This window comes from Sphingomonas sp. GCM10030256 (genome assembly GCF_042666415.1).
Taxonomy (GTDB): Bacteria; Pseudomonadota; Alphaproteobacteria; order Sphingomonadales; family Sphingomonadaceae; genus Sphingomicrobium.
Genome location: NZ_JBHTDI010000002.1, coordinates 392,081 through 447,217 on the forward strand (window position 1 = coordinate 392,081; position 55,137 = coordinate 447,217).

Below are 55,137 nucleotides of genomic sequence, written 5' to 3' on the forward strand. Positions count from 1 at the left end.
GCATCGTGTTTGCCGGTGTACTCGACGGGATGGACGGGCGCATTGCCCGGGCGCTGAAGGCGCAAAGCAGGTTCGGCGCGGAGCTCGACAGCCTGGCCGACAATATTGCGTTCGGAACGGCGCCGGCGCTGGTAGTCTTTCTCTGGTCCTTGCAGTTCGCACCGCGGTTCGGATGGACGGCCGCGCTCGCGCTGGCAGTGTGCTGCGCGCTTCGCCTCGCTCGGTTCAACGCGCGGATCGACAGCGCTGATCAGCCGCATAAGTCGGCGGGCTTCAACACCGGAGTCCCGGCACCGGCCGGCGCCGGACTCGCCTTCGTTCCGATCTACCTTTGGCTGATCAGCGACAATGCACTGTTCCAGGATTGGCGGCTGGTGATGCCATGGACCTTGTTCATCGCGCTGCTGATGATCTCCAGCGTTCCAACGTTCAGCTGGGCTTCCATCCGGATCCGCAGCGGATGGCGACTGTTCGCGCTCGCCGGCGTGGCGCTGCTCGGTGCGGCACTGCTCAGCGAACCGTGGCTGACCCTGCTGGCGATCTCCGCGCTGTATCTGGCTATGCTGCCGGTCAGCATAGCCTCTTACTCCAGGGTCAGGCGGCGGCGCGCAGCTGAGCTTCGACCCGCATAGGCCGCCGGGCGGCCACCCGGCGGGACGCGAACTGAACCACGACCGGCCGGGTGCTCACGGCTGGCTCTGCAAGCAGCGAGCGCCCCCGAAGGGCGGCGACGATCTTCGCGCCGTCCTCCTCAACCGCCGAGGCAATCACGACGGCAGCCAGCCACAGGCCGGCGAGGAAGGGGAGGGCAGCAAGAGCGATCAGCATCAGCGTTCTTCCTTTGTTTGGCCGTTCAACTCACTCACGATTCGTTTCGTTCCGGAACGGGCCTGAAAACCAAGCTTCTGAGCCAATGTTCCCTTTCCGTTCTCACAGGTCAAGCGGAAAGTTCTCCACAGCCGGCGAACGACAGGGGCCTTGAAGGGCTGAGTTGTCTGGGCTAGGGGCGCCGCCATCCCGCATGCGGAGTCATCATCACCGGTGCCCTGGTTCGCCAGGGTTCTCGACTCCGCAGAGGCTAACCGGAAGGAGAAAGACCATGGCGGCACCTGTCGTCACGATGCAGCAATTGCTTGAAGCCGGAGCGCACTTCGGCCACCAGACCCACCGCTGGAATCCGCGGATGAAGCCGTACATTTTCGGCGAGCGGAACGGCGTTCACATCATCGACCTGTCGCAGAGCGTTCCGCTGTTCGCCCGTGCGCTCGACTTCGTGTCGCAGAGCGTTGGCCGCGGCGGCAAGGTGCTGTTCGTCGGCACCAAGCGTCAGGCGCAGGACGCGGTTGCCGAAGCCGCTCGCCAGTCGGGTCAACATTTCGTCAATCACCGCTGGCTTGGCGGCATGCTCACCAACTGGAAGACGATCAGCAACTCGATCAAGCGGCTCAAGAGCCTCGAGGAGCAGCTGAGCGGCGACACCGCCGGTCTGACCAAGAAGGAAGTGCTCCAGCTGACCCGCGAGCGTGACAAGCTGGAGAAGAGCCTGGGCGGCATCCGCGACATGGGCGGCCTTCCTGACGTCATGTTCGTGGTCGACTCGAACAAGGAAGAACTCGCCATCAAGGAAGCCAACGTGCTCGGCATTCCGGTTGTGGCGATCCTCGATTCGAACTCGAACCCGCAAGGCATTGCGTTCCCGGTGCCGGGCAACGACGACGCCAGCCGCGCCATTCGCCTGTATTGCGAAGCGATCGCCTCGGCCGCGTCTTCCGGTAAGGCCGGCGGTGCCCAGGCCCGCGGCGAGGACATTGGCTCGATGGCCGAACCGCCGGCCGAAGCTGCTCTGGCGTAACATTTTCCCTCCCGCTCGCGGGAGGGACCGAGGGGCGGGCCTACGATGCCCGCCTTCTCTCACACACCCACCCCCAACCCCTCCCGCCAGCGGGAGGGGAGTTATGAGGTAAGAGACATGGCTGAGATCACGGCCGCTGCAGTGAAGGAACTGCGCGAGCGCACCGGCGCGGGCATGATGGACTGCAAGAAGGCGCTCGCCGAGAACAACGGCGAAATGGAAGCGTCGATCGACTGGCTGCGCACCAAGGGGCTCGCCGCCGCCGCCAAGAAGGCCGGCCGGACGGCCGCCGAAGGCCTTGTCGGCGTGGCCGTCGAGGGCACCCGCGGCGCGGTGGTCGAGGTCAACTCGGAGACCGATTTCGTTGCCAAGAACGAACAGTTCCAGGACTTCGTTCGCAACGTCGCTCAGCTCTCGCTGCAGACCGGCGGCGATGTGGAGGCGCTGAACAACGCAGCTTATCCGGGCGGCGGCACGGTTGCCGAGACGCTGACCAACAACATCGCCACCATCGGCGAGAACCAGTCGCTTCGCCGGACCGCAGTCCTGGAAGTGAGCGAAGGCGCAGTGGTCAGCTATGTCCACAACGCGGTCGTTCCTGGCCTCGGCAAGATCGGCGTGCTGGTCGCGCTGGAGGGTTCGGCTCCGGCCGAGACGCTGCAGACGCTCGGCAAGCAGCTGGCGATGCACATCGCGGCCGCCAACCCGTTGTCGCTTCACGCGGACGAGCTGGATGCCGAACTGATCGAACGTGAGCGCGCGATCGCGGCCGAAAAGGCCAAGGAAAGCGGCAAGCCCGCCAACATCGTCGAAAAGATGGTCGAAGGCGCGATCGCCAAGTTCAAGAAGGAGAGCGCGCTTCTGAGCCAGCTCTTTGTCATGGACAACAAGACCCCCGTCAGCGACGTCGTGTCCGGAGCGGCCAAGGAGTGCGGCGCGCCCGTGCACCTGAAGGCGTTCAAGCGCTTCCAGCTCGGCGAAGGCATCGAAAAGGCCGAGAGCGACTTCGCGGCCGAGGTCGCGGCGGCGGCCGGGACCAACAAGGCGGCGTAAGCCTCCGCTCCCGCGTTCGGGAGAAGACAGTTGGCAACGGGGCGGGCGGGCCATAGAAGCGCGTCCGCCCCGTTTCGCATCCGCGACACACGACCATGCTGCAAGGAGCCTCATGACCCGCCCCCGCTTCAACCGGATCCTGCTGAAGCTGTCGGGTGAGGCATTGATGGGGCCGGGGCAGTTCGGGATCGATCCCGACACGGTCGCGGGCATCGCCGCCGAAGTGAAGGCGGCCAAGGAAATCGGCTTCGAACTCTGCCTCGTTATTGGCGGCGGCAACATCTTCCGCGGAATGGCGGGGGCCGCGCAGGGCATGGACCGCGCGCAGGCCGACTACATGGGCATGCTGGCGACCGTCATGAACGCTCTCGCGATGCAGAACGCGCTGGAACAGATGGGCGTCGAGACGCGCGTCCAGTCGGCGATCAAGATGGACCAGGTGTGCGAGCCGGTGATCCGCCGCCGAGCCGAGCGCCACCTTGCCAAGGGCCGGGTGGTGATCTTCGCCGCGGGCGTCGGCAGCCCCTATTTCACCACCGACACCGGCGCAGCGCTCCGCGCCGCCGAGATGAAGTGCAACGCGCTGTTCAAGGGCACCAGCGTCGACGGGGTGTACAGCGCCGACCCCAAGAAGGTCGCAGACGCGACCCGGTTCGACACGATCGGCTTCGACCAGGTGCTGGCCGAGGACCTCAAGATCATGGACGCCGCGGCGGTTGCCTTGTGCCGCGACAACAATATCCCGATCGTTGTTTTCAACATCCGCCAGCCGGGCAACCTTGCCCGCGTGCTGGCCGGCGATGGCACTGCGACCATCGTCCAGCATGAAGGAGTGAACTGATGCCCGCCTACAGCAAGGCCGATATCCAGCGCCGGATGCATGGTGCCGTGGAAGCGTTGAAGCATGACCTGGGCGGCCTGCGCACCGGGCGTGCATCTACCGCCCTGCTCGATCCGGTGCAGGTCGAGGTGTACGGCGCCAACATGCCGATCAACCAGGTTGCCACCGTGTCGGCGCCGGAGCCGCGGCTGCTGTCGGTACAGGTCTGGGACAAGTCCAACCTGTCGGCGGTCGAGAAGGCGATCCGCAATGCCGGCCTGGGCATCAATCCCATCGTCGACGGGCAGATGATCCGCCTTCCCATTCCCGATCTCACCGAGGAGCGCCGCAAGGAGCTGGCCAAGCTCGCCAGCCAATATGCGGAAAAGGCGCGCATCGCCGTGCGCAACGTCCGCCGCGACGGCATGGACGCGCTCAAGACCGACGAGAAGAAGAAGGAGATCAGCGAGGACGAGCACAAGCGGCTCGACACCGAAGTCCAGAAGCTGACCGACGATACGATCAAGGAGATCGATGCCACCGCCATCGCTAAGGAAAAGGAAATCCTCGGCAAGTGAGCAGGACCTTGACTCCGTTCGTCCCGAGCGAAGTCGAGGGGAGTGTCGCGACTTCACTCGACACGAACGGGGGAGGCGGAAGGTCTTCCGTGCCCCGCCACGTGGCCATCATCATGGATGGCAACGGCCGCTGGGCCGAACGCCGGCACTTGCCGCGGGTGGCGGGTCACCGGGCTGGTGCGGAGTCCGTCCGCCGGGCAATGCAGGCCGCGGCCGACGCCGGCGTGGAAGTGCTGACCGTCTACGCCTTCTCCTCGGAGAACTGGCGACGGTCGGAAGAGGAAGTGGCCGATCTCAAGGGCCTGATGCGCTACTATGTCGAGCGCGAGCTTGAAACGCTCAAGCGCGAGCGGGTCAAGCTGAAGCTGATCGGCGAGCCGGGGGCATTTGGCAATGACCTGTACGACCGCCTGCAGCGCGCGGTCGCGGAGACCGCAGCCAATGACCGACTGACCCTGGTGGTCGCGCTGAACTACGGCTCGCAGGCGGAGATCGCTTCGGCGGCCCGGGAATTGGCGGGAAAGGCGGCACGCGGCGAGATCGATCCGCATGCGATCGACGAGCAGGCGATCGGCTCGCTCCTGCAGACCCATGACCTCCCGCAACTCGACCTGCTGATCCGCACCTCGGGCGAGGTCCGCCTGTCCAACTTCCTGCTCTGGCAGGCCGCTTACGCCGAACTGGTGTTTACCGAGACGTTGTGGCCGGACTTCGACGAGGCGGCGTTCAACGCGGCGCTCGCCGAATTCGCCCGCCGCCAGCGCCGCTTCGGTGGCCGATGAAGCGATTAGGCGAAGTCGGGCTGCGCACCGTCGCGGGCGTAGCGATGATCCTGGTGGCGCTGACCGCCGAATGGTTCGGGGGGACGGTCTTCGCCGTGTTCGTCGCCGCCGCCGCGACCGTGATGTACTATGAATGGGCACGGCTGGTCCGCGGCTGGGGCTTCGGCTGGAACGCTGCCGGCTTCCTTTACGCGCTGATCCCCGCGTTGGCGTTGCTGTGGGTGCGGGAGCGGGCGGAGGTGCCGGGCGGCTATGACGAAGGTTTCAGCCTGGTGCTGTGGGCGTTCATCGTTACTTGGGCGGCGGACATCGGCGCGTTCTTCGCCGGCCGGGCGTTCGGCGGACCCAAGCTCGCCCCCAGCATCAGCCCCAACAAGACCATCTCCGGCCTGGTCGGCGGAGTGATTGCCGCGACGCTGCTCGCCGGCATCTGGGCGATGCAGCGCGACCTTCACTGGCTGTGGCTGCTGTTCGCACCTCTGTTCGCCCTTGCAGCGGCGGGCGGCGACCTGTTCGAAAGCTGGCTGAAGCGCAAGGCCGGAGTCAAGGATGCCGGAGCAATCATCCCGGGGCATGGTGGCGTGCTCGACCGGCTCGACGGGCTCGTTCCGGTGGCGGTGCTGACCGGGGTGGCGGTCGTGGCGGGGGTCAGGTGAGGCGCCGGGTCGCCATCCTCGGCGCGACCGGATCGGTAGGCAGGTCGACGCTGGACCTGATCGAGGCCGATCCGGAGGCCTTCGAGGTGGCGGCCCTGACCGCCGCGCGCAATGTTGATCAGCTCGCCGCCTCCGCGCGGCGCACCAGGGCCGGGCTGGCGGTGATCGCTGACGAGGCTCTGCTGCCCCGCTTGCGCGACGCGTTGTCCGGCTCGGGCATTCGAGCGGCGGCTGGGGCGCAGGGCTTGCACGAGGCGGCGACCGGCGACGCCGATTGGGTGATGGCGGCAATCGTCGGCTGCGCGGGGCTGGAGCCGGTGGTCGCTGCGGTGGAGGCTGGCAAGACCGTCGCGCTCGCCAACAAGGAAGCGCTGGTTACCGCTGGCGCCCTGATGATCGACGCGGCCACCCGCAGCGGCGCAACGATCCTGCCGGTCGATTCCGAACATAATGCGATCTTTCAATGCCTTGCCGGGCAAGACCGAGACGGCGTCGCAAAGCTCTTTCTGACCGCCAGCGGAGGCCCTTTCCGCACCCGCACCACGAGCGAGATGGCAACGGTCACGCCCGAACAGGCGGTGGACCACCCGAACTGGTCGATGGGCGCCAAGATCTCCGTCGACAGTGCGACGATGATGAACAAGGGCCTCGAGCTGATCGAGGCGCATCATCTGTTCGGGCTGCGGTCCGAACGGATCGATATCCTCGTTCATCCGCAGTCGGTGATCCACTCAATGGTCGAGTATGTCGACGGGTCGGTACTGGCCCAACTCGGCAGCCCGGACATGCGGGTGCCGATCGCCCACACGCTCGCCTGGCCCAAGCGGATGAAGACGGAGGTCGAGCGGCTGGATCTGCTGTCGATCGGCAACCTGAGCTTCGAAGCGCCGGACGAACAACGCTTTCCCGCCCTTCGGCTTGCGCGACAGGCGCTCGAGCATGACAGCGCGGCGCCCGTGGTCCTGAACGCCGCCAACGAGATCGCTGTTGCCGCCTTTCTGGGCCGGCGCATTCATTTCTCAGCCATCGCGGACCTTGTAGCCGACGCGCTGAATGCCATGAACGCCGCTCCGCCCAATACCATCGCAGACGTCCTTGAACTGGATCGAAGGACCCGTTCCTGGACGAGTCACCGCATTGCGGACCGCGCGGCATGATCCTCGACCAACCGCCTCTTTGGCTCGTGCTGATCGCCTTCCTCGCGGCGATTGGTCCCTTGGTCTTCATCCACGAGCTTGGCCATTACTGGGTCGGCCGCTGGTTCGGCGTCGGCGCGGAGACCTTCTCGATCGGCTTCGGCCGCGAGGTCGCCGGCTGGACCGACAAGCGCGGGACGCGGTGGAAGGTCGGTTGGCTGCCTCTTGGCGGCTACGTCCGCTTCACCGGCGACATGGACCCGGCGAGCATGGGCAAGGACCTCGACAAGCTGCCCCCCGATGTTAGGGCGCGCAGCTTCCACGCCAAGCCGGTGTGGCAGCGCTTCCTGGTCGTGCTTGCCGGCCCGGCCGCCAACTTCCTGCTCGCCATAGCCATCTTCGCCGCATTCTTCGCGGCTTACGGGGTTCCAAGAACTCCCCCCGTGGTCGGGCAAGTCGCTCCCCAGTCCGCTGCGGCGCGGGCGGGAATCGAGGCGGGTGATCGGATCGTGGCGATGAACGGCCGGGGGATCGCGGAATTTCGCGACATCTCCGACTTCGCGCTGCTGCGGCCGAACGAGGCGGTGGCGATCGACGTCGTCCGGGACGGTCGGCGCGTTCGGCTGCAGGCCCGCCTCGATTCCGTGACGGAGCAGGACCGCTTCGGGCAGCGCTACCGGATCGGCCGCCTCGGGATCAGCAATCCCCGGCCCGGATTCGAACGGGTCGGGATCGTGCAGCTGATCCCGGAAGCAGTTGAAGCCACGCTGAAGACCACCCGGAGCATGATCGACGGTCTCGTGCAGATCATCACGGGGCGGCGGTCGGTGTCTGATCTTGGCGGCCCGATCAAGATGGCCCAGGTCGCCGGTCAGGTTGCGAGTATCGGTCTGTTCGAGTTCATCCACCTGGTTGCCCTGTTCTCTATAAACCTTGGGTTCATCAACCTGTTGCCAGTTCCCATGCTCGACGGTGGTCACCTCGCCCTCTACACGGTCGAGGCTGTCCGCCGCCGACCGTTGGGTGAACGGACCCAGGAGTGGGTGTTCCGCGGGGGCCTTGCCGCGTTGCTCACCCTCCTGCTGTTCACCACGGTAAACGACCTCGGCTCGCTGGGTCTGTGGGAGCGGTTGGGCCGATTGATCGGCTAGAATGCTTGATCGAGGTGAACGTCTGGGGCAGGGCAGGCGCCACTTCACCCGGCCGCAAGGATGCGGCGGATTTTTCTACAAGGGCGGGGACGCGCGTGATTGCTGATCAGCGAATGAAGACTTCAAGGCAGGCAGGCGCGGTGCTGCTGCTGGGCACGATCCTGGGCGGCTGGTCCGTTCCGGCCTTTGCCCAGGATGCGCAGGCTCCGGACGCTCTCGCCCCGACACCAGCTCAGCCGGCCCCTCCGCCGGCTTCGACCACCCCGCCGGCAGCCACTCAGCCCGCAACGACGCAGCCGGCGCCCGTGCAGCCGGTCACCCCTGCAACCGGGGTCGCCCAAGGTGTGATCCGCTCTATCGCGGTTCGCGGGGCGGAGCGGCTCGAGCCGGAAACGGTTCGCTCATACGCCAATCTCAACCCCGGCCAGGAGTATAGCGCCGAGACGCTCGATACCGCCCTCAAGGCGCTGTACGACACCGAGCTGTTCGCCGACGTCCAGATCCTCGGCGGCGAGACCGGCAACATCGTCATCCAAGTCCGCGAGAATCCGGTGATCAACCGCATCGTGCTGGAGGGGAACAAGCGGATCAAGGACGACAAGATCCTCCCCGAGATCAAGCTTGCGCCGAGGCAGATCTTCACTCGCTCCAAGGCGCGGGCCGACGTCGAGCGCATCATCGAACTGTACAAGCGCCAGGGCCGCTTCGCCGCCAGCGTCGAGCCCAAGATCGTCCAGCTCGACCAGAACCGTGTCGACCTCGTGTTCGAGATCGTCGAGGGCGACAAGTCTAAGGTTCGCGCGATCAACATCATCGGCAACGAGCAATATACCGATGATCGTCTTCGCAAGGAGATGTTCACCCGCGAAGCCGGCGGCCTGTTGGGCTTCATCAAGTCCAACGACACCTACGATCCCGACCGCCTCGCCGCAGACCAGACCAAGCTGCGCGCGTTCTACCTCACCGAAGGTTATGCCGACTTCCGGGTTGTGTCGGCCCTCGCCGAGCTCACCCCCGACCGCCGCGACTTCGTCATCACCTATGTGGTCGAGGAAGGTCCGCGGTACCGGTTCGGCGAGATTACGGCCGAAAGCCAGCTGCGCGACCTGAAGCCGGAGACCATCCAGGCGGTAGTCGGTGTCAAGAAGGGCGAGTGGTTCAACGCCAAGGCGGTCGAGGATGCGGTCACCCGCCTCAGCGAAACGGCCGGCGCGCTCGGCTACGCCTTCTCCGACATCGATCCGAACTACACCCGCAACGCCGAAACCCGGACGATGGACATCGCCTTTCGGGTTAACGAGACGCCCCGCGTTTACGTCGAACGGATCGACATCCAGGGCAACACCAACACCCGGGACAAGGTCGTCCGCCGCGAGTTCCGGATCAACGAGGGCGACGCGTTCAATGCGCTGCGAGTGAAGCGCAGCCAGGACCGCCTGCTCAGCCTCGGCTACTTCCAGGACAAGCTGGAGATCAAGCAGACCCAAGGTTCGGCGCCCGATCGTGTGATCCTCGGCGTCGACGTGGAGGAAAAGCCCACCGGCCAGCTCCAGCTGTCGGCTGGCTACTCGAGCCTCGAGCGGTTCATTCTCGCGTTGAACGTCGAGCAGAACAACTTCCGCGGCATGGGTCAGACGCTCAGCGCCGGCGTCAACTACTCGCGCTACTCCAAGTCGGTGCAGCTCGGCTTCACCGAACCGTACCTGTTCGACCGCCAGATCCTGCTTGGCGGCGAAGTGTATCGGCGCGATTACAACAGCTTCAACTTCATCAACAACGAACGCAACACGACCTATAGCCAGGTGACGACCGGCGGAGGTCTGCGGCTGGGTTTCCCAATCAACGAGTTCCTGACGTTCGGGACCCGCTACAACCTCAACCACGACAAGCTGACGCTCGACCGCGATACATTCTTTACCGATCCCGACCTGATCGCGGATCCGGATGGGGACGGGCCGCTGGTCGGCAGCAACGGCCCTCTTCCGGCGGAGTGCGACCCAGCGATCGCCGGGCGGTACCTGTGCGACGAACTGGGTAGCCGGATCACCTCCGCGATCGGCTATTCGGTGGCGTTCGACAATTCGAACGGCATCCGCCCGACGCGCGGTCAACGGGTGGTGCTGAGCCAGGATTTCGCAGGCCTGGGCGGCGACGTCCGCTACCTGCGGACCCGTGGGGACGGGACCAAGTGGTGGGGCCTCGGCTCCGGCTTCATCCTCTCGGCCCATGCGGAGGGTGGCTATATCCACCCGCTCAAGGACACCGATGGCGGCCGCGATCCCGTCCGGATCACCGATCGCTTCTTCGGCGCGCAGCTGCGTGGGTTCGACATCCGCGGCATCGGCCCGCGGGTGGTGCGGCGCCTGACTGCGGGCAGCCCGACCGAGCTGAGCGACGATGTGCTGCGCTCGGACTCGCTGGGCGGCCGGGCCTACTACATGGGCCGGCTCGAGCTGGAAGTGCCGGTCAGTTCCAGTATCCGCAACCTCGGCATCCGCCCGTCGGCCTTTGTCGACATCGGGTCCGTCTGGAGTCTGCGCAAGCCGGACCTGGAACCACGGGCGGGAAGCTGCACCCGGCCGGCGACCGGCGATGTGCCGGCAGATACTAGGGAACTGGCCATCGGACAGACGTGCGATGCCCTGGGCACCGGCTATGCCTACAATCCGGGGAGCGGTTTCCAGGAGTTCTTCCTCGGCAACTCGCCCAAACCGCGCTTGTCGGTCGGTGTTGGCGTCAACTGGGTATCGCCCTTCGGGCCGCTGCGGATCGACATCGCCCGCGCCTTGCTCAAGCAGGAAGGCGATGACACCAAGCTCTTCTCCTTCAACGTAGGAACGCAATTCTGATGAACACCAAGCTTTGCCTTGCGGCGGTCGCGGCCGCTGCCACCCTTCTTCCGACCGCTGCGCTTGCTCAGCGTACGCCCGCCGCCGTGGTCGCCGTGGTCGACACCGACCGGATCGCGTCCGAGTGCACCGCCTGCCGGGCCGCCGCGACCCAGCTGCAGTCGCAGCAGGCGTCGCTCCGCAGCCGCGCGCAAACCCTCCAGCAGCAGCTGCAGGCCCAGGCTCAGCCGATCCAGACGGCAGTGAATGCGCTTGCCGGCAAGCAGCCTGACGCCGCGCTGCGCCAGCGCATCACCGCGCTTGAGACCGCCCAGCGCAACGCCCAGCAGGAGCTCGCGCGAGCCGAGCAGAACCTGCAGTCGAGCCAGCTGAACGTGAACCGCCAGATTGGCGGACGGCTCAGCACCATCGTCGGCAGCGTTGCGGCTGCCCGCGGCGCGAACATTGCCGTAGACAAGGGCAACACGATCTATGCAGCTCCCGCAGTGGAGATCACCAATGAGGTGCTGGCGCAGCTGAACCAGCAGCTGCCCTCGGTCAGCGTCACGCCGCTGCCACAGAACCAGCAGCAGCGCCCGCAGGGCCGCTAATGACGGTAAGCGGCAGCACCACCGACGCGAGCGGCGCCAGTTCGCTGGACATTCGCGGGGTCATGGCGGCGCTGCCGCACCGCTATCCGATGCTCCTCGTCGACCGGGTCGAGAGCCTCACCAAGGATGAGCGGATCACGGCGATCAAGGCCGTAACCATCAACGAAGGCTTCTTCGCCGGCCACTTCCCGGGCCGGCCGATCATGCCGGGCGTGCTGATCGTCGAAGCGCTTGCTCAGGCCGCGGGCGTGTTGGCGGTCGAGAGCCTGGGGCTCGCAGGGTCCGGCAAGCTGGTCTACTTCATGGCCATCGACGGGGCCAAGTTCAGGGCTCCGGTGGAACCGGGCTGCCTGCTCAAGCTCGAGGTCGAATTCGTCCAAAAGCGGGCAAGCGTCTGCAAATTCTCCGGCCGCGCGCTGGTCGATGGCAAGCTCGCCGCGGAAGCCAACTTCACCGCAATGATCGCGGATCCGCCGCAGGGCTGATCCGCCAACCGCCGCTGCCGGTGCGTTCAACTCCGAAGGCCTCGCGAAACTCGGAAGCATTGAGAACGGCCCGCGGCACGCCGTCCGCCTGGATCGCCCCGCCGGCCACCAGAAGTACCCGGCCGAAATGCTCGAGGACGGTCAGGTCGTGCAAGGACACCAGCACGGCCGCGCCTCCCTCGGCTGCCTCCTGCAGATGCTCGAGCGTGCGCAGCGCCCAATAGGGGTCGAGATTCGACAGCGGCTCGTCGAGCAGCAGGACCTGCGGACGTTCAGCGAGAGCTCGGCCGAGCAGCACTCGCGCCCGCTCACCGGTCGACAGGCGATCGGTTCGCTTGCCCCCCAGCGCGGTAAGCCCAAGCGACCCGATCAGCTGCTCAACGCGTTGCGGGGCCGGCCGGGACAGACCCAGCGCGATCACATCGCGTGCAGCAATCGGCCACGCCATGTCCCTCGCCGCCGGAAGGAAGCCGACCAGGCGGCGGCGGCGAAGCGGCGGTGCGTGGTCGAGATCGTCTCCATCGACATGGACGATCCCGCCCGGCCGCTCGATCCTCGCCAGGGCGCGGAGCAGGCTGGTCTTGCCGCCGCCGTTTGGACCGATGATCGCGGTCATGCTGCCCGATGGCAGCTGCAGGTCGGTGGGGGAGAGGCGTTCGGGAATGAAAATGCCCGAGGCAAGCAGGGCTGACGTCATGCCGCCAAACGCCAGCGAATGCGGAGGACCACCCAAAGGAACAACGGGGTTCCCGCCACTGCGGTGATCACGCCCAGCGGGATTGTTCGTCCCAGCGGCGCCAACCTGGTCACCAGATCGGCCGAGACGAGCAGCAGCGCACCCAGCAGAGCGGCGGGAAGCAGGGCGCGTCCGGGGTGACCGCCGGTGAACCGCCGAGCAATCACCGGAGCGACCAGGCCAACGAAGCCGACCGCGCCGCACACCGACACGCAGGCCCCCACCGCAACGGCGCTGGCCGCGACGACTTCAAGTCGCAGGCGGTCCGGCGAATGACCGAGCGAGGCCGCGACGTCCTCACCCAAACCGAGCTCGTCGAGGGCTCCAGCGCGGCGGAGCAGGATCGCGCAGGCAGCGGCCGACGGCACCAGCGCAACGGCGGCCTGTTCCAGGCTTCGATCGGCAAGGCTGCCCATCAGCCAGTCGAAGCTGTCGTAGAAAGCGAAGGGAGAGGGGGCGAGGGCCAGCGCAAGGCTGGTGGCGGCGCCGGCCGCCAGGCTGATCGCCAGTCCGGCCAGCAGCAGAGTGCTCGTCTCCGAGCGGCGGCCGGCGAGAAGCAGGAGCAACGCCAGCGCCAGCCCCGCCCCCGCAGCACCCGCGGCAGCCAGCGGTAACGGACCAGTGATGCCAAACCAATACCCCCCGGTGACTGCGCCCAAGGCGGCGCCGCTGCTGCTGCCGGTGATGTCCGGAGAGGCAAGAGGATTGGCGAACAAGGCCTGCAGAGCCGCTCCGGTGAGCCCGAGCACCGCGCCATAGCCGAGCGCCAGCAACACTCGAGGCAAGCGAAGCTCCACCAGGATGAATTGGAGGAGGGCGGGGTCGTGCTGCGCGAGAGCCTGCAAGGGCGCAAACGGCACGAGCAGCGCCACCGTGCCGAGCACAAGCAGCAAGGCGGCGGCCAGCCAGAGCGGCCTCACCGCACCTTCGCCCGCATCTTGAGCGCTTCGCCGATCATCGGAAGTCCGGCGCAGGTCCAGCGACGGCCGTCGGTCCCCACCGTCCGCTCCCCGAGGCGTCGAACCACGGGATGGCGCAGCCACCATGTGCCTTGATGAACCTGGCCAGCGCGGTAATCGCTTCGGACCAGCCACCTGGGAGGGTTTGTGGCCAGCGCTTCCAAGGACAGGCGGCCGTCGTTGCTCGCGCGCTGGCGCAGTCCCGCGAGCCGCAGCCAGTCGGCGCCGAGGCTGGTCGGCGAGAGTGTCAGCCCGCCGCCCGAAAGGAAGGCGGCGTCCTGCAGTACCGCCGGGCGAGACCGGGCAAGCACAGTCATCTGCCGCAGGTACGGCTCCGCGCGCGATTGATCGCCGATAGCGGCGGCGACAGCTGCTGCTTGCTGGCCCACTTCTCGGACCGATAGCGGGTAGGGGAGTTCGAGTATCCGAATTCCCATGCGCCGGGCGATGGCGCCAGTCGCGCGTCCGCCGCCACCCATGGTGAGGACGATGGTCGGCTTTCGCGCAACGACGCTTTCCAATGTGCCGGCATTGGCCGGGTAGCGGCGCGCCTGCCGCCACAACGGCGATTCATGAGGATCGCGGCTGAGGTGACTGACGCTGACGATTTCGGCGGGGCGACCAAGCAGCAGCAGATATTCGTCGGTGCACAAGTTCAGCGAGGCGACCCGCAGGGCTGCGTCAGCGGCTGAAAGCAAGGCGAACGCCCCCATGGGCGCTTCTCCCTTCGGTGCGATAGCCCACTACGTCCCGGGCCCGATCGTCGAAAGCGTTGGCCAGACGGCCGAACAGTTGCATGCCCGGGCGAACTTCATAGGCCAGCCGCGCCCCCGCCAGCCAATACTCGTCGAGGCGCACCAGCGCTGACGGGAAGAGGTCGAAATCGCGATCCTGCCGCTCGCCGGTGTAGGCAAGCGAGGCGCCGTAGGTGAAGCGCCCTTTCTGGCCGTCGAGCACAACGCTGCCGCTATGCCTCGGTCGTCGGAGCTCTCGCACGGACCTGCCCTCCGGGTCCGTGCGCTCGCTGGCTTCGAGCAGGGCATAATTGGCCGAAAGGCGCAGCGCCGTCGTCAAGGCGAACCCCACTTCCGCTTCAATCCCCTTGCGGAGACTCCGTCCAGCGGCATTCTCCGTCATTGATCGTAAGGTGACCGGGTCGAATACGTCGATTATCTCGTCGGATAGCCGCTGGCGATAGGCCGTCATCGCACCGTCAAACCGACCCCCCTTGTATCGCAAGCTCGCTTCGGAACCGCGTGAACGTTCCGGTTGAAGCGCCGGGTTGCCCTCGAAACTTCCAGGAAAGAAGCCGTAGAGATCGAAGAAGGTCGGCTGGGCAATGCCTTGGCCGTACGTCACGGCCGCTGCGAAGCCGCGGCCGATAGCCAACAGAGCCGAGCCCCGGACCGTGGTGGCACCCCTGAAGCGGCTGAAGAGGTCATGGCGGATGGCAAGGTCCGTGGTGAGTGGCCCCGCCTCGGCCCGCCACTCGGCGGTGAACGCCTGATGGCTCCGGTGACGGTTCTGATTGGTGAAGCCGCCGAAGCCGACGTCGCGAGCTCGGAACGTCTCGCGATCGGCATCGAAGGCAGCAATCCAGTGGTGCTGGACGCTTCCCGTCTGGGCTTCCTTCTCGAGCTGGGCTCCCGCGGTGAGCCGGCGGGCGTTGGTGCGGTTGACCGGTTCGTCGTCGAGGAGGTTGCGATTGCTGGAGCCGAGCAGCGACGCCGAGCCGCTCACGGTCCAGCCGCTCGCCTCGACGCTCGCCCACACGCGCCCGGCACCGAGTCGGTTGCGGCTTTCATCCAGTGTGTCCGCGCGTTGGAAGGTGAGGGGGTCGAATCCGTCGAACTCGGAGCGGGCGGCAATGGCAAAGCCGGCGGCGCCGATCTCGGCGGAGGGCGAGGGGCGGAACACCAGTCGGGCCCGCCCTGTCGCGTTGCGGTAGCCGTCACGGTCGCCCTGTCCGCCCGCGAAGCTGTTGATCCCTGCCGAACCTTGGAAGCCTCCGCCAACCGCTGCCTCGATCCGCTCCGATCGCGTCGATGCGGAGCCGGACAGGCGGGCAAAGCCGTGTGAGCCCGCCTCCGCGCTTGCGGCTGTTCCGGGTTCCGCGGTTCCGCCCACGGCGACTACGCCGCCGATGGCTTCCGATCCCCACAGCGCCGATTGCGGACCGCGCACGACCTCGATGCGCGACCCCAGATCGCCGTTCAGAAGCTCGAAGCGCGGTTCGTTGCCGGCCGCGGGATCGTTGGCGCGGATCCCGTCGACGAACAGCAGGGTGTGGTTCGCCTCTGAGCCGCGCAGGCGCAACTGGGTCTGCGATCCTGCTGGGCCGGAGATTGACAGTGACGCCGATGGCGTGAGGCGCAGGACGGAGGCAATCAGCGGCTCGCCGATCCGCTTGGTTCTCAGCTCATCGACCAGGGTGACACTGGCGGCGGTGCTTGGCTCCGCGACCGGCGAGCGGGCGGCGGTGACAACGATCGCCTGTTCGGGCGCGGCGGGAGGAAGATCGATCATGAGGGACTCCTGGCGACAAGACATGTCGTCACGGAGGAGCCGCTGCACGTTAGTGTGCCACGCTTGCCCACGCCCCACGGCTGGTCCCGGCCAGGGAGACGGACGACGAACCGGGGCAAGTATCTGACTCGTCCACCGGCATGAGGCGCCAGGCGGCTTACAGTTGCGGGCACAGCGCCGGCGTTTCACCGGCTTCCTTGCCATCGGTCCCGCCGCCGCCCTGACTCCCTCGGGCGAAACTTGTCAAGTGTGGCGCCGTTCGCTAGTGGCGCGGCACCCTCGGGCTGGTCGGAAACCAGCCACCATCAAGGAACCGGACATGAAGAGCGGCGCTCACCCCGATTATCACACCATCACCGTCCAGCTGACCGACGGCACGACTTTCCAGACCCGCTCGACCTGGGGCAAGGAAGGCGACACGCTCCAGCTCGACATCGATCCCTCGGTGCACCCGGCATGGACCGGCGGCAACAGCCGGATGCTCGATACCGGCGGCCAGGTGGCCCGCTTCAACAAGCGCTTCGGCGGCCTGACGCTCGGCAAGAAGTGACGGCCCCGACAGGCCGGCACCCCGGATTTGATCCGGGGTCCAGCTTGTCCGGGAAATGCCGCTCGGCTCCGGTATTGGAGACCGAGCGGCTTCGCCTGCGTCAGTTCACTAAAGACGATTTCTCTCCGTATCTCGCCATCGTCGGCGATCCGGACGTCATGCGCCATTTCGGCGGCGTCGGCATGTCCGCGGAGGAATGCTGGCGTCGCATGGCCGCATCTACCGGCCAATGGCCGATGATCGGCATCGGCGGCTGGGCAGTCGAGCGCCTCTCCGACGGCAAGCTGGTCGGCACGCTGTCCCTGTTCAACGCCTGGCGCGACCTTCAGCCAGACTTCGGCGACACCCCCGAGATGGGCTGGATCTTCGCCACGGAGGTGCATGGCCAAGGTATCGCGGGGGAAGCCTGCCGGGCGGTGCTGGGGTGGGCCGAACGGACGCTTCGACCGACGCCGATCTGGGCGATCATAGCTCCGGCGAACGAGCCGTCGCTACGGCTGGCCGAACGGCTCGGCTTTGAGCAGGTTGGCGAGAGCGTCTATCACGATGAGCCGACGCTGGTTCTCCAGCGTCCGGCTTGGGGCTAATCAGAAGGCCGACAGGCCGGTAATCGCCCGCCCGAGGATCAGCGCATGAACGTCGTGCGTGCCTTCGTAGGTGTTCACCGTTTCCAGGTTGAGCGCGTGGCGGATGACCTGGAATTCGGCGCTGATGCCGTTGCCCCCATGCATATCGCGAGCGACTCGAGCGATGTCGAGTGCCTTGCCGACATTGTTGCGCTTGATAAGGCTGATCGTCTCCGGGATCAGTTCCCCCGCCTCAAGGCGCCGCCCAACCCGCAGAACGGCCTGGAGGCCAAGCGTGATCTCGGTGATCATGTTGGCCAGCTTGAGCTGGACCAGCTGGTTGGAGGCGAGGGGACGTCCAAACTGCTTGCGGTCCAGCGTGTACTGCCGCGCCGCCGCATAGCACGCCTCGGCCGCGCCCATCGCTCCCCAGCCAATGCCGTAGCGGGCGCGATTGAGGCATCCGAACGGCCCCTTGAGGCCTTCGACGTTCGGGAGCAGCGCGTCTTCACCGACCTCGACATTGTCCATGACGATTTCGCCGGTGATCGAGGCGCGCAGCGAGAGCTTCTGCTTGATCGCCGGCGCAGTCAGCCCCGGCATCCCCTTTTCGAGAACGAAGCCGCGGATCTTGCCGCCATGGGCATCCGACTTGGCCCATACGACAAACACGTCGGCGATGGGCGAGTTGGTGATCCACATCTTGGAACCGGTGATGCGGTAGCCGTGGGCGGTCTTCTCCGCGCGGGTCCGCATTCCGCCGGGGTCGGATCCGGCGTCAGGCTCGGTCAGCCCGAAGCAGCCAACCAGGTCGCCCTTCGCCAGCCCCGGCAGGAATTTGCCGCGCTGTTCCTCAGAGCCGTAGGCTAGGATCGGATACATGACGAGCGAGCTTTGCACCGACATTGCGGAGCGATAGCCGCTATCCACCCGCTCGACCGCGCGGGCGATCAGGCCGTAGCTGACGTAACCTAAACCCGCGCCGCCATATTCGGTCGGCACGGTTGCGCCGACCAGTCCGAGCTGGCCCATTTCGCGCAGGATCTCACGGTCGAAATCTTCGGCCATGAAGGCATCGGTAACCCGGGGCTGCAGCTTTTCCTGCGCATATCCTTCCGCAGTATCGCGGACCATCCGCTCGTCGTCGCTGAGCTGTTCATCAAGGCCGAACGGGTCATTCCAGTCGAACGGCAGGATGGCAGGCTCGGCCACGGCGAAGGCTCCAGGAGTGGGTGAGAGACGCGCGCCGTCTAGCCGCCTCAGTTCGGTAGCGCCACCCCCGCTGACGGACTGGAGCGGCCGAACGTCTGCTTCAGGGTGAGGCCGAAACTGACGTGCCGGTTGCGGACCCGCTTTTCGCGCTCGATGGGTTCGGGTGACGATCGGTTTGGATCGAAGAACAGGCGTTCGCGCTCGCCGGTGGTATTCAGCACATTGTCGACGTCGAGGGTGAGTGAGGTACGGGCAGCGGGGCGCCACTCGACGAATGCTGTGCCGTACGGTCCGCCATTGTAGTTGGTGTCGATCTCGTCGGCTCGGAAGAAGCTGAACCGGTCGCGGTGATTGACCGTGAGCCCGTAGGAGAAAGCGCCGGCATCGCGCCGCAGTTCGACACCCCATTCCCAATCAGGAAAGAAGTCGCTGAAATTGCGGTTCGTGCCGGAGATCGGATCGTTGACCCGGGTGTGCTGAAGCTGGCCGTTCAGCTTCAATCGGGTGCCGGTCAGGCCAAAGCGCTGCAGCGGAGCATCAATCTGCAGCGAGACAAAGCGGCGCTTGCCCGTGCCCAGGTTGCCCGGTGCGCTGAACCCGTCGTCCGTGAGGATCTGGTCCTGGAGCAGGCTCACCCGGTCGATCCCCGCGTCCAGCTTGATCAAGCCATCGCCGAAGATCGGGCGATCGAGCGTGCCCCTGACCTCCCAGGTCCTTTGCGGCAGCAGGTTTGCGTTGCCGCCGCTGACCCGGTCGTTGGAGAGTTCGGCAAAGCTGATGAAATCGTAAAAGTTCAGCTGGGCGACGGTCCGGCGGATTGAGAACCGGGTGTGCCAGCCCCCGCCCGGCTTCCAATCTATTGCGAGGTTCGGCTTGAAGAAGCGGAGAGAACGCTCCGCGGTCGCATCGCCGCTGACGTTCAAGGTCGAGAACTCATATCGCAAGCCGCCGTCGACGCGGAGGGCAGGGGTCAGGTTCCGCCCGGCGTTTACGTACAATTCGCCACGGCGCTCCTTGACCTTCGCCTGGTCGATCGGAAGGTCCCTGCGGACCCGATCTCCGTTCTGGTTGATCACGAACAGGCTGAGGTCGTTGTCCAGCGTGTTGAGCGCTCCCTCCACCCCTGCCTCGAAGGTCAGTCCGAACACGTTGGAGCGGGTCCAGCCAAGCTTGGCGATCGTTTCGTTGAGCTTCGATTCCTGACTCTGCTCGAACCCGCCAACCTCTCTGCCGCCTTCGGAGAGCAGGCGGTCGCGCGCGATATAGGCATCGAAGTTGTTACGCTTGCGGCGGGTCGCCAGCCCGACCAGCTTGATTGCGCCTCCCGCCAGCGGGCGCGTGATATCGCCGCCCACTTCGAACACGGGGGTGCGGTATTTCTGGATCAGGCTGTCGTCGTGCCGTGCTTCGCCAAGCTCAGAGACGCGGTTGCGCTGCGTCAGGTCGAAGCGTGACGGACCCCAGCGGATATTGGCCCGGATCGCCTTGTCCTGCGCGCGCTCGAGCGCGTAGCTGCCGGACAGGTAGGGGTCGCGGTTAAAGTAGCTGTTGACCTTGCGGCGGGCCTCGAATTCGGCACCGTCGGAAAGCCTGGTCAGGACATCCGTGCCTTCTTCGACCTGACGGTTGCGCCCGGTCCCAGCCGACAGGTTGATGCTGGAGGCACCCCGCTTGATCAGTGCCGAACCGGATATGTCGCGGTTGAGATAGCCGGTATAAAGGCGTCGCCCAGCCGCCGTGACGGTCGCGTCGAAGCCGCCCTCGGCCGAGAGGATAAGGTTGAGCACCTGGGTTTTGCCGGCATATTCGGCCCCGTAGAGTGCGCCGGCTCCGACCTCCACCTTCGCAACGCGACTGGCCGGAATGCGCGCAAGAATGCTCTCCAGCGAGTCGGACTTCGAGCTTGGCCGAGCGCCATTGAAGACGACGTTCCCGGCGGCCCCGGCGAACCCGCGGACGTCGCTGTTCCCAAGGTCCAGCGTGAAGCCCGGCACGCGGCGAACGATGTCCAGCGCGCTGCGGGGGGCGAACTGGGCGAAGAAGCCTGCGTCGTAGCTCGTCGTGCGAGCGTTCGGGCCTTCCGCGACGGGCGCCCTGTCGCCCTCCGCCTGCTGGGCGGCGGCGACAGCTGCCGACGCTAGGGCGAGCAGTGCCGCCGAACTCCGCAAGATGATCCGAGTCATGCCGTCCCCGTATTACTACTCTAACACAGAGAGCTACGCTACATTTGTGGAGTCAGCAAACGGGCTTTCGACCAACCGACGAACGGCACTGCGGAGGGCCGTTTGAAGCCCGGCGAACAGCGGCAGGGCCCCAAACCTGACGGATCCGAGTCGTGGCGGATGGGGTGGGATTCGAACCCACGGTGAGCTTGCACCCACGGCGGTTTTCAAGACCGCTGCCTTAAACCACTCGGCCACCCATCCGGCGTTCAGGAAAGTCCGCCTATCGAGGTGGGCAGCATCGTGCAAGGTGAGTGAACGGCTGCGATGCCTCGTGCGTTGGGGCGCGATGGACCGGGAGGGGATCAGCAACGTGCGTGCGCGGTGGACACTTGGATTGACGTGCGTGGGCGCGATGGCGCTGACTCCTGCCAGCGCACAGCAGGACCCGCTTGCCCCGCTTCCCACCGCGCCGCAGCCGGCCGCGCGCCCGCCTGCGCCCCGCCCGTATCAGCCGGTGCGCTCCGATCCGGTGCAGGTCATCTCGATGCACCCATCGGTCCCCGGGGCGCTCTCCGGCTTTGCCGGCTACAAGCAGCGGCTGGCAGCGCTCGCGCGAGCCGCGGGAGTGCGCGAGGCGACGATCGCCAGCGTCATGCCGGCCCTGGAACTTAACCGGCGGGTGATGCAGCTCGATCGGGGCCAGCCCGGCGCGATCATGACTCCCAATGTCGCGCCCCCATTCGAGCCTTACCGTCGGCAGCACGTCACCGCCGACCTCATCAACCGCGGATCTGCGCGCTATTATGCGAACTGGCAGCGGCTGGCCGCGATCCAGGCGCGCTACGGCGTAGAACCGTCGGTGCTGATGGCGATCTACGGTCATGAAACCAGCTACGGCCGGGTGACTGGCAGCTTCGACCTCCTGATCGCGCTTGCCAGCCTGGCGTACGAGGGCCGTCGTCGTGCATTCTTCGAGGACGAATTCGTAGCGGCGATGCGCTTGCTGGACCAGGGCATTGCCCGCTCCCGGCTGAAGGGGAGCTGGGCGGGCGCGACCGGCTATCCTCAATTCATGCCATCGGTTGTGCTTCGCCTACGCACGGATGGGGACGGTGACGGGTATGCCAACATCTGGAGCAACGAGGCCGATGCGCTCGCCTCCATTGCGGCCTATCTGCGCGATGCGGGGTGGAAGCCAAATGTGCATTGGGGCGTGCCCGTGCGCGTGCCAGCTACCCTGAACCGCGCCGCCTTGCGCAACGCCTTCAACGCGCCCCGCTGCGCCGCGGTGTTCAAGCGGCACAGCCGGTGGTTGACTGTGCGGGAGTGGCGGGCGCTTGGTGTGGTGCCCACCGGGCGGGGCTTGCCCGACAATGAGATGGCGAGCCTGCTAGAGCCCGACGGGCAGGGGGCGACCGGCTATCTGCTGACCAACAATTACCGCACGATCCTCGATTATAATTGCTCGAATTACTACGCCCTGTCGGTCGGGTTGCTGGCCGACGGGATCAGCCGACGGTCGTGACCGAAAAGCTTCTCGCGCGAGCCGCGTGACGGCGCTACGGAGGGAGCGCCTTCCTACCGGAGCCTGCGACCGACCAATGACCGTTTCACGCCTGCTTGCCGCTGCCGCCCTGTCCACCCTTGCCGTCGCCGCACCTGCCGCGGCCCCGCCGTTCGAAACCCCCGCAAAGGTCGCTTATCTGATCGACCTGTCATCCGGCGCGGAGCTGCTCAACAAGGGCGCGGACACACGCATGCCGCCCGCATCCATGGCCAAGATGATGACGACGGAGGTCGCTTTTGAGCTGATCGATCAGGGCAAGCTGCCGCTGGGCAAGATGTGCACGGTGCGGCCGGAGACGTGGCAGCGCTGGCATGGTCCGGCGGCGGGATCGACCATGTTCCTGAGCCCCAACGAGCAAGTCAGCGTCGAGAATTTGCTGCACGGCATTGTCACCCTGTCGGGGAACGACGCTTCCGTGGTGCTGGCCGAGTGCATCGCCGGCACCGAGCCGGCCTTTGCCGCACAGATGAACGCGCTGGGCAAGAAACTGGGTCTGGCTGGCAGCAACTTCGGCAACAGCAACGGCTGGCCCGACGAGGGCGTCACCTATGTCACTGCGCGCGACTTGGCGAAGATCGCCCGCGCCTCGATCGAGCGCCACCCCAAGCTTTATAAGCAGTTCTACGGACAGCCGAGCTTCACCTGGGGCAAGACGCTGGGCTCGGGCCAGGCGATCACTCAGGGCAATCGTAATCCGATCCTGGGCAAGGTCGCTGGGGCGGACGGCCTCAAGACCGGGCACACCGAGGAAGCTGGTTATGGCTTTACCGGATCGGCTGAGCAGAATGGCCGCCGGCTGATCCTGGTGCTGGCCGGGCTGGGCAGCTTCAATCAGCGGATCGATGAATCGGTCAAGCTGATGAACTGGGGCTTCAATGCGTGGCAATCGAGGCCGCTGTTCCAGGCCGGAGCGGCGGTCGGCTCGGCCGAGGTGCAGCTGGGTAGCGAAAATGAGGTTCAGCTGGTCGCGCCCAAGGCGATCGCCGTGACCTATCCAGCCGGGCTCGTCAGCGGAGAGCCCCGGATGAAGATTGCCTACACTGGACCGATCAAGGCTCCGATCGAAAAGGGCCAGCAGGTCGCCGAGCTGGTCGTCACTACGCCGGACGGAACGGTGCAGCGCATGCCGCTGGTCGCCGCCGAGGCCGTCGAGGAGGCGGGCTTCTTCGGCCGCATGTGGCTGGGGCTCAAGCAGCTCGTCGGGATGGCGTGACCCGCCGCGGGCGGTTCATCAGCCTGGAAGGCGGGGAGGGCGTCGGGAAGTCGACCCAGGTCCACGCGCTTGCCGCGGCCCTTCGTGAGCGCGGTCTCAAGGTCGTCACCACCCGGGAACCCGGCGGAAGTGAGGGCGGGGAGGCCATCCGTTCGCTGCTCCTGCAGGGGGAGCAGGATCGCTGGGGTTCGCGTGCTGAGGCCCTGCTGTTCGCTGCCGCGCGGGCCGATCACGTCGACAAGCTGATCCTGCCTGCAATGGAGGCGGGTCGCTGGGTCCTGTCCGACCGCTTCGTCGACAGTTCGCTCGCATACCAGGGCGGCGCAGGCGGGCTCGGGATTGCGCAGGTGCGTGGCATCAATGCATTCGGGATCGAGGATGTCTTCCCCGACCGCACGCTGGTTCTGCTCCACCCGACGGGAGCAGCGCGCGCCCTGGCACGCGACGACGGCTCCAGCGATCGGATAGGCGGGCGGCCAGCGGAGTATCACCGCTCGGTTGAAGAGGCATTTCGGACGATTGCCGAGCAGGAGCCTGATCGAGTTCGACTGACCGACGCGTCGGGCACGGAGGAGCAGGTCACGGAGCGGCTGCTCCGAGCGATCGAGGATCTGCTGTGACCCTGTTCGGTCAGGACGATGCCGTTGCCCGCTTCACCGCTGCGAGAGACTCCGGCGCGCTCCACCATGCATGGCTGCTCGCCGGACCGCGGGGTGTCGGCAAGGCCCTGTTCGCGAACATGGCGTCGCTGCGCCTGCTGGCCGATGCGGCCGGGCCGAAGGTCGGTCCGCCGGGCATCGACACGCCTCCGGACCACCCAATCGCAAGGCTGATCGAGGCGGGGAGTCACCCCGATTTTCGCAAGCTGGAGCGGGAGTTGAACGACAAGGGCGATGCCCTGCGTCGCAACATCACGGTGAAGCAGGTCCGCAAGCTTGGCAGCCTGTTCGCGGTGGCGCCATCCATGTCCGCGTGGCGCGCCGTGGTCATCGACAGCATCGACGATATGGAGCGCGAGGCCGCCAATGCCTTGCTGAAGATGCTGGAGGAACCTCCGGCGAACAGCATTTTCTTCCTCGTCAGCCATGCTCCGGGGCGATTGCTGCCGACAATTCGTTCGCGTTGCCGGCGCCTCGACCTGCGACCTCTCGACCATGACGCCATGACGGCTGCTTTGCGCGAGCGGCTGCCGGAGTTGGCAGAGGCAGAGCGGGAGAATCTCATTCCTTCAGCCGGTGGAAGCGTCGGCCGAGCGCTGGCGGTCGCCGAGCTCGACCTGGCCGTGCTGGAGACGGAAGCCCTGGCGATCATGCGGACCGGTGATCCGGACAATGCCCGCCGTTCGAAATTGGCCTCCGCGCTGGCAGGAAAAGCAGCCGCTCCACGCTATGCCGCCTTCCTAGAAATGGCGCCGACTATGCTGGCGAAGGAGGCGCGCCAGTCCGAAGGTGCAGCCCGCCAGCGGGCACTGGACGCTTACGCGAGGGCGCGGGAGAGCGCGGCCATTGCTCCGCGGCTGTCGCTCGATCCGGCGGCGACCTGCTTCCAGATCGGCACCATCCTCGCCTCCGTTGCGGGGAGCCGGACAGGCGGGTAGGGCGACGGGCACATGTCCAAGCCTTATTACATCACAACCGCCATCAATTATCCCAACGGTCGGCCGCATATCGGCCATGCCTATGAAGCCATTGCGGCCGACGCGATCGCCCGGTTCCACCGTGCGCAGGGGCGTGACGTCCGGTTCCAGACCGGAACCGACGAGCATGGTCTCAAGATGGCCCAGGCAGCCCGCGCGGAGGGGGTCGAGCCCAAGCTCTACGCGGAGAAGATGTCGGCCATTTTCCGCGACATGGATGCCGCCCTGAATATCTCATACGATCGGTTCATCCGCACGTCGGAGCCCGAGCATCACCGGGCGAGCCAGGCGATCTGGACGGCCATGGCGGAGCGCGGGGATCTGTACCTCGGCCGCTACGAAGGCTGGTACTCGGTCCGCGACGAAGCCTTTTATGACGAAAGCGAGCTGGTCGGCGGCGAGGCCGGGGAGAAGCTGTCGCCGCAAGGTACCCCGGTTGAATGGACGGTGGAGGAAAGCTGGTTCTTCCGTCTGTCGGCCTATCAGCAGAAATTGCTCGACCATTACCGGGCCAACCCGGACTTCATTCGTCCGGACAGCCGCCGGAACGAGGTGCTCCGCTTCGTAGAGGGCGGGCTGCAGGACCTCAGCATCTCGCGAACCAGCTTCGACTGGGGCATTCCGGTTCCGGGCAGTCCGGGGCACGTCATGTATGTCTGGCTCGACGCCCTCACCAATTACATCACGGGCGTTGGCTACCCTGACAGCAGCGAGGAGTGGGAGCGTTACTGGCCGGCGGACGTCCACCTGATCGGCAAGGATGTGGTCCGCTTTCACGCAGTCTATTGGCCCGCCTTCCTCATGTCCGCCGGGATCGCCCTGCCCAAGCAGATCTACGGCCACGGCCATGTGCTGCTGCGCGGCGAGAAGATGTCCAAGAGCACTGGCAACGTGGTCGATCCACTCGAGATGGTCGCCCAGTTCGGGGTGGATCCCGTGCGCTACTTCCTGCTGCGGGAGATCAGCTTCGGTCAGGACGGAAGCTATTCGGACGAGGCGATCGTTGCCCGCGCCAATGCCGAGCTGGCGAACAGCTTCGGCAACCTCGCCCAGCGCACATTCTCGATGATCTTCAAGAATCTCGACGGAGTTGTTCCTGCTCCCGGCAAGAGGAGCGACGACGATGCTCTGCTTGACGAAGTCCGTCGCGCTTGCTCCGAAAGCTTGCCGGCGGAGTTCGAAAGGTTCGCCTTCTCGGCCGGGCTGGAGGCCTGGATGAGCGCGGTGTTCGCCTGCAACGCCTATGTCGACGCCATGGCGCCCTGGGCGCTGCGCAAGAGCGACCCGCAGCGTATGGCCGAAGTCCTCGGCACGCTGGCCGCGGCGGTGTCGATGCTCGCCAGGGCCGTGGAGCCGGTGGTTCCGGGGTCCGCTCAGCGCTTACTGGCCTACATCGCGGAGGGTCAGGCAAGCGGCAAGATCGTCGCGCCGCAGCCGATTTTTCCTCGGCTCGAGTTGCAGGCTGAAGCTTCGGGCGAGGCGGCATGACGCTGATCGACAGTCATTGCCATCTCAACTACCCCGGATTGGTCGAAGATCAGGACGGCGTTCTCGATCGAGCGCGGGCGAGGGGGGTGGCCGGCTTCCTGAATATTTCGACCCGGCAATCGGAATGGCAGCAGGTTGTCGGGGCGGCCGAGCGACATCTGGACGTCTGGGCCAGCATCGGGGTGCATCCGCATGAGGCTGACACGCACCCTGATCTTGGCGCCGCGGCGCTGGCCGAGGCCGCTGCTCATCCGCGTGTGGTCGCCATCGGCGAGTGCGGGCTCGATTACTATTACGACAAGTCGGACCGGGCGGCACAACGGGACCGTTTTCGCGCCCATATCGGGGCGTCGCGGCTTACCGGTCTTCCGCTCGTCATCCACACCCGCGACGCGGAAGAGGATACCGTCGAGATCCTGAGCGAAGCGGCACAGGAAGGGGCCCTTGCTGCCGTCCTGCACTGCTTTACGGGCAGCCGCTGGCTTGCCGAGCGAGGCCTCGAGCTCGGCTTGTATGTATCGCTGTCTGGGATCGTGACCTTCAAGAATGCGAGTGACTTGCAGGAGGTCGCAAAGATCGTTTCTGCGGATCGACTGCTTCTCGAAACGGATGCGCCCTTCCTCGCGCCGGTGCCCAATCGCGGCAAGACCTGCGAGCCTGCCTTTGTAGCGGATACTGCTCGCTTCGTCGCCGAGCTGCGAGGCGAGGACCCAGAAGATCTCGCCGACCAGACCACCGCCAACTTCTTTCGCCTGTTCAGCAAGGCTGCAGCGGCGAGCCCGGGCGCCGCTGCATGAGATTGCGCATCCTGGGCTGCGGCACGTCGTCCGGAGTGCCGCGGATCGGGAATGACTGGGGCACCTGCGATCCGGGGGAGCCAAAGAACCGCCGCACTCGGTCGGCTGCGCTGGTCGAAGTCGGCGGCGAACGCATCCTGATCGACTGCGGCCCGGACGTGCGCGAGCAGCTGCTTGCCGCTGACGTAAGCCGGATCGACCGCGTAATCGTCACCCATGACCATGCCGACCATTGCCATGGGATCGACGATCTCCGGCAGGTCGCGCACAACCGCCACAATCAGGTGCCGTTGCATGCGCGGCCAGGCGTGCTGGACCGCTTGCGGGAACGGTTCGGATACACCTTCGCCGGCAACGCGCTCTACCCAGCGGTCCTGTCGGCCCATCCGATCGATCAGGATTGGACGCTCAGCAACAGCAGAGTCCGCTTCGTCGATCAGCCCCATGGGGGGATCACCTCGCTAGGCCTCCGGTTCGAAGAGCACGGCAAGAGTATTGCCTATGCCATTGACTTTCATGAGCTGACCGAAGCCATGGCCAACCTCTATCAGAGGTCCGACCTGTGGGTAGCCGACTGCCTTCGCCGCCGTCCGCATCCGACCCATGCTCACCTGGATGCTGTGCTCGGCTGGGCTCGCGACCTCCAAGTCGGGCAATTGCTTCTCAGCCACCTCGACAACAGCATGGACTATACCAATCTAGTCAAAGCGCTGCCCAGCTGGGCGACGCCGGCATTTGACGGGCAGGAGATCGAGTGCAAGTGACGGGCGAGGACGCTCCGCAAGCCTTGTATCTTCTCCTGATGCTGGTGCTTGTTGCGAGCTCGCTGGTGGCCACTCGGCTGCCTGTGGGCAAGGCTGCCAAAATGGTGCTCGCTTGGATAGCGGTGTTCGCCGTAGCCTTTGCCCTGTTTGCCTTTCGTGACGAGTTCGCAACGCTTGGCCAGAAGCTGCGTTCGGAAGCGACTGGCGCGCCAATCGTCACTGGCGAATCAATGACGATCCCGGTCAGCGAAGACGGCCATTTCTGGGTAGAGGCCAAGCTGAATGGCCATCCCGCGCGCTTCATGGTGGATAGTGGCGCCACGATCACCACAGTGTCGCGCGAAACTGCTCGGCGCGCCGGGCTGGAGACGGGCATGAGGGCCGACGTGGTGCAAACCGCGAACGGCACTGCGGTGATGCCCCGATCGTCTGCGGAGGTGTTCACACTCGGGTCCATCAGGCGGGAGGACCTCGCCGTGAACATCAACCCCAACGATGGCAGCAACGTCTTGGGGATGAACTTTCTTTCGACGCTCAGCGCGTGGGGCGTCGAGGGCAGGCGCCTGGTGCTCCGGTCCTGAGATGCTCAACAACGATCTTCAGCTTGGCAGCCTGTACCTCTTGATGGCCATTATGCTCGTGGCAGGGCTGCTGATCGGGCGGCGCGGGCGCTTGGCATCGATGCTGACCATGGCCACCGCGTGGCTCGTTATCTTCGGCGCCGGCTTCGTGGTTTTCACGTTCCGCGACGACTTGGGGTTCGTCGCGCAGCGGCTACAGTCGGAAGCGACTGGGCAGCCGGTACAGGTCGGCGAGCAGATCCGTATCCCGATGGCGCTCGACGGACATTTCTGGATCGAAGGCGAACTCAACGGTACGCCGGTCAACTTCCTGATCGACAGCGGGGCAACGATGACAACGGTCGGAAGCGAAACCGCGGCCCTGAGCAGACTTCGTGTTGACCCGGTGCGAGAGCAGTTGGTGCGGACCGGCAACGGCATCATCCGGGTCGGCGTTGGCCGGGCTGGCATGCTTAGCGTCAGCGGCATCGAGCGGCGCGACTTCGGCGTCTACGTCGCGGAACATGACACTTTGAACGTGCTTGGGATGAATTTCCTATCCACCTTGCAGCGATGGGGTGTCGAGGGGCGCTGGCTCATTCTGGAGCCCTGATCTCGCTCTCACACCTAGTTGGTCTTTACATAATGCATATTATCATACTTAGGAATTCTCATGAGCGATGCTGATCCAGCCCGGCCTGCCCGGGCCGAAGCGCCGCAAGAACTGGATGCAAGTCTCCATCGGCTGGCGAAGATCATGAAGCAGCTTCGCGATCCGGTGCATGGCTGCGAGTGGGATCGTGTCCAGACCTTCGCGACCATCGCGCCCTACACGATCGAGGAAGCCTACGAAGTCGCGGACGCGATAGCGCGCAATGACCTAGCCGACCTGCAGGAAGAGCTTGGCGATCTGCAGCTGCAAGTTGTGTTCCACGCTCAGATTGCAGCCGATGCCGGTCATTTCGGGTTGGACGACGTCATTGCGGGCATTTGCGACAAGCTTGAACGCAGGCATCCGCACATCTTCGGCGACGCGCCGAGCGGTGGTCATCACCTTTGGGAGCAGATCAAAGCTGAAGAGCGCGCTGGCAAGACCAAAGACTCCAGCGCTCTCTCCGGCGTTGCCCTGGCGCTTCCTGCCCTGGAGCGTGCGGCCAAGCTCCAGCAACGGGCTGCCCGCACCGGCTTCGACTGGCCTGATCCACGGGGTCCCCGGGCAAAGATCGACGAGGAACTGCGCGAGCTCGATGCGGAGGTTGAGCCAGCGCCCCGGATGGAGGAACTCGGCGATCTGCTGTTTGCAGTCGTAAACCTCGCACGGCATCTCAACATCGATGCTGAAGAGGCGCTCCGTCAGGCCAATCGCAAGTTCGAGCGGCGCTTCCGCACCATCGAAAGCGAGCGGGGTTTCGCGGCCTTGACGCTGGAGGAGAAGGAACGGCTCTGGGGGAGGGCAAAGCGCGCTCAGAGCGACTGATAGCGGGTCCAGTTTTCCGGCGACAGGCGAACGTCTACGGCGATGAAATCGCCCTCGACGCGGCTATCCAGCACTTCTCCGCGCGAATGCAGCCACGCAAGGCGGCCGCCGTCTCCCGTCCCCACGCGAAGATGGTGCACCAAGGCGTCGCCGCGAAGCCGCAGGGCAATTTCCTGCTGCAACCCATCAATCCCTGAACCCTCCGCCGCAGAGATCGCCACGACATCCTCCCGCCGCTCAGCCTCGTTAAGCATGGCTGCGCGATCGTCGTCGCCGAGCAGATCAATCTTGTTCCAAACCTCCAGGCGCGGCGGAGCCCCCTCCTCGTCCATGCCGAGCGAGCCGAGCACGGCTTCGACATCCGCCTTCTGGGCATCGCTGTCTGGATGGGCGATGTCGCGGACGTGAAGGATGAGGTTCGCCGATGACACTTCCTCGAGCGTCGCCCGGAACGCCGCGACCAACTCGGTTGGGAGGTTGGACACGAACCCTACGGTGTCGGACAGTATCGCCTTGTCGAAGCCTGGGATCTTCACCTGCCGCATGGTTGGATCAAGGGTGGCGAAGAGAAGGTCTTCCGCCAGCACATCCGCTCGCGTCATGCGGTTGAACAGCGTCGATTTGCCTGCGTTGGTGTAGCCCACCAGAGCGATGATCGGCCATGGCGCGCGCTGGCGTCGATCACGATGGAGCCCGCGAGTGCGGCGCACCTGTTCCAACTCCCGCCGGATCTTGGCCATGCGATCGCGGATGAGACGACGGTCGGCTTCGATCTGGGTTTCGCCGGGGCCACCAAGGAAGCCGAATCCGCCCCGCTGCCGCTCGAGGTGGGTCCAGCTGCGAACCAGACGCCCAGCCTGGTAATCCAGGTGAGCCAGTTCCACCTGCAAACGCCCTTCCGCAGTGGCGGCGCGCTCCCCGAATATCTCCAGGATCAGACCGGTACGGTCGATCACCTTGGTTTTAGCCTGTTCCTCGAGGCTTTTCTGCTGGACCGGCGACAGAGACGCATCGACGATCAGGAGCTTCGCGCCGCTGTCCTCCGCGAGCTTGCCGATCTCTTCAACCTGCCCCTTTCCGAACAAGGTTGCTGGCCGTGGCTGGCGGATGCGGAAAGCGCGGCGCCCGACCACGTCGATCCCGATAGCGCCAGCCAGTCCCTCGGCTTCATCGAGCCGCGCCTCCACCGAGCGAAGCGCGCCATCGCTTCGGTCCGGAAGCACGAGAAACGCGCGTTCGCCGCGGCCGATGCCATCCTCAGAGGCACGGTTAAAAGTGCTCACGAGCCCTCCCCCTCCTCACCGTCTTCCAGCATCAACGGCCGTTCGGGCTGCAGGGTGGAGACCGCATGCTTGTAGACCAGCTGAAGCTGTCCCCGGCGCCCCAACAGCATGGAGAAGCGATTAAACGCAAGCACTTCTCCCTGTAACATCACACCGTTTACGAGAAACACAGTCATCGGTTCCTGTTGCCGAGCAGCCGCCGCCAGGAATTTGTCCTGGAGAGTAGTCCGGCTCGCGTCGAGCCGGCTGCCGGTGAACTGGGAGAGGTCGAGATCCTGCGGCGGTTCGGCCGGCATGATCGTCGACATGGCGTGCTTGTAGATCAGTTGGCTGACCCCTTCCCGCCGCAACAGCAATGAGAAGGCGTCGAACCAGGTGATGATTCCCTGAAGCTTCACCCCCTTGACCAGGAAGATAGTCACGGAGATTTTTGAACGGCGGAGATTGTTGAGAAAATGATCCTGCAAACTCAACGGCTTGTCGGGCATGTGTTCACGCCTCTTATGATTATCCTTCGTCGCTCGGCGCTCCCTTGTCCCCGAGGCCCAAAGCCTTGAGTTTCCGGTGCAAAGCCGAGCGCTCCATTCCGATGAACGAAGCTGTGCGGGAGATGTTGCCTGAGAAGCGCCTTATCTGGACCCGGAGATACTCGCGCTCGAAGCTTTCCCGCGCCTCGCGGAGAGGGCTGCCCATGATCGACAAGGCGCTGTTGTTGACGCCTCCTCCCCCGCCGCCTTCAAGGACCTCGGATGGGAGCAGGTCCACATCGATCCGCTCCAACCGATCGGTCGGGGCGAGGATCACTGTGCGCTCGATGATGTTGCGAAGCTGACGGACGTTGCCGGGCCAGTCGTGGGCCTGCAGCGCCGCAACCGCCTCTTCTGACAGCACGGGTGCGGCCAGCTGCCGATCCCCGGCAAAACGGGCCAGGAAGTGGTTGGCGATCTCGGGGATGTCCTCGCGGCGCTCGCGCAGCGGCGGGATCCGCACCGGAACGACATTGAGGCGGTAATACAGGTCTTCGCGGAATCGCCCGCCCGCAATTTCCTCCTGAAGGTTGCGAGAGGTGGAGGACAGCACCCGGACGTCGACCTTAACAGGGCGCTGGCCACCGACGCGGGTAAAGCTCTGGTCCGTCAGCACCCGCAGGATCTTGGCCTGGGTGGTGAGCGGCATGTCGGCGATTTCGTCCATGAACAGGGTGCCACCGTGCGCCTGCTCGAGCAGGCCGGGGCGGGCCACCCCGTCGGCTTCGCTGCCGAACAGTTCCTCCTCGACCCGTTCCGGTTCCATGCGCGCCGATGACACGGTGATGAAAGAAGCGCCTGCGCGAGTGCTCCACTGGTGGATCGTGCGCGCAGCGATTTCCTTGCCGACCCCGGCGGGGCCGGTGATCAGCACCCGGCTGCCGGTGGGAGCAACCCGCTTCAGGGTAGCCCGGACTGTGTTGATCGCGACCGAACTGCCGTTCAGCTGCTCGTCGTAACCGGCCCGCTCGCGAAGCGTGGCATTCTCCCGGCGGAGCCGGTCGGTCTCGGTGGCGCGGCCAACGAGGTGCAGCAGCCGCCCAGCCTCGAACGGCTTTTCTATGAAATCGACCGCGCCTTCGCGGATGGCGGCAACCGCGGTATCGAGATTGCCATGGCCGGAGATCATCAGCACGGGAAGCGTCGGATCCCGGCGCTTGACCTGCTCCAGCAACTGCAACCCGTCTAGCCGCGAGCCCTGCAGCCAGACGTCAAGCAGGACCAGGCTCGGGCGCCGCTCTTCGATCGCCTCCAGCGCTTCGGTGCTGTTGGCCGCGGTACGAACCGCATACCCCTCGTCCTCCAGGACTCCGCTGACCAGCTCCCGGATATCGGCCTCATCGTCGACTACCAGCACTTCAAGTGCCATTTAGGCCTGCTCCTCATCTGATGGGTTGGCATCGTCGTCCCGCCTCCGGCCCGGCTGCTGGCCGTCGGCTGAGGCCGGTTCTTCCTCCGAAGCAGCAGTGGCGAGTGCGGCCAGCCGGCTCTTGTCGAACGCGATCCTGACATGGGTTCCGCCGCCGGGCCGATCGAGGAACGCAATCTCGCCGCCATGTTCCTCGACGATCTTCTTGACGATCGCGAGGCCAAGGCCCGTGCCACGCACCCGGGTCGTCATGTACGGCTCGGTCAAGCGATCGCGTTCCTCGGGCAGGCCCACCCCGGTGTCCAGCACATCGATCACCAGTTGCTGGTCGCAATCGCGCAGCTCCAGATCGACGCGATCTCCCGACGGATTCCGCTCGCCCCGATTATGCCGCGCTTCGATGGCTTCGACCGCATTCTTGACGACGTTGGTCAACGCCTGCGCGAGCTGGCGGCGATCGCAGACCATGCGGATGTCGCCTGTCGGCGGCTCCAGCGAAAAGGCGACGCCGGGGTGCGCGACTTCGTGGAGGAACAACGAGGTTCGCGCGATGTCGTGGACGTTCTCCTCGCGGAACACCGGCTTGGGCATGCGGGCGAAATTGGAGAATTCATCCACCATCCGGCGGAGGTCGCCGACCTGGCGGACGATTGTTTCGGTGAGCCGGCCGAAAGTCTCCGGATCACTGGAGATTTCCTTGCCGTAGCGACGCTGGAGGCGTTCGGCGGCAAGCTGGATCGGGGTCAGCGGGTTCTTAATCTCGTGCGCAATTCGCCGGGCGATGTCCGACCAGGCTGCGCGGCGCTGGTCCGCGAGCTGGTCGGTAATATCGTCGAAAGTCAGGACGACGCCGTCCGAATAGCGCACCCGCTTTACCGCGAGCGTGCGCTGCCCGTGCTCGGACCCAACCAGCACGTCGGCCTCGCGCTTGTCGCCGCGGAGGAACTCGTCGAGATCAGATGACAGCTCGGACAGCGGCTTGTTCTCGACGCTCTCCTCACCATGCTGCAGCAGCGCCGCGGCCGAGCGGTTCATCAGCAGGATTCGTCGCTCGGTATCAAGGGCGATCACCCCGGCAGTGACGCTGCCGAGCACAGCCTCGATAAAGGCGCGGCGAGTTTCCAACTGCGTGTTCACCGCCCTCAGCGCGCCGGTCTGCTCCTCGAGCCTCCCGGTCATACGGTTGAAGGCCGCAGCCAGAACGCCAATTTCGTCGTCTTTCTGGTCGATCGGGACCCGAGCGGTGAAGTCCCCCTCCTCCACTCGGCCGGCGGCGTTCACCAAGCGGCCGACCGGACGAACGAGGCGGTCGGCAATTTGCAGAGCGAAGAAGATCGACAGGCCGACGATGATCAATGAGCCCAGTAGCAGGGCCGCGTTGAAGCGCAGCTGATTGGTGCGGGACCGGGCAATCAATTCGCGATAATCTTCCAGGATCGTCCCGGCCCGGGTGATCTGGGACTCGATTCCGGGGTCGAGCCATCGCGCGACATACAGGTAGGTGGTGTTTCCGTAATCCAGTTTGGTCAGAACCCCGATCCGCTTGGGGGTATGGACGTCCGCGATGGGGGTTCGGCTCAACTCCACTAGGGCCCGCCGGATGCGGGTCGGCTCGACCATCCCGTCATAACCGTTGACGACGGCGAGCGTCCGCACCTGCCCATCCGACCCGATGTTCAGGACGGCGGCCTCGTTCAGCGTCCGCCGGTAGGTCTGGAACCCCAGACCCTCGGCAAAGGTCGGACTGTCGATCGGAATCTGCTTTAAATAGCCGGCGAGGTCGTCCGCCATGGTGGACGCTTCATTGCCGACCCGGCCCAGTTCAAACTGGTATGTGCCGTTGGCAACCTGGACTGCATTTTCCAGCATGCCCCGAGCCTTGTCGGAGAACCAGAACTCGAGCCCGCTCTGGAACAGCAGCGACGCAAAGATCGCGACCAGCACGGTCGGGACCGCCGCTATGACGGAGAATAGCGCCACCAGACGGGTGTGCAGACGTCCGGTCCCAAGTCCTCCCCGTTCCGCCCGGCTGACCGCGACGCGTCGGGACAGCAGAACCATCAGCACGATCGCCGGAATCAGGTTGGCCACGAGCAGCAGCGCAATCAGCGGTGGGGAGAGCATCTCCCCGGGGTCGCCGCGCCGGAGCACCGACACGCTGCTGACCAGCATGACCAGCAGGATTGCCCCGGTGACTGCCTCGGCTACGCGGTAGAAGCGACCGTTTTCGCGTTCCGCAGCGAGCCAGCGGCGCAGACTCGGCGGCGTCTCGTTCAGGTCAGCAGCAGCGGCTCGCGCGTCCATCGAACGACGCCGTAGCACGGCCGCGTTGCATAAAGAACACAGTTATTACGTTAGCGGGCGGGAATCTCAGGCTGCAGAACGAGCGAGCCAAGGCGCGTAGAACTCCCGCAGCATGGCCGTGACCACCGCCGGATCGTCCTGCGTGTTCACCCGGTTGCGGAATTCCGCCGATCCGGTCAGCCCCTTGGTGTACCAGCCGATATGCTTGCGGGCGAGGTTCACTCCCGTAACCCGGCCATAAAGCGACTGCATGGCGTCATATTGCTCGAGAACCACGGCCAGCTGCTCGTCCATCGACGGATCGGGCTTCGCTCCGCCGGCAAGGTTGGCCATGACCTGCCCGAGGAGCCACGGTTTGCCATAGGCACCGCGGCCGATCATCACGCCGTCGGCGCCCGACTGGCTGAGCGCATCGCGGGCATCCTCCAGGCTGTTGATGTCGCCGTTCACGATCACCGGCAGCGACACGGCGTCCTTCACCTTTCGGACGAAGCTCCAGTCGGCCGAGCCCTTGTACATCTGGTTGCGGGTGCGGCCGTGGACGGTGATCATCTTCGCGCCGAGTTCCTCCGCGATCCGGGCCAGTTCCGGTGCGTTGAGGCTGCCATGGTCCCAGCCCATCCGCATCTTCACGGTGACCGGGACGGACACAGCCTTGACCGTCGCTTCTATGATGCTGGCGGCGAGCGGCAGGTCGCGCATCAGGGCGGAGCCGGCATCGCCGTTGACGACCTTCTTAACCGGGCAACCCATGTTGATGTCGATGATTGCGGCGCCGCGTTGCTCGTTGAGTTTCGCGGCTTCAGCCATCTCGGTCGGGGTGCAACCGGCGAGCTGGAGCGAGACCGGCTCCTCCGCGGGATCCCACGCCGCCTTCTGCAGCGACTGGCGGGTCTCGCGGATCATCGCCTGGCTGGCGATCATCTCGCTGACGGTGAGGCCGGCGCCGTAGCGCTTCACGACCCGGCGGAACGGCAGGTCGGTGACGCCCGTCATCGGCGCCAGGATGACAGGCGCGTCGATGCGGACCGGGCCGACGGTGATGGGCTTGTAGGACGTCATGGAAGCCACCTCCTGTAAGGGATACGGGCGTTGCGGGCAAGAATGCGGCGGTGCCGGGCTTGCCCGAGCACTGTTCTTCCTGGTGGCAGAAGCTAAGGACTGCCGCGCAGATCTAGCAGGGCCATGCGTGTGAAAGTCAGGGTTACGGCACTCATCGTCGCGGCGGGCAGCGGGCAGAGACTCGGTGGCGACGTGCCCAAGCAATATCGCTTGCTTGGCGGCAGGCCGCTTCTGCGCCGCGCAGTCGAGGCCCTGATCGGTCATCCGCGGGTCGATGCGGTGCGGGTAGTTGTTGGAGCGGACCAGCAGGAGCAGGTCGCCTCTGCCCTGGTGGGCCTGGAGGTCGGCCAGCCGATCCTGGGTGGCCCTGAGCGCGCCGACAGCGTGCGCAACGGGCTCGAGGCGATCAGCGAAGGCATCGTCCTCGTTCATGACGCCGCCCGTCCCTTCTGCCCGCCCGACGTCGTCGATCGGCTGCTTGATGCACTGGCGACCGCGGACGGCGCAGTCCCGGTACTGCCGGTCTCCGACACGCTCGCCAAGGGCGATCGGGAGCTGCGCGGCACAGTTAGCCGGACCCAGATGCTGCGGGTGCAGACGCCACAGGCCTTTCACGTCGACGATCTGCTGTTTGCCATGAACGAGGCGGGAAGCTCGCGGGATACGGACGAATCGACCGTACTCCAGCATGCCGGGCTCAAGGTCGCGACCATTGCTGGAGATGAGATGCTGGATAAGCTGACGACCGCAAGGGATTGGGAGAAAGCCGAAATGATGCTGGCCTCACGGATGATCAGTCGCACCGGCATGGGGTTCGACGTTCACGCCTTTGAGGGAACTGGCCCGATTATCATGGGTGGCGTCGCCATCCCCCACGACCACGGGCTGGCCGGGCATAGCGACGCCGACGTGGTGCTTCACGCGATCACCGATGCACTGCTCGGCGCCGCCGCGCTCGGGGACATCGGGCAGCATTTTCCGCCATCGGATCCGCAGTGGAAAGGCGCTTCGTCCGACCGCTTCCTGCTCCACGCCGCCGAGTTGATCCGGACTCGCGGGGGCGAGATCGATCATGTCGATTGCACGGTCGTCTGCGAGACGCCGAAGGTGGGTCCACACCGCGCCGCGATGCAGGCCAAGGTCGCGGAAATCCTGCAGCTGTCGCCGGCGCAGGTCAGCATTAAGGCGACTACCACCGAGCGTCTGGGTTTCACTGGACGGCAGGAGGGAATCGCCGCACAGGCAGTGGCCTCGATCCGGATGGAGGTCCGTTGATGGACAGTCTGCTGCCTGCCGAACTGGTCGCCAAAGCCCGCGAAGTCGTCGAGGCAAACCGGGGGTTGGGCCGGCGCGTGGCGGTCGCCGAAAGCTGCACCGGCGGGCTGGTCTGCGCCGCCCTTACCGAAATCGCTGGCGCCTCCGATATTCTGGAGGCCGGCTACGTGACTTACTCGAACGAAGCCAAGCTGAGCGCGCTGCGGGTCAGCGAGGATGTGGTCGACATGTTCGGAGCGGTCAGCGTGGCAACCGCGTGGGCCATGGCGCGGGGCGCGCTGGAAGCGTCGGGTGCCGATGTCGCGGTGGCGATCACCGGAATCGCGGGTCCTGGCGGAGGATCAGCCAGCAAGCCGGTCGGCACCGTGGTCTTCGCCCGAGCCGAGCGCGGCTCCGATCCCGACAGCGTGGTTGCCGACAGCAAGGTCTTCGATGCGGCGGGTGGCCGTGCTTCGATCCGGCTTCAGGCGGCGGTTTGCGCGCTGGAGTTGCTGATCCCATAGAGCGTCGCCGCGCGGGCCTCGAAGGCACCCGTCATGCGGCGCAGGGCGCGATCGAACATCGCCCCGGCCAAACTCTCGAACAGCCGCGACTTGAACGCGAAGTCAACGCAGAAATGGACGCTCGTGCCGCCGTGGGCCGCCGGCTCGAACACCCACTCGTTCTTAAGATACTTCAGCGGCCCGTCGAGATAGTCGACCAGGATGCGACCGGGCCGCTGCTTCTGCACCCGACTGGTGAACCTTTCCTTGAAGGCGTTGAAGCCGACAACCAGGTCCGCGATCGTCTCCGCTTCGCTTGACGAGCGGATGCGGACGGCGACCACCCACGGCAGGAACTCGTCGTAACGAGCCACGTCGGCAACCATGTCGAACAGCTGCTCGGGGGTGTACGGGAGGTGCCGGGTCTCGCTGTGGCGGGGCATCAGCCCGCGGCCCTCGCAAGCTGCGCCGAGCGCGCCTCCTGCATCTTCCGAAAATCGTCCCCCGCATGATAGCTCGACCGGGTCAACGGCGAGGCAGCAACGAGCAGGAAGCCCTTTGCCCTGGCGATCGCGGCATACGCCTTGAAGGCGTCGGGAGTAACGAACTCCTCGACCTCAGCATGGCGCGGGGTCGGCTGAAGATACTGCCCCATGGTCAGGAAATCGATGCCGGCCGAGCGCATGTCGTCCATCACCTGGTGAACTTCGAGGCGCTGCTCGCCCAGCCCGACCATGACACCCGATTTCGTGAAGATATGGGGCGCTTGTCGTTTGACGCTCTCCAAGAGTCTCAAGCTGGCGTAATAACGCGCGCCCGGCCGGATGGTCGGATAGAGCCTCGGCACCGTTTCCAGATTGTGATTGTAGACGTCCGGCCCCGTGTCGACGATGGCGGACACGGCCGTCTCGGACTTGTTGCGGAAGTCGGGAGTAAGGATCTCAATCGTGGTGTTAGGGGTCGTCCGGCGGAGCGCCTGAATGACCTTCACGAACTGGGAGGCTCCCCCGTCGGGCAGATCGTCGCGGTCGACGCTGGTAATCACGATATGCTCGAGGCCAAGCTCGGCCGCCGCAGTCGCCACATGCTCGGGTTCCAGCGCATCAACCGCTCGCGGCATACCGGTCTTGACGTTGCAGAACGCGCAAGCCCGAGTGCAAGTGTCGCCCAAGATCATTACTGTAGCGTGTTTCTTAGTCCAGCATTCGCCGATGTTCGGGCAGGCGGCTTCCTCGCACACGGTGGCGAGGTTCAGCGAGCGCATCAGCTTGCGGGTTTCGGAATAGCCATGACTGGTCGGCGCCTTGACCCGAATCCAGTCGGGCTTGCGCTGCTTGGCTGGAGCGGGCGAAAAGTTTGTCGCGGGAGGCGTCAGCATGCCGCGCAGATAGCCATTGGGAGGCACAGGCGCCACCCCTGTAACAAGCAAGGGGGCGGCCTTTGGGGCCGCCCCCGCGCCTTCACGCATCAGCAGCGTGCGTTATAGTCGTAGACCGGACGCCCGTACTGGTCGACGTAATAGCAGGCGCCGCGCGTATCGCGATAATATTGACGGCCATTCACCACGGCGCCGAGCACCGCACCGGCGATGCCGCCGGCCACTGCGCCCTGAACCGTCGACACGCCTGGGACCACTGCACCAAGGCCCGCGCCGACAGCCGCGCCAACCGCAGCACCCGTTGCGGCGCGTCCCGCTTGGTTCGGGCGGTTGCCATAATAAGGATCGTTGTACGGGTTCGTCGCGCAACCCGTCAGCGTGATACCGGACGCCAGTACGGCGGTCATCAAAGCCTTTTTCATGTCGCTTACTCCACTGCCCCACGCTCCACGGACGTATCATTGCTTCAACCGGCGATTCGTTCCGCCTCCGGCCCCGGGGGGAGGTTGACCCGGCCCCCCCTGTTGCCCAACAGCATCGGTCAATTCGGGTCCTGCGGGGCCCAGCATCAACCTCGGGGGTGACCAGATGTCGGAGTTTCAGGAGCTTCTGCGGGGCTATCGCCGCTTTCGGAGCGACCTTTATCCGGCGGAGCGGCGCCGCTGGGAAAAACTCGCGACGGGTCAGGAGCCACCGGTGATGATCATCGGCTGCTGCGACAGCCGGGTCGATCCCGCGACGATCTTCGACACCAGCCCCGGGCAAGTGTTCATACTGCGCAACGTCGCCAATCTAGTCCCCCCCTACGAGGTCGGGGGAGGCCTCCACGGCGTGTCGGCGGCGCTAGAGTTTGCCGTTACCAAGCTGCAGGTGCGCCACGTCGTGGTGATGGGCCATGGCTCCTGTGGCGGGGTCACCGCGTCACTGGCCGGTCACGGCGATCCGGACGCAAGCTTCATCGACGGCTGGATCGCCCTGCTCGATGGTGCCCGCGACCGGGTCGACGCGTCTGGTGCCGAGGACCGCCAGCGAGCGCTGGAACTCGAGGGCGTCAAGACGAGCCTTGCGAACCTCCGGACCTTTCCGTTCGTTCGCGAACGCGAGAAGGCCGGAACGCTGCAGCTTCACGGATGCCACTTCGCGATTGCGGAAGGTCGGCTCCACGAACTGGACGAAGCGAGCGGCGAGTTCAGCGCAGTTGCGGACCAGGCGTGACTACGGAATCGAACATCGCGTTGCTGATCGACGCGGACAATGCGTCGCCGGATCACCTGGATGAAGTGCTGCTGGTGCTGGGCGAGCTCGGCACCATCAATGTCCGGCGGGCCTATGGCAACTGGCAGAAGACCTCGCTCAGGGGCTGGGGAAGCCTGTCCAATGTCCATTCGATCGTGCCGATGCAGCAGTTCGATGTGGTCAAGGGCAAGTCGGCAACCGACATGCGAATGACCATCGACGCCATGGACCTTCTCTACCGCGGCCATGTCGACGGCTTCGGGATCATGTCCAGCGACAGCGACTTCCTTCCCTTGGCGCAGCGCATCCGCGAGGATGGTCTGCCTGTCTACGGCTTCGGCACGGAAAAGACGCCGGTCAGTTTCCAGAACAGCTGCACGCGCTTCATCCATCTCGGCAGCGCCGCGAAGGAGCCGGCCGGCTCGCCAGAGCCCGCGCAAGCTCCGGCGAGCAGCGACGGCGTTGATCCGGCCCTCGTGCGCCTGCTGGGTGACGCCTGGAAGGCGTCCAAGCGCGACGAGCAGGGCTATGCCTCGCTGGCCGAGGTCGGGCAGCGGGCCAAGGCCGTGTCGAGTTTCTCCGTCCGCAATTACGGTTTTACGCGCCTGTCTGACCTGATCCGGTCGTTGTCGGACAACTTCCACGTCAAGGGCACGGAAGGCGGCACTCCATTGGTCAGGCGCCTGCGCTAGTCGCTTTCGGGCTCGGAACCGTCTTTTGCGTGCGCCGTTCGAGCGGCAACCGAAACGGAGATCACAATGGCAGATGCCGAGCGCGAACAGGAAATCAAGGCACTCTTCTGGAAGGAGCTTGGCTCCTCACCTTTCGTCATGCTCGGCCTTCAGGGGGTGGAGGACAGCCTCACCCGGCCAATGACCGCCCAGATCGACGCACCCGACGGCGCCGACAAGGGGGATGGCGGAACGATCTATTTCTTTGGCGCGAAATCCGAACAGCTGGTGCGCAACATCCAGACATCCCATCGCGCGGTCGCAACCTACGCCGCCAAGGGACATGATCTGTTCGCGCACATCCACGGGACGCTGGTCCTCGACAACGACCGGCAGGTGATCGACCGCTTGTGGAACCCCTTCATCGCCAGCTGGTACAAGGACGGCAAGGACGATCCTGATCTGCAGTTGATCCGCTTCGACACTGACCGCGCTGACATCTGGAAAGCGGAGGCCGGATCGACCTTGGTGGCCGCGGCGCTCAAGATGTTCGGCCGCGATCCCGGCAAAGACCACCAGAAGGAAAACCGGGCCGAAGTGTCCTTGTGATCCTCGAGACTGTGTGGCGCCGCTGCAACGTTAACGTGGACTTTCACTATGTCGGGAACATGACTCGGCGATAAGCAGTTGTGTTTCCATCGATGGATTATCTGAGTGAGTTCCTTGGCAACTGAACCGACGCCAGACACACAGCTCGGCGGCGCCAGTCCGGACGGCGCCGCCACCCTGGACGATCACGCGATCCTCGCTTCCAAGGCCGAGCGCTGCCGGCGGTTGGCGGCGGGGATCTCGGATCGCCAGGCTGCCGACGTGCTGCGCACAATGGCGGTGAACTACGAGAAGAGCGCCCAGGACCGGCTTCAGGGTTGATTGTTTTTGCACAAGCCGCCTGAGGGCGTTTAGGCCAGCGGCATGGCCCGTCCTCCCCGCTCGTCGATACCTAGCTACAAGAAATCACGCCGCTCGCGGTCCGTGCCTGCGAGCATTGCCTTGTTTCTCCTGAAGCTGGCGCTGGTACTGCTGATCGGCAGCATCCTTTGGGTGCTCGCCTATCGCTTCATCAACCCGCCGATGACCGCGACCATGGCCTCGGACCTGATTGCCGGGCGGGGTGCGACGCGCGACTGGATGGGCATTGAGCGGATCGATCGCGACATGGTCCGTGCCGCCGTCGCCGCGGAAGATAGCAAGTTCTGCTCGCACAACGGTTTCGACTTGGAGGCCATCGAGGACGCCATGAAGCGGAACGCGTCTGGCGGCCGCATCCGAGGTGGGTCGACCATCACCCAACAGACCGCCAAGAACGTCTTCCTGTGGCAGGGCGGCGGCTATTTCCGCAAAGGGCTTGAGGCGTGGTTCGCGCTGTTGATAGAGCAACTGTGGGGCAAGCGGCGGATCATGGAGGTCTACCTCAACGTCGCCGAGACTGGCATCGGTACCTATGGCGTTAACGCCGGATCGCAGCGCTATTACGGACATGACTCGAGCGCCATGAGCCGTGACGAAGCGGCCCGGATCGCGGCCGTCCTCCCCCTGCCCAAGCAACGCGGCGCAATCGCGCCCAAGGGCTTCACCCGCCGCTATGGTAACAGCATCACTGCCAGGATCGGGGTAGTGGCACGGGAGGGGCTGGATGCGTGCGTGTACGCCGGCGCCGCTGCACCGAGGGATAAAGCTCCGCCGCCGGTCACTCGTCCAAGGACCGTGCCTGGCGAGGAATATGAAACGGCACGACCACTGCCGCCGCTAGAGGAAGTGGTCCAAGATTTGCCCGCAGCGGAGGACGCGCCTCTCGCCGGGCCGGAGCCGGTAGCAGAGGACCCGATCGCCGCCCCTGCCGCCGAAGCGGAGGAGCCTGCCGCCGAGCCCGCGCCAGCGGAAGAGCCGCCCGTCGTGCCTGAGCCGCAAGGCAATTCGCTGTAGCCCTGCGAACCTCTCGCAAGAGGAACGCGGAACTGCGCTAATCCGTTGAAGCGCCAAACTTTCCCAAACAACAGGAGAAGACCATGGCGACCCGCACTGATAATCGTGATCGTACCCGCGCGGCCGACCGTAACTCCAGCAGCAGCACCCGTTCCAACCGTTCCTCCGGCGAGCGCAGCGCGTTCAGCTGGAACGGCGGCAACAATACCGGGCCGCTTCTCGGGGCGCTGGCGGCCGGCGCCGCGATTGGCATTGGCGCCAACTGGGCACGCAAGTTCCTGATGCAGCAGACCGAAGCCATGGCCGGCGACTGGGACGATATCCTGGCGCTGGAACACAAGGCAACGCTGGCGACATTCGACATGCTGCTGACCACCGGAGACACGGACACGATGAAGCGCACATTGCTTATCAAAAAGCTGTCGTATGCGCTTGAAAAGCATGCACATATGGAAGAGGCGGTGGTCTATCCGGCGCTTCGCCTGGCCAACGAGACGGTGGACGCCGACCATCTCGAGCATGAACATGGCTACGTGAAGACGTTCCTTTACGAACTCGACAACATGGCCAAGGACTCGCCCAATTTCCTGGCCCGCGTGCGCGAGTTCCGCGAGCTTATCGCGCAGCACGCCAAGATGGAGGAAGAGCAGGTCTTCCCACGCTTCAAGACGGCGATCGGCGAGGAACAGAATGCCAAGATCACGTCGCTGATGAACAAGGAAGGCGTGAAGATGAACTGACGCTTTGGCGTTCGGATGCCCTGGCTCCAGCCGGGGGCGGAAGGCGGGGCAAGCATCCAGCTTGCTCCGCCTTTTCCTTAGCCGACGAGCCGGAGGGGCTCCTGCACGTTCAGCGTCACAGAGCCTTCGCCTGTGTGCCGCTCCAGCCTTGCCACCAGTTCCGCATCCAGCGTGAAGTTCCTGCCAAGCAGCAGGGTTGCTTCGCGACCATCGGCGAGGCCTATGACAAGCCGGACAAAGCCGGTCCCGCCATCAGCCTTCGCCAGTTCGGCGGCGAGCCCTTCGATCCTGGCCGGATCGTCGCAGCGAATGGACAATTCCAGCCGGCTGCGCCGCGCAAGATCGTCCAGCGGCTGAAAGCGCTTGATCGCAACCCGCGGCTGCTCCTCGCCGGGGCGTCGGTCGAGTTCCACCGTGATCAGCCCGCATTGCCCGGCCTTGGCGGCCGCCTCCACCGCCGCGGTGGCGTCATCGTCGAACACGGTCGCATCGAACTGCCCCGACGAGTCGCTCAGCCGGGCCATCAAGAACCGGCGGCCCTTCTGCGAGGTCCGCCACCGTGCTTCTTCGACGAGCCCGGCCATGGTCGCAGTTGTCCGTCCGCCATCGACCGGCATCGGAACCTGCCCCAGTTCCCCGGACAGGCGCACGCGGTGGGCGGCCAGGAGGTGCCGGTGGTGGTCCACCGGGTGCGCCGAAAAGTAGAAGCCGAACGCTTCCTTCTCCGCGGCCATTCGCTCGGCGAGGGTCCAGCGAGCGTCGCGGGGCAGGCGGATGGGCGCGATCCCGGCATCGCTCGCGCCACCGAACAGGCCACCCTGCCCGCTGCTCCGCTGCTCGGCCGCGCTGGCCGCATGGGCGAGGATCGTCTCGGCGCCCGCGAAGACCTTCGGGCGATCGGGATTGAAGCTGTCGAATGCTCCGCCGGCTGCCAGGCTCTCGATTTGACGCCGGTTCAGCAGGCGCGGGTCGATCCGCTCGGCAAATTCGTCGAGGCTCTTGAACGCTCCCGTCGCGTCCCGCTCCTCGACGAGATCGGCCATCGCCTTTTCCCCTACCCCCTTCAGGGCGCCCAAGGCGTAGCGGACCTTTCCGTCCTCGACACTGAAGTCGGCGCGGCTGGCGTTCACGTCCGGCGGCAGCAGTTCAAGCCCGGAGCGGCGCAGGTCTTCGGCGAACAGGCACAGCTTGTCCGTCTGGTGGATGTCAAAGCTCATCGAGGCCGCAAAGAATTCCGCCGGATGGTGCGCCTTCAGCCAGGCGGTGTGGTAGGCGACCAAGGCGTATGCCGCGGCGTGCGACTTGTTGAAGCCGTAGCCGGCGAACTTGTCGATCAAGTCGAAAAGCTCGTTGGCCTTGGCTGGCGCAATGCCGTTGCGTGCGGCACCCTCGGTGAAGCGCGCGCGCTGGGCATCCATCTCTGACTGAATCTTCTTGCCCATGGCCCGGCGCAGCAGGTCCGCTTCCCCGAGCGAGTAGCCGGCCAGCACCTGCGCGGCCTGCATCACCTGTTCCTGGTAGACGAAGATGCCGTAGGTATCCTTCAGCACCTCTTCCAGCATCGGATGCGGATAGGCGAGTTCGGCGCGGCCGTTCTTGCGGTCGCCGAACATCGGGATGTTGTCCATCGGACCCGGCCGGTAGAGCGACACGAGCGCGACGATGTCGCCGAAGTTGGTCGGGCGGACCGCGGCCAACGTCCGGCGCATGCCCTCGGATTCCAGCTGGAACACGCCAACCGTGTCACCCCGCTGCAGGAGTTCGTAGACGGCTGGGTCGTCCCGCGGGAGGGCTGCATAATCGACGTCAATCCCGCGCTGCCGCAGCAGCCGCTGGCTTTCCTTCAACACGGACAAGGTCTTGAGGCCGAGGAAGTCGAACTTCACCAGCCCCGCCGCCTCGACATATTTCATGTCGAACTGCGTGACCGGCATGTCGGAGCGTGGATCGCGGTGGAGTGGGACCAATTCCTGCAAAGGCCGGTCGCCGATCACAACGCCCGCGGCATGGGTAGACGCGTGGCGCGGCAGGCCTTCCAACTTCATCGCCAGGTCGAACAGCCGCTTCACCTGCGGTTCGTCGCGATATTCGGCGGCCAGTTCGCTGACGCCGTTGAGCGATCGTTCGAGCGTCCAGGGATCTCCGGGATGATTGGGCACCAGCTTGGCCAGCCGGTCGACATGGCCATAGCTCATCTGCAGCACCCGGCCGGTGTCCTTCAGTACGGCGCGGGCCTTGAGCCGCCCGAAAGTGATGATCTGGGCCACCCGGTCGCGGCCATATTTCTGCTGGACGTAGGTAATGACCCTGTCGCGGTGTGTTTCGCAGAAATCGATGTCGAAGTCTGGCATCGACACGCGTTCCGGGTTGAGGAAGCGCTCGAACAGCAGGCTTAGCTCGATTGGGTCGAGATCGGTGATGGTCAGAGCCCAGGCGACTGCCGAGCCGGCACCGGACCCGCGGCCCGGCCCAACTGGGATGTCGTTGGCCTTGGCCCACTTGATGAAGTCAGCGACGATCAGGAAGTAACCCGAGAAACCCATTCGGGTGATCACGTCCAGCTCGAAGTCCAGGCGCTCCCGGTACTGATCTGCATCCTTGTCCGGATGCCCTTCCAGCCGCTGCTGCAAGCCGGCATGCGCATCCCGCCGCAACTGCACGTCCTCGTCATCCGACAGGCGCGGGAGGATTGGACGGCGCTTCGGCGCAGCGACGGCGCAGCGCTGCGCGATCACCACCGTGTTGGCGAGGGCTTCGGGCAGGTCGGCGAACAGATCGGCCATCGCCTCGGCGGGCTTGAGCCAGGCATCCTCACTGGAGGACACGCGCTCGGCATTCTCGATGTAGGCGGAGTTTGCGATGCACAGCAAAGCGTCGTGTGCGGCATGGAATTGCGGATCTGCGTAGAAAGCCGGGTTGGTCGCAACCAGCGGCAGGTCGAGCGCATAAGCGAGGTCGATCAGCGCGCCCTCGGCCGATTCCTCCACCGCGTCGCCGCGGCGGGTCAGCTCGACATACAATCGCTCTGGGTAGAGGGAGACCAGCCGCTCGAGGTAGGTCCGCGCGTGGGTCGCCTGCCCATCCGCCAGGAGCCGGGCAACCGCGCCCTCACCTCCTGCCGTCAAGGCGATCAGGCCAGCCGAGTAGCGCTCCAGTGCTGCAAATTCGACGTGCGGGGCGTCCGTGTCGGGCCGGTCCATATGGGCCGCGGAAACGAGCCGGCACAGGTTGGCATAGCCATCCTCGTCCTTGGCCAGCAGCACCAGCCAGTCGGGCTGGGTGCCGGACACATCGTCCGGCCGGACAACGCCCACCGTCGCGCCGACGATTGGCTGGACGCCCTCTCCGGAACAGGCCTCGCTGAACGCCATGGAGGCATAAAGACCGTTGCGATCGGTCAGGCCGACTGCCGGGAAGCCTAGCTTCGCGGCGAGCTTGGCGATCGCCTTCGGCTCCATCGCCCCTTCGAGCATCGAGAAACTGGAAAAGACACGAAGCGGGACGAACGGCGCGGTCATCGCGCGACTATAGGCAGACACGCGCCGGGTGGAAGCGACCTCGCCTCACTTATCAACAGTTTCGGATCGTCTCGTAATCGGCTTGTAGGTGAAGTCGAACGAGGGTGCCCAGCTCAGGCCGTGGTCGAGCGACTGTTCGCCCAGTTGTCGGACCGACCCGTCCGCATTGCGGGTGTAGCTCATTCGGACAAGCGCGTCCTGGCCAGGACCGTTGAGGCCGCGCCAGTAGCCCAGCAGGACCATCTTGCCGCCGGTCAGCCCTCCGTCGAACTCCACCCGCGATCCGTTCGAATCGACCCAAGTCTGGTGCCAGCGGGCGTCGTGCTCGTCGAAGTTGCTCAGGCTCCCACCCGCGCTCCCCTTCAGCGGGATCCAATTCTCGCCGATCGCGCAGCCGCCATAGAGCTTCTCGATGAGGCTGTGGGCGACGAGCGTAGTCTTGCCCGTCGGGAACACGTCCCACCGCCCCACCGAGAAGTCGAACTGTCGCGCCTGCGGAGCAGTGCAGCCCTGCTGCGCTGCCGGCGGGGCAGCCGCCTGCAGGGCCAGCGCAACGATTGCCATAAGCATGGTCCTCTCCTCCCGCGAGGAGTGAACCGCGTCTCGGCTTTTGGCGGAAGATCAGCGTGGAGCGACCCAGCGGTCGGCCATGATGTCGTCGATCTCCCGCATGCGGCCGCGGTAAGCGGCGGCGATGCAGGAGTCCGAACTGCAGCTGTCGCGATAGCGCAGGAAGCGGGTGCGAGTCTGCTGGAGGAGGCTGCGCTGGCCGGAATCGGCGCTGCCGATCGCCCGGACGAATTGCGACGCCATCTGGCGATCGAGCGAGGCAAGACCCACATCGTTGCATACGGCCACTTCGCCGCGCGTGCGGGCCGACCGGCAGTTGAAGCTCGGGCGAGCGGCGGCTTGCGGCTCCGAATCGGCCTGCCGCCGGACTGCCGGAGCTGGTGAAGGCGGAGGCAACGGGGCGGGCGCGGGAACTGGACCCGGAGCGCTGGGCGTCAGGGTGCCCGGATTACTGGAGCTCGGCGGAACTGGCGCGGGACCGCTGGCTGGCGGCGCGCTGCGTGGGCTGCCGGTGCGCGCAAGGGTGGCAAGCGGCACGACGATGCTGTCGGCACCGCTCAGCGTCATGACGTCGCCGCTTCCATCCGCGGCCGGCTGAAGCGAATAATCGAGACTGGCCTGCAGCGTGCGGCGTCCGCCGACCACGCCGACGCCGGGTGGCAGATCGAGAGCGACATCGCCCGAGCACACCAGCGTGCCAAGCTCCTCGTCCTGCCGCTTCAGCACGGGCGAGGTGACCCGCACCGTGGCGTAGGAGGACAACCGGTCGAACGCGCTCTGGTCGCTGCCGCGAAGCTGCGCCGCTTGGCGGAACAGAGCCTGCTTGACGAGATCGTAGCTGCGCTGGCTGCCGCAGCGTTCCTCGGCGGTCTTGGCGGGAGTGCCGGCGCTCGCTGCCGCGTTGCCGTCCAGCCGGTCCTCCCCAGGTCCGCTCCGGGTCATTCGAAAGGCGAACAGGGCGACCAGCAGCAAGCCGAGCAAGCCCGCTGCCAGAGCCAGCGTGCGGGTCCGCGACCGGCGCGGTGCGGTCGCCGCTGTTCCCGAAGGCGGCGGCGGCGGCGGAGCCGCACCTCGCTGGGAGCTCTGATCATGCGGGTCGAACCGTGGGTCGTAAGTGCGGTCCCCACCCCCGTACCGCGGATCATGCTGGTCGCGCGGATCCGGATAGCGCCCCGCCGCCGCATTTTCCCGCGGGTCGAGCCGTGGATCATAGGCCCTCTCCCGCGGATCTTGCTCGTGAGGCTGGTCGTAGCGGGGGTCGAAACGTGGATCGCGCGGCTCGAACCGCGAGTGGCGTTGCTCAAACCGGGGATCATAGTCTGGGTGCCGCGGATCAAGGCGGGGGTCGTACGGCGGCTCGTTCGAACGGTCAGGCATGCGCAGAGTAACGCGTTACCGGCAAAATGGTCCCACTTACTCGAGCCGCCCGTCATGAAGCCGCAGCACGCGGTCCATCTTCTGCGCTAGTCGCTCGTTGTGCGTGGCGACCAAGGCCGCACTCCCCTCTCCGCGTACGAGGCCGAGGAATTCCGCGAGCACGACATCGGCCGTGGCTTCGTCGAGGTTGCCCGTCGGCTCGTCGGCGAGGACCAGCGGGGGACGGTTCGCCAGAGCGCGCGCCACCGCAACCCGCTGCTGCTCGCCGCCGGACAGTTTCGCCGGGCGATGATCCAGCCGGGCGCCGAGACCGAGCGCGGTCAGCAGCCGCTCCGAGCGGCTTCGCGCCTCGTCCGTCTCCGTGCCGCGGATCAGCTGCGGCAGCATCACGTTCTCGGCCGCGTTGAAATCCTGCAGCAGGTGGTGAAACTGGTAGACGAAGCCCAGCGCGTCGCGGCGCAGCACCGTGCGCTCGTCATTGTCGAGGCTGGCTGCCTCCTGCCCAGCGATTCGGATGGAACCGGAAAATCCGCCCTCCAGCAGCCCGACCGCCTGCAGCAGGGTCGACTTGCCCGAGCCGGACGGACCGAGCAGCGCGACAATCTCGCCGGGCTGCACGACCAGATCCACTCCGCGCAGGACGTGGATCGTGACGTCTCCCTGCGTAAAGCTGCGGCACAGGTCCGTGGTCTGGAGGACGGGCTCACTCATAACGCAGCACCTGGACGGGATCGGTGCTTGCCGCCTTCCACGCCGGATAGAGGGTGGAAAGGAAGGACAGGACCAGCGCGGTCACGACGATGGCGGTGACCTCGACCGGATCGGTCTTGCTCGGCAGCTCCGACAGGAACCGGACCGACGGGTCCCACAGGTTCTGGCCGGTGACCAGCTGGATGAAGTTCACCACGCTTTGGCGGAAGAACAGGAAGATGGCGCCGAGCACGACCCCGAGGACGATCCCGAGCGAGCCGATGATGACACCAACCGTGACAAAGATCTTCATCATCCCCGACCGGCTCGCGCCCATGGTGCGCAGGATGGCAATGTCGCGCGTCTTGGCACGCACCAGCATGATCAGCGACGACAGGATGTTGAACACCGCGACCAGAATGATCAGCGAGAGCACGACGAACATCGCGATCCGCTCGACTTCGAGTGCCTCGAACAGCGCCGAGTTCATCGATCGCCAGTCCACGACCACGCCCTTGCCCTGCACGATCGGCTGAAGCGCCGCCATCTGCTCCCCGACCTTGTCAGGATCAGCGACCTCGACCTCTATCATGCCGACGTCATTGCCCAGCATCAGCAGGTTCTGCGCGTCCTCGGTGGGCATGACGACGAACGCATTGTCATAGTCGAACACGCCCACTTCGAAGGTGGCGGCAACCGTGTAGCTGACGATCCGCGGAACCGTGCCGATCGGCGTCGAGCGTCCTTCAGGGCTGATCAGGCTGATCTCGCCGCCGGGATAGGTGCCGAGCGCTTCCGCCAGGCGGGAGCCGATCGCCACCCGATTGCTGCCGGGAGTCAGGGTGCGGATATCGCCAGACTTGACGTTGCTGGCGATAGTCGGGTTGCTGCGGATGTCCTGCACTCGCATGCCGCGGACCAGAACGCCTTCGACGCGGCCGTTGGCGCTGGCCATGAGCGGCTGTTCGATCAGAGGGGTCGCGGAGGTTACGCCGGGAGTCCGCTTTGCCTGCTCGGCAACGCGCTGCCAGTCCGGCAAGCGGCCGTCATAGCCCTGGATCACCGCGTGACCGTTCAACCCGACGATCTTGTCGAACAGCTCGGCGCGGAAGCCGTTCATGACGCTCATCACAATGATCAGCGCCGCCACCCCGAGCGCCACCGCACCGAGGCTGATCGCCGCGACGAGGAAGATGAACCCCTCGCCCTTGCCGGGCAGCAGGTAGCGCTTGGCAATCGTGCGTTCGTAGCGGTTGAGGATCACGCGGTCAGCCTCGCCAGCGCGCTCTCGATGCTCAGCTCCTGCTTCTCGCCGGTGCGGCGGTCCTTCAGCTCGACCAGGCCCTGCGCCAGTCCGCGCGGGCCGATGATGATCTGCTTTGGCAGGCCCATGACGTCCATGCCGGCCAGCTTGGCCCCGCCCCGCTCGTCGCGGTCGTCGTAGAGCGCCTCCACGCCCAGGCTGGTCAGCTTGTCGTAGAAATCGCCCGCCGCCTGCCGAGACGCCGCATCGTCGCCGCGCATGGTGACAATACCGACGGACCATGGGGCGACTGCTTCCGGCCAGATAATGCCGGAATCGTCATGGCTGGCCTCGATGATGGCACCGACCAGCCGCGACACGCCGACGCCGTAGCTGCCCATGTGCGGGGTCACCATTGTGCCATCCGGCCCGGACACGCGCAGGCCCATCGCGTCGCTATATTTGGTGCCAAAGTAGAAGATGTGCCCGACCTCGATGCCTCGCCCCTGACGCTGGCGCTCGCCGGGCACTTGCGACCAGCGCGCCTCGTCGTGAGTTTCGTCCGTCGCGGCGTAGGTCTGGCCGATGCGCTCGAACATGGCGTGGAGGCCGGCGGCATCGCCATAGCGAAGCTCGGTCTGGCTCCAATCCATGGCGTCATAATCCGCATCGTAGAACACTTCGCTCTCGCCGGTCGGCGCAAGAACGATGAACTCGTGGCTGAGGTCGCCGCCGATCGGCCCGGACGCCGCCTTCATCGGTACCGCGCGAATGCCCATGCGCTGAAAGGTGCGCAGGTAGGCCAGCAGCTGCGTGTAGTAGCTCTGCCGCGCGCCCGCCTCGTCGAGGTCGAAGCTGTAGGCATCCTTCATCAGGAACTCGCGGCCGCGCATCACGCCGAAGCGCGGGCGGACCTCGTCCCGGAATTTCCACTGGATGTGGTAGAGCGTTCGCGGCAGGTCACGATACGACCGCACATCGTCGCGGAAGATGGCGGTGATCATCTCCTCGTTGGTCGGCCCGAACAGCATCTCGCGGTCGTGCCGGTCGCGGATCCGCAGCATCTCCGGCCCATAAGCGTCATAGCGGCCGCTTTCCCGCCACAGGTCGGCCGACTGGATGGTCGGCATCAGCATCTCGATCGCACCCGCGCGGTCCTGCTCCTCACGAACGATCTGCTCGATCTTTCGCAGCACCTTCAGGCCGAGTGGCAGCCAGGCGTAGATCCCGGCGGCGGTCTGGCGGACCAGCCCGGCGCGCAGCATCAGCTTGTGGCTTACGATCTGGGCGTCGGAGGGGCTTTCCTTGAGGACGGGAAGAAAGGCTTGGGACAGGCGCATGGCGGGTGGCTCTAGGGCGGAGGCGGCGCGGTGGCAATGCGACGAAGCTGTTGCGCGGCAGGCACAGGCAGTGCGCAAAAGCTGCTGGCGCTGCTTTGCTGCGTGACAAGGGGCGTTTCTCCCCCCTAGCCTTCCCACTCCAAGCGGGCTTCGGATCAAGGGGTCGAAGTTCGGGAGGCTGCTGACGCCGGACCTGTTCCGCGCGAGGCAGGCTCCAAAGGGGGCTGACGAGCAGTCGTCACGCGGACGCCCGGATCGGAAACGGTCCGGGCGTTTGTCTTATGCGCGGCCTTGCGGCAACGCCTGCGAATGAGCCGCCATTCCGTCACCACCATCACCTGCAATCCGACCATCGACCTGTCGAGCGAGGCGGATGAGGTCTGCCCGACCCACAAGATCCGAACGTACGGCGAGCGGATGGACCCGGGCGGCGGTGGCATCAACGTCGCGCGGGTGCTGAAGCGGTTCGGGGTGGCTGTTCAGGCCACCTTCCTCGCCGGCGGCGTCACCGGCCGGGTCCTCGACGATCTGCTCGCACGGGCAGATATTGCGCGCCATTGGCTGCGCATCGCCGGTGACACCCGCCTCAGCATGACCGTACATGAGCGGTCCACGGGCAAGGAATTTCGCTTCGTGCCCGAGGGACCCTGTGTCGATGAGGCGGAATGGAGCTCCGCGGTAAGGGCCGCCGCAAGTAGCGAGGCGGATTGGCTGGTTCTGAGTGGCTCCCTGCCACGCTGCGCTCCCGACGATCTTTATGCGCGCATGACCGATCGCAAGGACAAGTCTGTACGCGTCCTCCTCGACACGTCGGGAGAAGCGTTGCGTGCGGCGGTGCAAGCCGGCGGGCTGTTCCTGATCAAGCCGAGTCGTTCGGAACTGGAGGAGCTCGCCGGCTGCCCCCTGCCCTCCCCTGAAGATCTTGGCCGGGCAGCCATGGAAATCGCCCGAACCGGGCAGGTGCAGCAAGTGGTCGTGACGCTCGGACGTGACGGCGCGATACTTGCCGACCGAAACGGCGCGCATCTGCTGCCTGCCGTTCCGGTCGAGACCAGGAGCGCCGTCGGCGCTGGCGACTCATTCCTCGCCGCCATGACCGCGGCTCTGGTCGGCGGCAAGGACATGCTCGAGGCCTTTCGCTGGGGCGTGGCCGCGGGCGCCGCAACGGCCATGACCCCCGGAACGGACCTATGCCATTGGAAGCAGGTCGAAGAGCTTCTGCAGCGCGTAGACGATCCCCGGCCGGTCTGCTGAGCCTGTGGAGAATGGTAGCGGAGGAGGGACTTGAACCCCCGACACGCGGATTATGATTCCGCTGCTCTAACCAGCTGAGCTACTCCGCCCCGTCAGGCCGGCGGCCACGTTGGCCGTCGGCGCAGAAGATGGCGACCGCATGGGCGGTGCGGGCGGGCATATAGGCAGCGCTTTGCGCCCGGTCAACGCGCGGAACCTCGCGACCTTCCTCTGTGTTCAACGAATGAACAGGAGAGGAATGAATGGACCCGCTAACCCCGCTCGACACGCTTTGCCGCATCATCCTGCGGGCCCGCGAATATGAAGCGCAGACCCCAAGCGACTATGACGCCGGCGAAGCCGCGGACAACGTTGACGATGAGGAGGAAGGCGCGCTGTCGGTCCTCGACGACGAGATCAACACCGGGGTGGAGGAAGAGCTTCGCGCCTCGTTCGACGACCTCGGCGAGGACCAGTTGGCCGAGGTCATGGCCTTTTGCTGGGTTGGCCAGGGCACTTACGACGCGTCCGACTGGGACGAGGCGATGGACGAGGCCAATTCCGAAGTGGCAGCGGGCGGGGCGATCGACACTCTGCTCGACATGCCGATGCTGGCGTCGGTGATGGAAGCCGGGCTGGCTGCCTTTGAGCTCAGCTGCGACGGGATCGGCGACGTCAGCTGACGCCG

Annotated in this window: 55 protein-coding genes, 2 tRNA genes, 1 pseudogene and 1 riboswitch (2 of these 59 only partly in view); of the genes and pseudogenes, 34 read left to right on the top strand and 24 right to left on the bottom strand. The window is 65.6% G+C overall.

Annotated features, from left to right (window positions below; all coding sequences use genetic code 11):
- Nucleotides 1–632, top strand: partial view of a CDP-alcohol phosphatidyltransferase family protein gene (locus tag ACFQPG_RS09650; RefSeq protein ID WP_380813120.1) — the 3' portion only. 94 nt of this gene lie to the left of the window's left edge; only the last 632 of its 726 coding nucleotides appear in the window; its start codon lies off the left edge, out of view; the stop codon is at nt 630–632.
- Here the strand turns inward: ACFQPG_RS09650 and ACFQPG_RS09655 are convergent.
- Entirely contained in the window at nt 595–828 is a 234-nt protein-coding gene (locus ACFQPG_RS09655; RefSeq protein ID WP_380812447.1) for a hypothetical protein, read from the bottom strand. The genes ACFQPG_RS09650 and ACFQPG_RS09655 overlap by 38 nt on opposite strands.
- A 271-nt stretch (nt 829–1,099) precedes the next feature.
- Here ACFQPG_RS09655 and rpsB point away from each other — a divergent pair, with 271 nt between their 5' ends.
- The 11 genes from rpsB to fabZ all read left to right on the top strand — a co-directional run bounded on the left by rpsB (nt 1,100) and on the right by fabZ (nt 11,952).
- Nucleotides 1,100–1,852, top strand: a complete 753-nt coding sequence (gene rpsB, locus ACFQPG_RS09660) for a 30S ribosomal protein S2 (RefSeq protein ID WP_380812449.1) — start codon at nt 1,100–1,102, stop codon at nt 1,850–1,852.
- Nucleotides 1,853–1,969: 117 nt separating this feature from the next.
- Nucleotides 1,970–2,905: a translation elongation factor Ts gene (gene tsf, locus ACFQPG_RS09665; RefSeq protein WP_380812451.1), complete on the top strand. Its 936-nt coding sequence runs from the start codon at nt 1,970–1,972 to the stop codon at nt 2,903–2,905.
- A 112-nt stretch (nt 2,906–3,017) separates the two neighbouring features.
- Entirely contained in the window at nt 3,018–3,746 is a 729-nt protein-coding gene (gene pyrH, locus ACFQPG_RS09670) for a UMP kinase (RefSeq protein ID WP_380812453.1), read from the top strand.
- On the top strand, nt 3,746–4,303 hold the full coding sequence (gene frr, locus ACFQPG_RS09675; RefSeq protein ID WP_380812455.1) for a ribosome recycling factor: 558 nt from the start codon (nt 3,746–3,748) through the stop codon (nt 4,301–4,303). Before pyrH ends, frr begins: the two co-directional genes overlap by 1 nt.
- An 89-nt stretch (nt 4,304–4,392) precedes the next feature.
- On the top strand, nt 4,393–5,085 hold the full coding sequence (gene uppS / locus ACFQPG_RS09680) for a polyprenyl diphosphate synthase (RefSeq protein ID WP_380812457.1): 693 nt from the start codon (nt 4,393–4,395) through the stop codon (nt 5,083–5,085).
- A complete protein-coding gene (locus ACFQPG_RS09685) occupies nt 5,082–5,741 on the top strand; it encodes a phosphatidate cytidylyltransferase (protein ID WP_380812459.1) in 660 nt (219 codons plus the stop codon). The genes uppS and ACFQPG_RS09685 overlap by 4 nt, the downstream gene beginning before the upstream one ends.
- Nucleotides 5,738–6,898, top strand: a complete 1,161-nt coding sequence (locus ACFQPG_RS09690) for a 1-deoxy-D-xylulose-5-phosphate reductoisomerase (RefSeq protein WP_380812461.1) — start codon at nt 5,738–5,740, stop codon at nt 6,896–6,898. The genes ACFQPG_RS09685 and ACFQPG_RS09690 overlap by 4 nt, the downstream gene beginning before the upstream one ends.
- On the top strand, nt 6,898–8,028 hold the full coding sequence (gene rseP / locus ACFQPG_RS09695; RefSeq protein WP_380813123.1) for an RIP metalloprotease RseP: 1,131 nt from the start codon (nt 6,898–6,900) through the stop codon (nt 8,026–8,028). The genes ACFQPG_RS09690 and rseP overlap by 1 nt, the downstream gene beginning before the upstream one ends.
- A 113-nt stretch (nt 8,029–8,141) precedes the next feature.
- Nucleotides 8,142–10,877 (top strand): outer membrane protein assembly factor BamA, encoded by a 2,736-nt coding sequence (gene bamA / locus ACFQPG_RS09700; protein ID WP_380812463.1) that lies wholly within the window; start codon nt 8,142–8,144, stop codon nt 10,875–10,877.
- A complete protein-coding gene (locus tag ACFQPG_RS09705; protein WP_380812465.1) occupies nt 10,877–11,467 on the top strand; it encodes an OmpH family outer membrane protein in 591 nt (196 codons plus the stop codon). The genes bamA and ACFQPG_RS09705 overlap by 1 nt, the downstream gene beginning before the upstream one ends.
- Nucleotides 11,467–11,952: a 3-hydroxyacyl-ACP dehydratase FabZ gene (gene fabZ, locus ACFQPG_RS09710; RefSeq protein WP_380812467.1), complete on the top strand. Its 486-nt coding sequence runs from the start codon at nt 11,467–11,469 to the stop codon at nt 11,950–11,952. The genes ACFQPG_RS09705 and fabZ overlap by 1 nt, the downstream gene beginning before the upstream one ends.
- Here the strand turns inward: fabZ and ACFQPG_RS09715 are convergent.
- Genes ACFQPG_RS09715 through ACFQPG_RS09730 form a run of 4 tightly spaced genes read right to left on the bottom strand, consistent with a single transcriptional unit; the run spans nt 11,918 to nt 16,173 of the window.
- The gene (locus tag ACFQPG_RS09715) at nt 11,918–12,649 is read right to left on the bottom strand and encodes an ABC transporter ATP-binding protein (RefSeq protein ID WP_380812469.1); all 732 of its coding nucleotides are present in this window, start codon (nt 12,647–12,649) and stop codon (nt 11,918–11,920) included. The genes fabZ and ACFQPG_RS09715 overlap by 35 nt on opposite strands.
- Nucleotides 12,646–13,608, bottom strand: a complete 963-nt coding sequence (locus ACFQPG_RS09720; RefSeq protein ID WP_380812471.1) for a FecCD family ABC transporter permease — start codon at nt 13,606–13,608, stop codon at nt 12,646–12,648. Before ACFQPG_RS09720 ends, ACFQPG_RS09715 begins: the two co-directional genes overlap by 4 nt.
- Entirely contained in the window at nt 13,605–14,360 is a 756-nt protein-coding gene (locus ACFQPG_RS09725) for a hypothetical protein (RefSeq protein ID WP_380812473.1), read from the bottom strand. The genes ACFQPG_RS09720 and ACFQPG_RS09725 overlap by 4 nt, the downstream gene beginning before the upstream one ends.
- The gene (locus ACFQPG_RS09730) at nt 14,329–16,173 is read right to left on the bottom strand and encodes a TonB-dependent receptor domain-containing protein (RefSeq protein ID WP_380812474.1); all 1,845 of its coding nucleotides are present in this window, start codon (nt 16,171–16,173) and stop codon (nt 14,329–14,331) included. The genes ACFQPG_RS09725 and ACFQPG_RS09730 overlap by 32 nt, the downstream gene beginning before the upstream one ends.
- A 96-nt stretch (nt 16,174–16,269) precedes the next feature.
- Nucleotides 16,270–16,411, bottom strand: a riboswitch (cobalamin riboswitch).
- A gap of 81 nt (nt 16,412–16,492) precedes the next feature.
- Here ACFQPG_RS09730 and rpmE point away from each other — a divergent pair.
- Both rpmE and ACFQPG_RS09740 read left to right on the top strand, forming a co-directional pair.
- Entirely contained in the window at nt 16,493–16,723 is a 231-nt protein-coding gene (gene rpmE / locus ACFQPG_RS09735; protein ID WP_380812476.1) for a 50S ribosomal protein L31, read from the top strand.
- Nucleotides 16,724–16,767: 44 nt separating this feature from the next.
- Complete coding sequence (locus ACFQPG_RS09740; RefSeq protein ID WP_380812477.1) at nt 16,768–17,310, top strand: GNAT family N-acetyltransferase; 543 nt, start codon at nt 16,768–16,770, stop codon at nt 17,308–17,310.
- On the opposite strand, the gene ACFQPG_RS09745 is transcribed toward ACFQPG_RS09740, so the two are convergent.
- From ACFQPG_RS09745 to ACFQPG_RS09755, 3 genes are all read right to left on the bottom strand, one after another.
- Nucleotides 17,311–18,501 carry an acyl-CoA dehydrogenase gene (locus tag ACFQPG_RS09745; RefSeq protein ID WP_380812478.1) on the bottom strand — a complete coding sequence of 397 codons (1,191 nt, stop codon included), beginning with the start codon at nt 18,499–18,501 and terminating at the stop codon, nt 17,311–17,313.
- Nucleotides 18,502–18,548: 47 nt separating this feature from the next.
- Complete coding sequence (locus ACFQPG_RS09750) at nt 18,549–20,684, bottom strand: TonB-dependent receptor domain-containing protein (RefSeq protein WP_380812480.1); 2,136 nt, start codon at nt 20,682–20,684, stop codon at nt 18,549–18,551.
- A 153-nt stretch (nt 20,685–20,837) separates the two neighbouring features.
- Nucleotides 20,838–20,927 (bottom strand) — tRNA-Ser (locus ACFQPG_RS09755).
- A gap of 151 nt (nt 20,928–21,078) precedes the next feature.
- Here ACFQPG_RS09755 and ACFQPG_RS09760 point away from each other — a divergent pair.
- The 10 genes from ACFQPG_RS09760 (at nt 21,079) to mazG (ending at nt 30,168) form a co-directional block, all read left to right on the top strand.
- Complete coding sequence (locus tag ACFQPG_RS09760) at nt 21,079–22,191, top strand: lytic transglycosylase domain-containing protein (RefSeq protein ID WP_380812482.1); 1,113 nt, start codon at nt 21,079–21,081, stop codon at nt 22,189–22,191.
- A 76-nt stretch (nt 22,192–22,267) separates the two neighbouring features.
- Nucleotides 22,268–23,446: a D-alanyl-D-alanine carboxypeptidase family protein gene (locus ACFQPG_RS09765; RefSeq protein ID WP_380812484.1), complete on the top strand. Its 1,179-nt coding sequence runs from the start codon at nt 22,268–22,270 to the stop codon at nt 23,444–23,446.
- Nucleotides 23,443–24,066, top strand: coding sequence for a dTMP kinase (gene tmk / locus ACFQPG_RS09770; RefSeq protein WP_380812486.1), 624 nt, complete (start codon nt 23,443–23,445; stop codon nt 24,064–24,066). The genes ACFQPG_RS09765 and tmk overlap by 4 nt, the downstream gene beginning before the upstream one ends.
- Complete coding sequence (locus tag ACFQPG_RS09775) at nt 24,063–25,043, top strand: DNA polymerase III subunit delta' (RefSeq protein WP_380812488.1); 981 nt, start codon at nt 24,063–24,065, stop codon at nt 25,041–25,043. Before tmk ends, ACFQPG_RS09775 begins: the two co-directional genes overlap by 4 nt.
- 12 nt (nt 25,044–25,055) lie before the next feature.
- Nucleotides 25,056–26,570, top strand: coding sequence for a methionine--tRNA ligase (gene metG, locus ACFQPG_RS09780; protein ID WP_380812490.1), 1,515 nt, complete (start codon nt 25,056–25,058; stop codon nt 26,568–26,570).
- The gene (locus ACFQPG_RS09785) at nt 26,567–27,367 is read left to right on the top strand and encodes a TatD family hydrolase (RefSeq protein ID WP_380812492.1); all 801 of its coding nucleotides are present in this window, start codon (nt 26,567–26,569) and stop codon (nt 27,365–27,367) included. Before metG ends, ACFQPG_RS09785 begins: the two co-directional genes overlap by 4 nt.
- Nucleotides 27,364–28,131: an MBL fold metallo-hydrolase gene (locus ACFQPG_RS09790; protein ID WP_380812494.1), complete on the top strand. Its 768-nt coding sequence runs from the start codon at nt 27,364–27,366 to the stop codon at nt 28,129–28,131. Before ACFQPG_RS09785 ends, ACFQPG_RS09790 begins: the two co-directional genes overlap by 4 nt.
- Nucleotides 28,128–28,712, top strand: coding sequence for a TIGR02281 family clan AA aspartic protease (locus ACFQPG_RS09795; RefSeq protein WP_380812496.1), 585 nt, complete (start codon nt 28,128–28,130; stop codon nt 28,710–28,712). The genes ACFQPG_RS09790 and ACFQPG_RS09795 overlap by 4 nt, the downstream gene beginning before the upstream one ends.
- 43 nt (nt 28,713–28,755) lie before the next feature.
- Nucleotides 28,756–29,304, top strand: a complete 549-nt coding sequence (locus ACFQPG_RS09800; RefSeq protein ID WP_380812498.1) for a TIGR02281 family clan AA aspartic protease — start codon at nt 28,756–28,758, stop codon at nt 29,302–29,304.
- A gap of 60 nt (nt 29,305–29,364) precedes the next feature.
- A complete protein-coding gene (mazG, locus tag ACFQPG_RS09805; protein WP_380812500.1) occupies nt 29,365–30,168 on the top strand; it encodes a nucleoside triphosphate pyrophosphohydrolase in 804 nt (267 codons plus the stop codon).
- Here the strand turns inward: mazG and hflX are convergent.
- The 5 genes from hflX to dusB form a co-directional block, all read right to left on the bottom strand.
- Nucleotides 30,156–31,451: a GTPase HflX gene (gene hflX, locus ACFQPG_RS09810; RefSeq protein ID WP_380812502.1), complete on the bottom strand. Its 1,296-nt coding sequence runs from the start codon at nt 31,449–31,451 to the stop codon at nt 30,156–30,158. The genes mazG and hflX overlap by 13 nt on opposite strands.
- Nucleotides 31,448–31,939 (bottom strand): RNA chaperone Hfq, encoded by a 492-nt coding sequence (hfq, locus tag ACFQPG_RS09815; protein ID WP_380812504.1) that lies wholly within the window; start codon nt 31,937–31,939, stop codon nt 31,448–31,450. The genes hflX and hfq overlap by 4 nt, the downstream gene beginning before the upstream one ends.
- Before the next feature lie 19 nt (nt 31,940–31,958).
- The gene (locus ACFQPG_RS09820; RefSeq protein WP_380812506.1) at nt 31,959–33,347 is read right to left on the bottom strand and encodes a sigma-54-dependent transcriptional regulator; all 1,389 of its coding nucleotides are present in this window, start codon (nt 33,345–33,347) and stop codon (nt 31,959–31,961) included.
- On the bottom strand, nt 33,348–35,651 hold the full coding sequence (locus ACFQPG_RS09825; RefSeq protein ID WP_380812508.1) for an ATP-binding protein: 2,304 nt from the start codon (nt 35,649–35,651) through the stop codon (nt 33,348–33,350). It lies immediately after the preceding gene.
- A gap of 66 nt (nt 35,652–35,717) precedes the next feature.
- On the bottom strand, nt 35,718–36,713 hold the full coding sequence (gene dusB, locus ACFQPG_RS09830) for a tRNA dihydrouridine synthase DusB (protein WP_380812510.1): 996 nt from the start codon (nt 36,711–36,713) through the stop codon (nt 35,718–35,720).
- A gap of 123 nt (nt 36,714–36,836) precedes the next feature.
- Here dusB and ACFQPG_RS09835 point away from each other — a divergent pair, with 123 nt between their 5' ends.
- Together ACFQPG_RS09835 and ACFQPG_RS09840 are read left to right on the top strand one after the other, a co-directional pair.
- Entirely contained in the window at nt 36,837–37,988 is a 1,152-nt protein-coding gene (locus ACFQPG_RS09835) for a bifunctional 2-C-methyl-D-erythritol 4-phosphate cytidylyltransferase/2-C-methyl-D-erythritol 2,4-cyclodiphosphate synthase (protein ID WP_380812512.1), read from the top strand.
- Nucleotides 37,988–38,491 carry a CinA family protein gene (locus ACFQPG_RS09840; RefSeq protein ID WP_380812514.1) on the top strand — a complete coding sequence of 168 codons (504 nt, stop codon included), beginning with the start codon at nt 37,988–37,990 and terminating at the stop codon, nt 38,489–38,491. The genes ACFQPG_RS09835 and ACFQPG_RS09840 overlap by 1 nt, the downstream gene beginning before the upstream one ends.
- Here ACFQPG_RS09840 and ACFQPG_RS09845 read toward each other — a convergent pair.
- The 3 genes from ACFQPG_RS09845 to ACFQPG_RS09855 form a co-directional block, all read right to left on the bottom strand.
- The gene (locus ACFQPG_RS09845) at nt 38,452–38,913 is read right to left on the bottom strand and encodes a type II toxin-antitoxin system RatA family toxin (protein ID WP_380812516.1); all 462 of its coding nucleotides are present in this window, start codon (nt 38,911–38,913) and stop codon (nt 38,452–38,454) included. The genes ACFQPG_RS09840 and ACFQPG_RS09845 overlap by 40 nt on opposite strands.
- Nucleotides 38,913–39,848, bottom strand: a complete 936-nt coding sequence (lipA, locus tag ACFQPG_RS09850; protein WP_380812518.1) for a lipoyl synthase — start codon at nt 39,846–39,848, stop codon at nt 38,913–38,915. Before lipA ends, ACFQPG_RS09845 begins: the two co-directional genes overlap by 1 nt.
- A gap of 89 nt (nt 39,849–39,937) precedes the next feature.
- Nucleotides 39,938–40,270, bottom strand: a complete 333-nt coding sequence (locus tag ACFQPG_RS09855) for a hypothetical protein (RefSeq protein ID WP_380812520.1) — start codon at nt 40,268–40,270, stop codon at nt 39,938–39,940.
- Nucleotides 40,271–40,436: 166 nt separating this feature from the next.
- Between ACFQPG_RS09855 and ACFQPG_RS09860 the strand changes: the two genes are divergently transcribed.
- From ACFQPG_RS09860 to ACFQPG_RS09885, 6 genes and pseudogenes are all read left to right on the top strand, one after another.
- Complete coding sequence (locus ACFQPG_RS09860) at nt 40,437–41,063, top strand: carbonic anhydrase (protein WP_380812522.1); 627 nt, start codon at nt 40,437–40,439, stop codon at nt 41,061–41,063.
- Nucleotides 41,060–41,776 carry an NYN domain-containing protein gene (locus ACFQPG_RS09865; protein WP_380812524.1) on the top strand — a complete coding sequence of 239 codons (717 nt, stop codon included), beginning with the start codon at nt 41,060–41,062 and terminating at the stop codon, nt 41,774–41,776. The genes ACFQPG_RS09860 and ACFQPG_RS09865 overlap by 4 nt, the downstream gene beginning before the upstream one ends.
- 66 nt (nt 41,777–41,842) lie before the next feature.
- Nucleotides 41,843–42,364 carry a pyridoxamine 5'-phosphate oxidase family protein gene (locus tag ACFQPG_RS09870; RefSeq protein ID WP_380812526.1) on the top strand — a complete coding sequence of 174 codons (522 nt, stop codon included), beginning with the start codon at nt 41,843–41,845 and terminating at the stop codon, nt 42,362–42,364.
- A gap of 114 nt (nt 42,365–42,478) precedes the next feature.
- On the top strand, nt 42,479–42,685 hold the full coding sequence (locus ACFQPG_RS09875; protein ID WP_380812528.1) for a hypothetical protein: 207 nt from the start codon (nt 42,479–42,481) through the stop codon (nt 42,683–42,685).
- Nucleotides 42,686–42,727: 42 nt separating this feature from the next.
- Nucleotides 42,728–43,459, top strand: a pseudogene (mtgA, locus tag ACFQPG_RS09880) (monofunctional biosynthetic peptidoglycan transglycosylase); the annotation flags it as partial.
- A gap of 362 nt (nt 43,460–43,821) precedes the next feature.
- A complete protein-coding gene (locus tag ACFQPG_RS09885; protein ID WP_380812530.1) occupies nt 43,822–44,478 on the top strand; it encodes a hemerythrin domain-containing protein in 657 nt (218 codons plus the stop codon).
- A 77-nt stretch (nt 44,479–44,555) separates the two neighbouring features.
- Here ACFQPG_RS09885 and dnaE read toward each other — a convergent pair whose 3' ends face one another.
- Genes dnaE through proS form a run of 6 tightly spaced genes read right to left on the bottom strand, consistent with a single transcriptional unit; the run spans nt 44,556 to nt 53,216 of the window.
- Nucleotides 44,556–47,996 carry a DNA polymerase III subunit alpha gene (gene dnaE / locus ACFQPG_RS09890; protein ID WP_380813126.1) on the bottom strand — a complete coding sequence of 1,147 codons (3,441 nt, stop codon included), beginning with the start codon at nt 47,994–47,996 and terminating at the stop codon, nt 44,556–44,558.
- Nucleotides 47,997–48,041: 45 nt separating this feature from the next.
- On the bottom strand, nt 48,042–48,566 hold the full coding sequence (locus ACFQPG_RS09895) for a hypothetical protein (protein ID WP_380812532.1): 525 nt from the start codon (nt 48,564–48,566) through the stop codon (nt 48,042–48,044).
- Between the two features lie 51 nt (nt 48,567–48,617).
- Entirely contained in the window at nt 48,618–49,943 is a 1,326-nt protein-coding gene (locus ACFQPG_RS09900) for a lysozyme inhibitor LprI family protein (protein ID WP_380812534.1), read from the bottom strand.
- Nucleotides 49,944–49,979: 36 nt separating this feature from the next.
- Complete coding sequence (locus ACFQPG_RS09905) at nt 49,980–50,654, bottom strand: ABC transporter ATP-binding protein (protein WP_380812536.1); 675 nt, start codon at nt 50,652–50,654, stop codon at nt 49,980–49,982.
- Nucleotides 50,647–51,897: a lipoprotein-releasing ABC transporter permease subunit gene (locus tag ACFQPG_RS09910; protein ID WP_380812538.1), complete on the bottom strand. Its 1,251-nt coding sequence runs from the start codon at nt 51,895–51,897 to the stop codon at nt 50,647–50,649. The genes ACFQPG_RS09905 and ACFQPG_RS09910 overlap by 8 nt, the downstream gene beginning before the upstream one ends.
- Nucleotides 51,894–53,216, bottom strand: a complete 1,323-nt coding sequence (gene proS / locus ACFQPG_RS09915; RefSeq protein ID WP_380812540.1) for a proline--tRNA ligase — start codon at nt 53,214–53,216, stop codon at nt 51,894–51,896. The genes ACFQPG_RS09910 and proS overlap by 4 nt, the downstream gene beginning before the upstream one ends.
- A gap of 309 nt (nt 53,217–53,525) precedes the next feature.
- Between proS and ACFQPG_RS09920 the strand changes: the two genes are divergently transcribed.
- Entirely contained in the window at nt 53,526–54,470 is a 945-nt protein-coding gene (locus ACFQPG_RS09920) for a 1-phosphofructokinase family hexose kinase (RefSeq protein WP_380812542.1), read from the top strand.
- A 12-nt stretch (nt 54,471–54,482) separates the two neighbouring features.
- Here the strand turns inward: ACFQPG_RS09920 and ACFQPG_RS09925 are convergent.
- Nucleotides 54,483–54,559, bottom strand: a tRNA-Met gene (locus ACFQPG_RS09925).
- Between the two features lie 153 nt (nt 54,560–54,712).
- Here ACFQPG_RS09925 and ACFQPG_RS09930 point away from each other — a divergent pair.
- A complete protein-coding gene (locus ACFQPG_RS09930) occupies nt 54,713–55,132 on the top strand; it encodes a DUF3775 domain-containing protein (RefSeq protein ID WP_380812544.1) in 420 nt (139 codons plus the stop codon).
- On the opposite strand, the gene ACFQPG_RS09935 is transcribed toward ACFQPG_RS09930, so the two are convergent.
- Nucleotides 55,125–55,137 carry the 3' portion of a 2'-5' RNA ligase family protein gene (locus ACFQPG_RS09935; protein WP_380812546.1) on the bottom strand. Its footprint extends 494 nt past the window's final position, so the window shows 13 of its 507 coding nt (coding positions 495–507); its start codon lies beyond the right edge, outside the window — the gene reads right to left on this strand; it ends in the stop codon at nt 55,125–55,127. The genes ACFQPG_RS09930 and ACFQPG_RS09935 overlap by 8 nt on opposite strands.

Coding starts and splice junctions, on each gene's coding strand:
- ACFQPG_RS09655 (WP_380812447.1), bottom strand. CDS start 828: ATGCTGATCGCTCTTGCTGCCCTCCCCTTCCTCGCCGGCCTGTGGCTG.
- rpsB (WP_380812449.1), top strand. CDS start 1,100: ATGGCGGCACCTGTCGTCACGATGCAGCAATTGCTTGAAGCCGGAGCG.
- tsf (WP_380812451.1), top strand. CDS start 1,970: ATGGCTGAGATCACGGCCGCTGCAGTGAAGGAACTGCGCGAGCGCACC.
- pyrH (WP_380812453.1), top strand. CDS start 3,018: ATGACCCGCCCCCGCTTCAACCGGATCCTGCTGAAGCTGTCGGGTGAG.
- frr (WP_380812455.1), top strand. CDS start 3,746: ATGCCCGCCTACAGCAAGGCCGATATCCAGCGCCGGATGCATGGTGCC.
- ACFQPG_RS09685 (WP_380812459.1), top strand. CDS start 5,082: ATGAAGCGATTAGGCGAAGTCGGGCTGCGCACCGTCGCGGGCGTAGCG.
- bamA (WP_380812463.1), top strand. CDS start 8,142: ATGAAGACTTCAAGGCAGGCAGGCGCGGTGCTGCTGCTGGGCACGATC.
- ACFQPG_RS09705 (WP_380812465.1), top strand. CDS start 10,877: ATGAACACCAAGCTTTGCCTTGCGGCGGTCGCGGCCGCTGCCACCCTT.
- fabZ (WP_380812467.1), top strand. CDS start 11,467: ATGACGGTAAGCGGCAGCACCACCGACGCGAGCGGCGCCAGTTCGCTG.
- ACFQPG_RS09715 (WP_380812469.1), bottom strand. CDS start 12,649: ATGACGTCAGCCCTGCTTGCCTCGGGCATTTTCATTCCCGAACGCCTC.
- ACFQPG_RS09725 (WP_380812473.1), bottom strand. CDS start 14,360: ATGGGGGCGTTCGCCTTGCTTTCAGCCGCTGACGCAGCCCTGCGGGTC.
- ACFQPG_RS09730 (WP_380812474.1), bottom strand. CDS start 16,173: ATGATCGATCTTCCTCCCGCCGCGCCCGAACAGGCGATCGTTGTCACC.
- rpmE (WP_380812476.1), top strand. CDS start 16,493: ATGAAGAGCGGCGCTCACCCCGATTATCACACCATCACCGTCCAGCTG.
- ACFQPG_RS09750 (WP_380812480.1), bottom strand. CDS start 20,684: ATGACTCGGATCATCTTGCGGAGTTCGGCGGCACTGCTCGCCCTAGCG.
- ACFQPG_RS09760 (WP_380812482.1), top strand. CDS start 21,079: ATGGCGCTGACTCCTGCCAGCGCACAGCAGGACCCGCTTGCCCCGCTT.
- ACFQPG_RS09765 (WP_380812484.1), top strand. CDS start 22,268: ATGACCGTTTCACGCCTGCTTGCCGCTGCCGCCCTGTCCACCCTTGCC.
- metG (WP_380812490.1), top strand. CDS start 25,056: ATGTCCAAGCCTTATTACATCACAACCGCCATCAATTATCCCAACGGT.
- ACFQPG_RS09785 (WP_380812492.1), top strand. CDS start 26,567: ATGACGCTGATCGACAGTCATTGCCATCTCAACTACCCCGGATTGGTC.
- ACFQPG_RS09790 (WP_380812494.1), top strand. CDS start 27,364: ATGAGATTGCGCATCCTGGGCTGCGGCACGTCGTCCGGAGTGCCGCGG.
- ACFQPG_RS09800 (WP_380812498.1), top strand. CDS start 28,756: ATGGCCATTATGCTCGTGGCAGGGCTGCTGATCGGGCGGCGCGGGCGC.
- mazG (WP_380812500.1), top strand. CDS start 29,365: ATGAGCGATGCTGATCCAGCCCGGCCTGCCCGGGCCGAAGCGCCGCAA.
- hfq (WP_380812504.1), bottom strand. CDS start 31,939: ATGCCCGACAAGCCGTTGAGTTTGCAGGATCATTTTCTCAACAATCTC.
- ACFQPG_RS09820 (WP_380812506.1), bottom strand. CDS start 33,347: ATGGCACTTGAAGTGCTGGTAGTCGACGATGAGGCCGATATCCGGGAG.
- ACFQPG_RS09825 (WP_380812508.1), bottom strand. CDS start 35,651: ATGGACGCGCGAGCCGCTGCTGCTGACCTGAACGAGACGCCGCCGAGT.
- dusB (WP_380812510.1), bottom strand. CDS start 36,713: ATGACGTCCTACAAGCCCATCACCGTCGGCCCGGTCCGCATCGACGCG.
- ACFQPG_RS09835 (WP_380812512.1), top strand. CDS start 36,837: ATGCGTGTGAAAGTCAGGGTTACGGCACTCATCGTCGCGGCGGGCAGC.
- ACFQPG_RS09840 (WP_380812514.1), top strand. CDS start 37,988: ATGGACAGTCTGCTGCCTGCCGAACTGGTCGCCAAAGCCCGCGAAGTC.
- ACFQPG_RS09845 (WP_380812516.1), bottom strand. CDS start 38,913: ATGCCCCGCCACAGCGAGACCCGGCACCTCCCGTACACCCCCGAGCAG.
- lipA (WP_380812518.1), bottom strand. CDS start 39,848: ATGCTGACGCCTCCCGCGACAAACTTTTCGCCCGCTCCAGCCAAGCAG.
- ACFQPG_RS09855 (WP_380812520.1), bottom strand. CDS start 40,270: ATGAAAAAGGCTTTGATGACCGCCGTACTGGCGTCCGGTATCACGCTG.
- ACFQPG_RS09860 (WP_380812522.1), top strand. CDS start 40,437: ATGTCGGAGTTTCAGGAGCTTCTGCGGGGCTATCGCCGCTTTCGGAGC.
- ACFQPG_RS09870 (WP_380812526.1), top strand. CDS start 41,843: ATGGCAGATGCCGAGCGCGAACAGGAAATCAAGGCACTCTTCTGGAAG.
- ACFQPG_RS09885 (WP_380812530.1), top strand. CDS start 43,822: ATGGCGACCCGCACTGATAATCGTGATCGTACCCGCGCGGCCGACCGT.
- dnaE (WP_380813126.1), bottom strand. CDS start 47,996: ATGACCGCGCCGTTCGTCCCGCTTCGTGTCTTTTCCAGTTTCTCGATG.
- ACFQPG_RS09895 (WP_380812532.1), bottom strand. CDS start 48,566: ATGCTTATGGCAATCGTTGCGCTGGCCCTGCAGGCGGCTGCCCCGCCG.
- ACFQPG_RS09900 (WP_380812534.1), bottom strand. CDS start 49,943: ATGCCTGACCGTTCGAACGAGCCGCCGTACGACCCCCGCCTTGATCCG.
- ACFQPG_RS09905 (WP_380812536.1), bottom strand. CDS start 50,654: ATGAGTGAGCCCGTCCTCCAGACCACGGACCTGTGCCGCAGCTTTACG.
- proS (WP_380812540.1), bottom strand. CDS start 53,216: ATGCGCCTGTCCCAAGCCTTTCTTCCCGTCCTCAAGGAAAGCCCCTCC.
- ACFQPG_RS09920 (WP_380812542.1), top strand. CDS start 53,526: ATGAGCCGCCATTCCGTCACCACCATCACCTGCAATCCGACCATCGAC.
- ACFQPG_RS09930 (WP_380812544.1), top strand. CDS start 54,713: ATGGACCCGCTAACCCCGCTCGACACGCTTTGCCGCATCATCCTGCGG.